This window comes from Mycobacterium dioxanotrophicus, from assembly GCF_002157835.1.
Taxonomy (GTDB): Bacteria; Actinomycetota; Actinomycetes; order Mycobacteriales; family Mycobacteriaceae; genus Mycobacterium; species Mycobacterium dioxanotrophicus.
The window spans coordinates 1081346-1135752 of record NZ_CP020809.1 but is presented as its reverse complement, the minus strand read 5'-3'; the positions used below and the strand labels follow the sequence as shown (position 1 = coordinate 1135752).

Annotated in this window: 64 protein-coding genes and 1 pseudogene (2 of these 65 running past the window's edge); 34 read left to right on the top strand and 31 right to left on the bottom strand. The window is 67.2% G+C overall.

What is annotated here, in order from left to right; all coding sequences use genetic code 11:
- Nucleotides 1–749, top strand: partial view of an RNA polymerase sigma factor gene (locus tag BTO20_RS05480; RefSeq protein WP_087074041.1) — the 3' portion only. Its footprint begins 487 nt before the window's first position; 749 of the gene's 1236 nt are visible here — the last part of the coding sequence; its start codon lies beyond the left edge, outside the window; its stop codon occupies nt 747–749.
- A 13-nt stretch (nt 750–762) separates the two neighbouring features.
- Here the strand turns inward: BTO20_RS05480 and BTO20_RS05475 are convergent, their stop codons facing one another.
- Nucleotides 763–1311 carry a MarR family winged helix-turn-helix transcriptional regulator gene (locus BTO20_RS05475; RefSeq protein ID WP_087074039.1) on the bottom strand — a complete coding sequence of 183 codons (549 nt, stop codon included), beginning with the start codon at nt 1309–1311 and terminating at the stop codon, nt 763–765.
- Nucleotides 1312–1361: 50 nt separating this feature from the next.
- Between BTO20_RS05475 and BTO20_RS05470 the strand changes: the two genes are divergently transcribed.
- The 5 genes from BTO20_RS05470 (at nt 1362) to BTO20_RS05450 (ending at nt 6287) form a co-directional block, all read left to right on the top strand.
- The gene (locus BTO20_RS05470; protein WP_087074037.1) at nt 1362–2081 is read left to right on the top strand and encodes an SDR family NAD(P)-dependent oxidoreductase; all 720 of its coding nucleotides are present in this window, start codon (nt 1362–1364) and stop codon (nt 2079–2081) included.
- Between the two features lie 63 nt (nt 2082–2144).
- Nucleotides 2145–3383, top strand: coding sequence for a GNAT family N-acetyltransferase (locus BTO20_RS05465; protein WP_087074035.1), 1239 nt, complete (start codon nt 2145–2147; stop codon nt 3381–3383).
- 15 nt (nt 3384–3398) lie between these two features.
- Nucleotides 3399–4088 (top strand): HAD family hydrolase, encoded by a 690-nt coding sequence (locus BTO20_RS05460; RefSeq protein WP_087074032.1) that lies wholly within the window; start codon nt 3399–3401, stop codon nt 4086–4088.
- 187 nt (nt 4089–4275) lie between these two features.
- Nucleotides 4276–5547: an HNH endonuclease signature motif containing protein gene (locus BTO20_RS05455; protein WP_087074030.1), complete on the top strand. Its 1272-nt coding sequence runs from the start codon at nt 4276–4278 to the stop codon at nt 5545–5547.
- A 290-nt stretch (nt 5548–5837) separates the two neighbouring features.
- Complete coding sequence (locus BTO20_RS05450) at nt 5838–6287, top strand: nitroreductase family deazaflavin-dependent oxidoreductase (RefSeq protein ID WP_087074028.1); 450 nt, start codon at nt 5838–5840, stop codon at nt 6285–6287.
- Nucleotides 6288–6296: 9 nt separating this feature from the next.
- Here BTO20_RS05450 and BTO20_RS05445 read toward each other — a convergent pair whose 3' ends face one another.
- Entirely contained in the window at nt 6297–6572 is a 276-nt protein-coding gene (locus BTO20_RS05445; protein WP_087074026.1) for a hypothetical protein, read from the bottom strand.
- Between the two features lie 90 nt (nt 6573–6662).
- On the opposite strand from BTO20_RS05445, the gene BTO20_RS05440 reads away from it, so the two are divergent.
- Entirely contained in the window at nt 6663–7592 is a 930-nt protein-coding gene (locus BTO20_RS05440) for a 1,4-dihydroxy-2-naphthoyl-CoA synthase (protein ID WP_087074024.1), read from the top strand.
- A gap of 10 nt (nt 7593–7602) precedes the next feature.
- Here the strand turns inward: BTO20_RS05440 and BTO20_RS05435 are convergent, their stop codons facing one another.
- A complete protein-coding gene (locus tag BTO20_RS05435) occupies nt 7603–8349 on the bottom strand; it encodes an SDR family oxidoreductase (RefSeq protein WP_087074022.1) in 747 nt (248 codons plus the stop codon).
- An 11-nt stretch (nt 8350–8360) separates the two neighbouring features.
- Entirely contained in the window at nt 8361–9410 is a 1050-nt protein-coding gene (locus BTO20_RS05430; protein WP_087074019.1) for an alpha/beta fold hydrolase, read from the bottom strand.
- A 176-nt stretch (nt 9411–9586) separates the two neighbouring features.
- Here BTO20_RS05430 and BTO20_RS05425 point away from each other — a divergent pair, with 176 nt between their 5' ends.
- Both BTO20_RS05425 and BTO20_RS05420 read left to right on the top strand, forming a co-directional pair.
- Nucleotides 9587–10456 carry an SDR family oxidoreductase gene (locus BTO20_RS05425; RefSeq protein ID WP_087074017.1) on the top strand — a complete coding sequence of 290 codons (870 nt, stop codon included), beginning with the start codon at nt 9587–9589 and terminating at the stop codon, nt 10454–10456.
- 45 nt (nt 10457–10501) lie between these two features.
- Nucleotides 10502–10885 carry a VOC family protein gene (locus BTO20_RS05420; protein ID WP_087074015.1) on the top strand — a complete coding sequence of 128 codons (384 nt, stop codon included), beginning with the start codon at nt 10502–10504 and terminating at the stop codon, nt 10883–10885.
- A gap of 52 nt (nt 10886–10937) precedes the next feature.
- Here the strand turns inward: BTO20_RS05420 and BTO20_RS05415 are convergent, their stop codons facing one another.
- The 3 genes from BTO20_RS05415 to BTO20_RS05405 are packed head-to-tail and all read right to left on the bottom strand — an operon-like array spanning nt 10938 to nt 12821.
- On the bottom strand, nt 10938–11246 hold the full coding sequence (locus tag BTO20_RS05415) for a DUF3349 domain-containing protein (RefSeq protein ID WP_087074013.1): 309 nt from the start codon (nt 11244–11246) through the stop codon (nt 10938–10940).
- Nucleotides 11247–11256: 10 nt separating this feature from the next.
- Complete coding sequence (locus BTO20_RS05410; protein WP_087074011.1) at nt 11257–11538, bottom strand: hypothetical protein; 282 nt, start codon at nt 11536–11538, stop codon at nt 11257–11259.
- 35 nt (nt 11539–11573) lie between these two features.
- Nucleotides 11574–12821, bottom strand: a complete 1248-nt coding sequence (locus BTO20_RS05405) for an inorganic phosphate transporter (protein WP_087074009.1) — start codon at nt 12819–12821, stop codon at nt 11574–11576.
- A 266-nt stretch (nt 12822–13087) separates the two neighbouring features.
- On the opposite strand from BTO20_RS05405, the gene BTO20_RS05400 reads away from it, so the two are divergent.
- Genes BTO20_RS05400 through BTO20_RS05390 form a run of 3 tightly spaced genes read left to right on the top strand, consistent with a single transcriptional unit; the run spans nt 13088 to nt 15213 of the window.
- Nucleotides 13088–13420 (top strand): DUF3349 domain-containing protein, encoded by a 333-nt coding sequence (locus BTO20_RS05400; RefSeq protein ID WP_087074007.1) that lies wholly within the window; start codon nt 13088–13090, stop codon nt 13418–13420.
- A 41-nt stretch (nt 13421–13461) separates the two neighbouring features.
- Entirely contained in the window at nt 13462–14547 is a 1086-nt protein-coding gene (menE, locus tag BTO20_RS05395) for an o-succinylbenzoate--CoA ligase (protein ID WP_408632181.1), read from the top strand.
- Nucleotides 14548–14598: 51 nt separating this feature from the next.
- Complete coding sequence (locus tag BTO20_RS05390; RefSeq protein WP_087074002.1) at nt 14599–15213, top strand: pyridoxamine 5'-phosphate oxidase family protein; 615 nt, start codon at nt 14599–14601, stop codon at nt 15211–15213.
- Here BTO20_RS05390 and BTO20_RS05385 read toward each other — a convergent pair.
- Nucleotides 15210–16037 (bottom strand): GNAT family N-acetyltransferase, encoded by an 828-nt coding sequence (locus BTO20_RS05385; protein WP_087081656.1) that lies wholly within the window; start codon nt 16035–16037, stop codon nt 15210–15212. The two genes, BTO20_RS05390 and BTO20_RS05385, sit on opposite strands and share 4 nt — an antisense overlap.
- An 11-nt stretch (nt 16038–16048) precedes the next feature.
- Nucleotides 16049–16522, bottom strand: a complete 474-nt coding sequence (locus tag BTO20_RS05380) for a DUF417 family protein (protein ID WP_198344465.1) — start codon at nt 16520–16522, stop codon at nt 16049–16051.
- A 109-nt stretch (nt 16523–16631) separates the two neighbouring features.
- On the opposite strand from BTO20_RS05380, the gene BTO20_RS05375 reads away from it, so the two are divergent.
- Nucleotides 16632–17981, top strand: a complete 1350-nt coding sequence (locus BTO20_RS05375; RefSeq protein WP_087074000.1) for a hypothetical protein — start codon at nt 16632–16634, stop codon at nt 17979–17981.
- On the opposite strand, the gene BTO20_RS05370 is transcribed toward BTO20_RS05375, so the two are convergent.
- From BTO20_RS05370 to BTO20_RS05350, 5 genes are read right to left on the bottom strand one after another with little or no spacing between them, the layout of a single operon-like run.
- Complete coding sequence (locus BTO20_RS05370) at nt 17907–18374, bottom strand: hypothetical protein (protein WP_087073997.1); 468 nt, start codon at nt 18372–18374, stop codon at nt 17907–17909. The two genes, BTO20_RS05375 and BTO20_RS05370, sit on opposite strands and share 75 nt — an antisense overlap.
- Entirely contained in the window at nt 18371–19477 is a 1107-nt protein-coding gene (locus BTO20_RS05365; RefSeq protein WP_198344265.1) for a molybdopterin-dependent oxidoreductase, read from the bottom strand. Before BTO20_RS05365 ends, BTO20_RS05370 begins: the two co-directional genes overlap by 4 nt.
- On the bottom strand, nt 19474–20112 hold the full coding sequence (locus tag BTO20_RS05360; RefSeq protein WP_087073995.1) for a methyltransferase domain-containing protein: 639 nt from the start codon (nt 20110–20112) through the stop codon (nt 19474–19476). Before BTO20_RS05360 ends, BTO20_RS05365 begins: the two co-directional genes overlap by 4 nt.
- A 1-nt stretch (nt 20113) precedes the next feature.
- Nucleotides 20114–20770 (bottom strand): TIGR04282 family arsenosugar biosynthesis glycosyltransferase, encoded by a 657-nt coding sequence (locus BTO20_RS05355; protein WP_087073993.1) that lies wholly within the window; start codon nt 20768–20770, stop codon nt 20114–20116.
- Nucleotides 20767–21429, bottom strand: a complete 663-nt coding sequence (locus tag BTO20_RS05350) for a glycosyltransferase family 2 protein (protein WP_087073991.1) — start codon at nt 21427–21429, stop codon at nt 20767–20769. The genes BTO20_RS05355 and BTO20_RS05350 overlap by 4 nt, the downstream gene beginning before the upstream one ends.
- 103 nt (nt 21430–21532) lie before the next feature.
- Between BTO20_RS05350 and BTO20_RS05345 the strand changes: the two genes are divergently transcribed.
- The 3 genes from BTO20_RS05345 to BTO20_RS05335 all read left to right on the top strand — a co-directional run bounded on the left by BTO20_RS05345 (nt 21533) and on the right by BTO20_RS05335 (nt 24005).
- Complete coding sequence (locus tag BTO20_RS05345) at nt 21533–22219, top strand: response regulator transcription factor (RefSeq protein ID WP_087073989.1); 687 nt, start codon at nt 21533–21535, stop codon at nt 22217–22219.
- Nucleotides 22203–23231 (top strand): sensor histidine kinase, encoded by a 1029-nt coding sequence (locus BTO20_RS05340; RefSeq protein ID WP_087073987.1) that lies wholly within the window; start codon nt 22203–22205, stop codon nt 23229–23231. The genes BTO20_RS05345 and BTO20_RS05340 overlap by 17 nt, the downstream gene beginning before the upstream one ends.
- A gap of 66 nt (nt 23232–23297) precedes the next feature.
- A complete protein-coding gene (locus BTO20_RS05335; RefSeq protein ID WP_087073985.1) occupies nt 23298–24005 on the top strand; it encodes a DUF5666 domain-containing protein in 708 nt (235 codons plus the stop codon).
- Here BTO20_RS05335 and BTO20_RS05330 read toward each other — a convergent pair.
- From BTO20_RS05330 to BTO20_RS05315, 4 genes are read right to left on the bottom strand one after another with little or no spacing between them, the layout of a single operon-like run.
- Entirely contained in the window at nt 24002–25129 is a 1128-nt protein-coding gene (locus tag BTO20_RS05330) for an NAD(P)H-dependent flavin oxidoreductase (RefSeq protein WP_087081650.1), read from the bottom strand. The two genes, BTO20_RS05335 and BTO20_RS05330, sit on opposite strands and share 4 nt — an antisense overlap.
- Nucleotides 25130–25162: 33 nt before the next feature.
- Nucleotides 25163–26206, bottom strand: a complete 1044-nt coding sequence (locus BTO20_RS05325) for an NAD-dependent epimerase/dehydratase family protein (RefSeq protein WP_087073983.1) — start codon at nt 26204–26206, stop codon at nt 25163–25165.
- Nucleotides 26203–26979 (bottom strand): S-methyl-5'-thioadenosine phosphorylase, encoded by a 777-nt coding sequence (locus BTO20_RS05320; protein WP_087073981.1) that lies wholly within the window; start codon nt 26977–26979, stop codon nt 26203–26205. Before BTO20_RS05320 ends, BTO20_RS05325 begins: the two co-directional genes overlap by 4 nt.
- Nucleotides 26979–27293 (bottom strand): hypothetical protein, encoded by a 315-nt coding sequence (locus BTO20_RS05315; RefSeq protein ID WP_232491044.1) that lies wholly within the window; start codon nt 27291–27293, stop codon nt 26979–26981. The genes BTO20_RS05320 and BTO20_RS05315 overlap by 1 nt, the downstream gene beginning before the upstream one ends.
- Before the next feature lie 47 nt (nt 27294–27340).
- Here BTO20_RS05315 and BTO20_RS05310 point away from each other — a divergent pair, with 47 nt between their 5' ends.
- The 4 genes from BTO20_RS05310 to BTO20_RS05295 all read left to right on the top strand — a co-directional run bounded on the left by BTO20_RS05310 (nt 27341) and on the right by BTO20_RS05295 (nt 31434).
- Nucleotides 27341–28207: a 1,4-dihydroxy-2-naphthoate polyprenyltransferase gene (locus tag BTO20_RS05310; protein ID WP_087081649.1), complete on the top strand. Its 867-nt coding sequence runs from the start codon at nt 27341–27343 to the stop codon at nt 28205–28207.
- 153 nt (nt 28208–28360) lie between these two features.
- Entirely contained in the window at nt 28361–29257 is an 897-nt protein-coding gene (locus BTO20_RS05305) for a type IV toxin-antitoxin system AbiEi family antitoxin domain-containing protein (RefSeq protein WP_087073979.1), read from the top strand.
- 168 nt (nt 29258–29425) lie between these two features.
- Nucleotides 29426–30784, top strand: coding sequence for an MFS transporter (locus BTO20_RS05300; RefSeq protein ID WP_087073977.1), 1359 nt, complete (start codon nt 29426–29428; stop codon nt 30782–30784).
- Nucleotides 30781–31434 (top strand): response regulator, encoded by a 654-nt coding sequence (locus BTO20_RS05295; RefSeq protein WP_087073975.1) that lies wholly within the window; start codon nt 30781–30783, stop codon nt 31432–31434. Before BTO20_RS05300 ends, BTO20_RS05295 begins: the two co-directional genes overlap by 4 nt.
- Here BTO20_RS05295 and BTO20_RS05290 read toward each other — a convergent pair.
- Nucleotides 31412–31783, bottom strand: a complete 372-nt coding sequence (locus tag BTO20_RS05290; protein WP_087073973.1) for a LytR/AlgR family response regulator transcription factor — start codon at nt 31781–31783, stop codon at nt 31412–31414. The genes BTO20_RS05295 and BTO20_RS05290 overlap by 23 nt on opposite strands.
- Before the next feature lie 183 nt (nt 31784–31966).
- Here BTO20_RS05290 and BTO20_RS05285 point away from each other — a divergent pair, with 183 nt between their 5' ends.
- A complete protein-coding gene (locus BTO20_RS05285) occupies nt 31967–33502 on the top strand; it encodes a GAF domain-containing protein (protein WP_087081647.1) in 1536 nt (511 codons plus the stop codon).
- 3 nt (nt 33503–33505) lie between these two features.
- Here BTO20_RS05285 and BTO20_RS05280 read toward each other — a convergent pair whose 3' ends face one another.
- Nucleotides 33506–34540: an aminotransferase class V-fold PLP-dependent enzyme gene (locus BTO20_RS05280; RefSeq protein WP_087073971.1), complete on the bottom strand. Its 1035-nt coding sequence runs from the start codon at nt 34538–34540 to the stop codon at nt 33506–33508.
- Nucleotides 34537–34842: a DUF4229 domain-containing protein gene (locus BTO20_RS05275; protein ID WP_087081645.1), complete on the bottom strand. Its 306-nt coding sequence runs from the start codon at nt 34840–34842 to the stop codon at nt 34537–34539. Before BTO20_RS05275 ends, BTO20_RS05280 begins: the two co-directional genes overlap by 4 nt.
- A gap of 48 nt (nt 34843–34890) precedes the next feature.
- Here BTO20_RS05275 and BTO20_RS05270 point away from each other — a divergent pair, with 48 nt between their 5' ends.
- Nucleotides 34891–35052, top strand: a complete 162-nt coding sequence (locus BTO20_RS05270) for a hypothetical protein (protein ID WP_087073968.1) — start codon at nt 34891–34893, stop codon at nt 35050–35052.
- Between the two features lie 24 nt (nt 35053–35076).
- On the opposite strand, the gene BTO20_RS05265 is transcribed toward BTO20_RS05270, so the two are convergent.
- The 8 genes from BTO20_RS05265 to BTO20_RS05230 form a co-directional block, all read right to left on the bottom strand.
- On the bottom strand, nt 35077–36321 hold the full coding sequence (locus tag BTO20_RS05265) for a MinD/ParA family ATP-binding protein (RefSeq protein WP_232491043.1): 1245 nt from the start codon (nt 36319–36321) through the stop codon (nt 35077–35079).
- Between the two features lie 50 nt (nt 36322–36371).
- Nucleotides 36372–37370, bottom strand: a complete 999-nt coding sequence (gene ccsB, locus BTO20_RS05260) for a c-type cytochrome biogenesis protein CcsB (RefSeq protein ID WP_087073966.1) — start codon at nt 37368–37370, stop codon at nt 36372–36374.
- Between the two features lie 7 nt (nt 37371–37377).
- A complete protein-coding gene (locus tag BTO20_RS05255; protein WP_198344463.1) occupies nt 37378–38865 on the bottom strand; it encodes a cytochrome c biogenesis protein ResB in 1488 nt (495 codons plus the stop codon).
- Between the two features lie 107 nt (nt 38866–38972).
- Nucleotides 38973–39752 (bottom strand): cytochrome c biogenesis CcdA family protein, encoded by a 780-nt coding sequence (locus BTO20_RS05250; protein ID WP_087073961.1) that lies wholly within the window; start codon nt 39750–39752, stop codon nt 38973–38975.
- Nucleotides 39749–40342, bottom strand: a complete 594-nt coding sequence (locus tag BTO20_RS05245) for a TlpA disulfide reductase family protein (protein WP_198344264.1) — start codon at nt 40340–40342, stop codon at nt 39749–39751. Before BTO20_RS05245 ends, BTO20_RS05250 begins: the two co-directional genes overlap by 4 nt.
- Nucleotides 40342–40929 (bottom strand): histidine phosphatase family protein, encoded by a 588-nt coding sequence (locus tag BTO20_RS05240; protein WP_087073959.1) that lies wholly within the window; start codon nt 40927–40929, stop codon nt 40342–40344. Before BTO20_RS05240 ends, BTO20_RS05245 begins: the two co-directional genes overlap by 1 nt.
- A gap of 23 nt (nt 40930–40952) precedes the next feature.
- Nucleotides 40953–42251, bottom strand: coding sequence for a glutamate-1-semialdehyde 2,1-aminomutase (hemL, locus tag BTO20_RS05235; protein ID WP_087081639.1), 1299 nt, complete (start codon nt 42249–42251; stop codon nt 40953–40955).
- A 58-nt stretch (nt 42252–42309) separates the two neighbouring features.
- Nucleotides 42310–43674 (bottom strand): cytochrome P450, encoded by a 1365-nt coding sequence (locus tag BTO20_RS05230; protein WP_198344263.1) that lies wholly within the window; start codon nt 43672–43674, stop codon nt 42310–42312.
- A 150-nt stretch (nt 43675–43824) separates the two neighbouring features.
- On the opposite strand from BTO20_RS05230, the gene BTO20_RS05225 reads away from it, so the two are divergent.
- Complete coding sequence (locus tag BTO20_RS05225; protein ID WP_087073954.1) at nt 43825–44205, top strand: nitroreductase family deazaflavin-dependent oxidoreductase; 381 nt, start codon at nt 43825–43827, stop codon at nt 44203–44205.
- A 23-nt stretch (nt 44206–44228) separates the two neighbouring features.
- On the opposite strand, the gene BTO20_RS05220 is transcribed toward BTO20_RS05225, so the two are convergent.
- Nucleotides 44229–44678 (bottom strand): DUF5994 family protein, encoded by a 450-nt coding sequence (locus BTO20_RS05220; RefSeq protein ID WP_332460278.1) that lies wholly within the window; start codon nt 44676–44678, stop codon nt 44229–44231.
- Nucleotides 44679–45156: 478 nt separating this feature from the next.
- Here BTO20_RS05220 and BTO20_RS40245 point away from each other — a divergent pair, with 478 nt between their 5' ends.
- The 11 genes and pseudogenes from BTO20_RS40245 (at nt 45157) to BTO20_RS41050 (ending at nt 53824) form a co-directional block, all read left to right on the top strand.
- Complete coding sequence (locus BTO20_RS40245) at nt 45157–45375, top strand: hypothetical protein (RefSeq protein ID WP_232491042.1); 219 nt, start codon at nt 45157–45159, stop codon at nt 45373–45375.
- Nucleotides 45348–45461: pseudogene (locus BTO20_RS40240) on the top strand (hypothetical protein); the annotation flags it as partial. The gene BTO20_RS40245 and the pseudogene BTO20_RS40240, both read left to right, overlap by 28 nt.
- Nucleotides 45462–45734: 273 nt before the next feature.
- Entirely contained in the window at nt 45735–46538 is an 804-nt protein-coding gene (locus BTO20_RS05210) for a transglutaminase-like domain-containing protein (protein WP_087081637.1), read from the top strand.
- A 430-nt stretch (nt 46539–46968) separates the two neighbouring features.
- The gene (locus tag BTO20_RS05205) at nt 46969–47172 is read left to right on the top strand and encodes a cold-shock protein (RefSeq protein WP_087073950.1); all 204 of its coding nucleotides are present in this window, start codon (nt 46969–46971) and stop codon (nt 47170–47172) included.
- Between the two features lie 357 nt (nt 47173–47529).
- Nucleotides 47530–48495 (top strand): acyl-ACP desaturase, encoded by a 966-nt coding sequence (locus BTO20_RS05200; protein WP_087073948.1) that lies wholly within the window; start codon nt 47530–47532, stop codon nt 48493–48495.
- Between the two features lie 112 nt (nt 48496–48607).
- The gene (locus BTO20_RS05195; protein ID WP_087081635.1) at nt 48608–49447 is read left to right on the top strand and encodes a TetR family transcriptional regulator; all 840 of its coding nucleotides are present in this window, start codon (nt 48608–48610) and stop codon (nt 49445–49447) included.
- Nucleotides 49448–49602: 155 nt separating this feature from the next.
- A complete protein-coding gene (locus tag BTO20_RS05190; RefSeq protein WP_087081633.1) occupies nt 49603–50634 on the top strand; it encodes a phosphotransferase family protein in 1032 nt (343 codons plus the stop codon).
- A complete protein-coding gene (locus BTO20_RS05185; RefSeq protein WP_087073945.1) occupies nt 50634–51395 on the top strand; it encodes an SDR family NAD(P)-dependent oxidoreductase in 762 nt (253 codons plus the stop codon). Before BTO20_RS05190 ends, BTO20_RS05185 begins: the two co-directional genes overlap by 1 nt.
- A gap of 23 nt (nt 51396–51418) precedes the next feature.
- Nucleotides 51419–52624: an acyl-CoA dehydrogenase family protein gene (locus BTO20_RS05180; RefSeq protein ID WP_087073943.1), complete on the top strand. Its 1206-nt coding sequence runs from the start codon at nt 51419–51421 to the stop codon at nt 52622–52624.
- A gap of 105 nt (nt 52625–52729) precedes the next feature.
- The gene (gene hchA / locus BTO20_RS05175) at nt 52730–53611 is read left to right on the top strand and encodes a glyoxalase III HchA (RefSeq protein ID WP_087081631.1); all 882 of its coding nucleotides are present in this window, start codon (nt 52730–52732) and stop codon (nt 53609–53611) included.
- A 78-nt stretch (nt 53612–53689) separates the two neighbouring features.
- On the top strand, nt 53690–53824 hold the full coding sequence (locus tag BTO20_RS41050; protein ID WP_087073941.1) for a hypothetical protein: 135 nt from the start codon (nt 53690–53692) through the stop codon (nt 53822–53824).
- Between the two features lie 221 nt (nt 53825–54045).
- Here BTO20_RS41050 and BTO20_RS05165 read toward each other — a convergent pair whose 3' ends face one another.
- Nucleotides 54046–54407, bottom strand: partial view of a pyridoxamine 5'-phosphate oxidase family protein gene (locus tag BTO20_RS05165; protein ID WP_087073939.1) — the 3' portion only. The gene runs 118 nt beyond the window's last position; 362 of the gene's 480 nt are visible here — the last part of the coding sequence; its start codon lies off the right edge, out of view; it ends in the stop codon at nt 54046–54048.

Genomic DNA, 54407 nt, shown 5'->3' with positions numbered 1-54407 from the left:
TTGCCGGCGTGCCCTTCGAGGTGCCCGACCGCACCGAGTTCGGGGCGCGACTGGCCGCCGTGCTGGGCGTGATCTACCTGGTGTTCAACGAGGGTTACGCAGCGTCGTCGGGTCAGCGCTGGATCCGCGACGAATTGTGCAGTGAGGCACTACGACTGGGCCGGGTGCTGGCGGCCCTGACCCCCGACGAACCCGAAGTACACGGGCTGGTGGCGCTGATGGAATTCCAGTCGTCGCGATTCGCGGCCCGCACCGACGCCGACGGTAACCCGGTGCTGCTGGAGGATCAGGACCGCACCCGCTGGGACCGCGCCCAGATCCACCGCGGCGTCGCTCGCCTGGATCGCGTCAAAGAACTTGTCCAGCAACGTGGTTGGGGATCGTACGCGCTGCAGGCCGCACTGGCCGAATGTCACGCTGTCGCTCCCACCGCCGCCGACACCGACTGGGCCCGCATCGTGTCGATCTACGATGCGCTGCTGCAGATCACCCCCTCGCCGGTGGTGGAACTGAACCGGGCGGTGGCCCTGGCGATGCGCGACGGACCCGCCGACGCACTGCCCGTCGTGGACGGTATCACCGGACTGGACGACTCGTACCTGTTGCCGAGCGTGCGCGGAGAATTGCTGTCGCGGCTGGGCCGGAACGACGAGGCGGCAACCGAATTCGAGCGGGCAGCAGCCATGACGGCCAACGAACGCGAACGGACGGTGCTGCTGGAGAAGGTCAAGTCTGAGCGCGGCGCCTAGCCTCTGTCAGACTTCAGATGTCGTGGTGCCCGACATGACCCGGCCGCTCCCGCACTCCGAGTTCGTCCGAAAGATGCCCGAGCAGAGCCTTGAGCGTGTTCGCGAGTTGCTCCCGTTGAACCCGGGAAAGCCCTTGGAGCAGCTCACATTCGCGAGCCAGCACGGCCGCCACGAGCTCGTCGGCGGTCTCGTGGCCCCGCTCGGTCAGTTCGACGTCGACGGCTCGGGAGTCGTGTCGGCCCGCGCGTCTGACGAGTCCCTGTTTTTCGGCCCGGTCCACGCGTTGTGTGATCGCGCCGGCGGTGATGAGTGAGGCGGCGGCCAGCTCCCGCGTCGTCATGCGGTAGGGCCTGCCGTGGCGTCGCAGGGTCGAGAGGAGGTCGAGGGTGGCCATATCGGCATCACGGGCGCGCAGCAGCCGGGCCCGATCATCGCCGAGCAGCTTTGCGATCTGCCAGACCCGCGTGACGATGCCGATGGATTCCACCGAGACATGGGGTAATTCGCGCCGCCATGCCGCCGCGATGGCATCGACCGGGTCGTCCGATGTTGACTCGTCCACGTGCACTCCTGCTACCTTTGTTTAGATCTAAACATACAGGAGGTCCAGACATGCGGACAGTAGTTGTCACTGGCGGGGGTACCGGGATCGGCCGAGCGGTCGCCGCTCGATTCGCCGCAGACGGCGCGGACGTGGTCATCACGGGCCGGCGGATCGACGTTCTCCACAAGGCCGCGGAAGACATCGATGGCTCGGTACGCGCCATCGTGCTCGACGGCACCGACCCGCTGCGCACCGCGACAGTTGCCGAAGAGATCGGCGCGGTGGATGTGCTGGTGAACAACGCCGGAGGCAACACGGATTTCGACCGGGACGCGCCGATCGATCTAACCGACGTAGCCGAGGCGTGGCGGCAGAACCTGGACAACAACCTCATCAGCGCGGTGCTCATGACGACGGCGCTGCTCCCCAGAATGCCGGCCGGCTCCACCATCATCACCATCGGCTCGATCGCTGCCGACAAGGGCGCCGGTTCCTACGGAGCTGCCAAAGCTGCTGTCGCATCATGGAATATCGACTTGGCACGACAGATCGGCGATCGCGGTATCACTGCGAACGTCGTGTCACCCGGTTACATCGCGGATACCGAGTTCTTCCGGGACAAGCTCACCGACGATCGTCGGACCTCACTCCTGGACGCCGCGATGACCAAGCGCGCCGGCTCACCGTCCGACATCGCCGCCACCGTCGCATTTCTCGCCTCGTCTGGTGCGCGCCAGATCACCGGCCAGACCGTGGCAGTGAACGGAGGCGAATGGCCGAGCCGCTGACCGACGTGCGACGCCAGAATATTCAGGTGCCTCGGACACTCCCGGTGCGGTACACAGAAGCATGTGACTGAACTGACCCTGCGCGCAACCACCGACGATGACGACTTCCGAGAATTCATGTCAGCGTCGTATGGGGTGTTCCTGCAAGACCCTCGGATGGACGAGATCGACCTGATCCGCAAGTTCACCGACCTCGACCGGATGTTCGGGTTTCACGACGGGAAGCGGTGGGCGTCGACGGCCGGGGCGTTTGCGCGGGAGGTGATCCTTCCCGGAGGCCTGACCGCGCCGGTGGCCGCTGTCACGGTGGTCACCGTGTCGCCCAGCCACCGCCGCCGCGGTCTACTGACCGCGATGATGCGTCATCAGCTCGACGACATCCGATCCCGCGGCGAGGCGCTGGCGATCTTGTTCGCGTCAGAAGCGTTGATCTACGGGCGTTTTGGCTACGGCATGGCATGCTCCAGCGCCACGTTGAAGGGGCAGGTGCGCGAGCTCGCGTTCCGCCCGGACGTCGACCTCGGCGACGGCTTGGTGACAGCAGTCGATGCCGAGACACTGCTGAGCTGCGCTCCGGCGATTTACGACCAGGCGACCGCGCAGAAGCCCGGTCAGATGGCCCGAACCGGTCCGTGGTGGGAGTCCTGGATCCACGACAACGAGGAGCGTCAAAAGGACTCCGGCAAGATCCGCTTCGCGGTGCACCACGACGCTGACGGAACCGTCAGCGGATTCGCCATCTACCGCCCCAAGTCGCATTGGGCGGATACCGGACAGCCCGCTGCCGAATTGCACGTCCAGGAGGTGCGGGCCACTCATTCCCGCGCGTACGCGCGGCTCTGGCGGTACCTGTTGGACATGGATCTGGTGCGCAGCGTCACCTGCTACGGGGCCGCCGTCGACGAACCGCTGCGCTACCTGGTGGCCGACCAGCGCGCCTTGCAATGCGATGTGAGCGACGGTGTCTACGTGCGGTTGGTGGACGTCGCCCGCGCGTTGACGCTGCGCCGTTACGCCGCCCCGATCGACGTCGTCTTGGAGGTGAGCGACGAGTTCTGCCCGTGGAACTCCGGGCGCTACCGGCTGCGCGGCGGCCCCGACCACGCCGATTGCGAAAACACCACGGAGCCACCCGATATCGCCATCACCGCGCGTGATCTCGGGGCCATCTACCTGGGTGGGGTGAGCCTGCAGTCCTTGACCGCGGCCGGATTGGCAGTCGAACTCACCGCGGGCTCGGTGCAGCGGTCCGCGGTGGGCTTCGGCTGGCCGACGGCTCCGAGCGTTCCCGACGACTTCTAGCCGCCGGCTGGCACGATGGTTCCCATGGTGCATGCGGTGATGTTCGACTTTTCGGGGACCCTGTTCCGCCTCGAGGAGGACGAGAGCTGGTTCGAGGGGATGGCCGTCGACGAACAGGAGGTCGACGGGCATGTGCAGGCCGAGTTGATGCGTCGGCTCACCGCCCCCACGGGCCGTTCGGTGGAGATGTCCGACGAGCAGTACCACGCGTGGGTGAACCGCGACCTGGCCCCGCACTTGCACCGCGAGGCCTACCTGCACGTGCTGCGCGAGTCGGGGCTGGCCGATCACCACGCCGAGTCGCTGTATGACCGGGTGATCGACCCGGCCAGCTGGACGGCCTACCCCGATACCGCCGATGTGCTGAAAAGCCTTAAATCGCAAGGCATCCGAACGGCGGTGGTATCCAACATCGCATTCGACGTGCGGCCGGCGTTCGCGGCCGCCGGCGCCGACGCCTACGTCGACGAATTCGTGCTGTCCTTCGAGGTGGGCGCGGTCAAGCCCGACGCGGCGATCTTCGCCGCCGCCCTGGACAAGCTCGGGGTGGACGCCACCGACGCACTTATGGTCGGTGACAGCGAAGAAGCCGACGGCGGCGCGCGGGCGCTGGGATGCGAGTTCGCGCTGGTCGACCCCTTGCCGACCGCCGAGCGGCCCGCCGGGCTGCGTCGCGCCCTGACCCGCTACGGGATCCACACCTAGCCGGCACCGCCACCGTGTTCGTGGCGTTTTGAGATCGCGACCAGGAATGCGACGGACCGCTGCCATGAGCGGCACGACAATGCAGTACGCGGCACTATTCGGGGCAGTGTAGCCGCGGGTTTTCTGACCGAGATTGCTCTCGGCACAGGGTCCGGTTTTTGTCGGTGGTCTCCGCCATAATGGTGGCATGTCCTCGCAGCCAACATCTTTCGCTGATGATGGGGTGACGCCTGCGCAGCGGCTGGAGGTGTTGCTCGAGGAGTTGTCGGAGTTGGCCGGGCAACGCAACGCGATCGACGGACGCATCGTCGACATCGTCGCCGAACTGGAGCGTGACGAGTTGTGTGGTGCCACGGGTGCTCGCTCGATCGCGGCGTTGGTGGCCTGGAAAACCGGTGTCACCCCCAACAACGCCGACACCATGGTGGCGGTGGCGCGACGGGCTGAGGACTTCCCGCTCTGCGTCGAGGGCCTGCGGGAGGGCCGGTTGTCGCTGGATCAGGTCGGGGTGATCGCCGAGCGCGCCGCCGATGGTTCCGATGCGCATTACGCCGAGCTGGCCGCGGTCGCCACAGTGACCCAGTTGCGTACCGCCGTGAAACTAGAACCCCGCCCCGAACCCGAACCCACCCCGGACGCCGAGCCGGAGCCCAAACGGTCGTTCCGCAAAGAGGTCCACGCCGATTACACGACCTACCGGGTCACCCTGCCGCGCGAGGAGGCAGCGACCGTCGATGCGGCGATGCAGTCGCATCACGACGCCCTGATCGCACAGTGGAAACGTGACCACGAGGATGCCGAGAGCGAGCAGACGCCGCCGTTCCCGAACACCGTGGATGCCTTCATGGGCCTGGTCGAGTCGGGCTGGGACGCCGATGTGGCGGCCCGCCCGCACGGGCAGCACACCACCGTCGTCGTGCATGTTGATCTCGACCGCGACGGTGAGAAGCCGGTCGCGGCCTTGCATCTCGGGCCGGTGCTCACCGAGGAGGAGCGACGCTACCTGACCTGCGACGCGACGTGCGAGGTGTGGTTCGAACGCCACGGCCAACCGATCGGGGCAGGACGCACCGCCCGCACCGTCAACCGCCGCCTGCGCCGCGCCCTGGAGCACCGCGACCGCTGCTGCGCAGTGCCCGGCTGCGGGGCCACCCGCGGACTACACGCTCACCATCTAAAGCACTGGGAGGACGGCGGCGCCACAGAGCTGGACAACATGGTGTTGCTCTGCCCTTACCACCATCGGCTGCATCACAAGGGTGGCATCACCATCACCGGCCCCGCCCACCAACTCACGGTCACCGACGCCACCGGGCGAGAACTCCACCCCGGATCGCTCGCGCGGCCACCGACCACACCGCCACCCGATGTCCCACCCTATCGCGGGCCGACCGGCGAACGCGCCGACTGGTGGTGGTACACACCCTTCCAACCCGAGCCACCACCATCGCCCAACTAGGCACAGCCCTCGCGGCAACGCGGGGCGAATGACGCTGCTCGCCAATCGAATTCGCGCTATGCCCAGGCGGGTCGATGCGGTAGGACCAGATCCTACCTACCCAACGCATGGACCCCGTGGTAGCCGCGCAAGGGCGACCACTGACGACCACGATGCCACAGGGCCGGCCCGTGGCAGGATTTGCCGGCCGGGCGGGTTCAGCCAACGGGATCCGATGGCGGAATCCGTTCGTCGCGTGCGGGATTCACACCCGCAAGCGAAAATCAGCCGCGTGACATTAGTCTGGGTTCATGGCTGACGAACGCATCCGGCCACCGTGGTGGCTCAAGTACGTCAACAAGGTGATGATCGGGCTCAACAAGCTCGGCGTCGGTGGCGACAAAGGCCCGGTGGTGCTGACGGTGACCGGGCGTAAGACGGGTAAGCCACGGACGACACCGGTCACCCCGATGACTGTGGACGGTCGGCGCTACATCGTCGCAGGCCTACCCCGAGGTGACTGGGCCGCCAACGCGCGCGCCGCCGGTGAGGCCACCATCAATCAGGGCCGCCGCGCGCAGCGGGTGCGCATGGTGGAGATCCCGGCCGACGAGGCCCGTCCGCTGCTGCGGCAATTTCCCATCCTGGTACCGACCGGCGTCGGGTTCATGAAGAACGCCGGGCTGGTCACCGGGCCGAACCCCGACGAGTTCGAAGCCCTCGCCGGCCGCTGCGCGGTATTTCGGCTCGACCCGGTGTAAGCCCGTGCGTCAGAGGTGCGGCGCCTCCTTGATCTTGCTGTCCTGTTTGCCGGCCGTCTGACAGAACGTCTGCACCGACACCTTGGTGCCGGTGATCTCCAGCTGGGCCGCGTCGGTGCCCTTCTCGTCCTTGAGCATCTTCGCCACGGCGTCGTTCTGGGTCTTCTCGTCCGCACCCAGGTAGTCCTTGCAGCTGGTGTCGCCCCCGGTGGCAGCCGGCGAGCAGCCGACCAACATCACACCGGCGATCAGACCAGAGAACAACATGCCTGCCGAACGTTTCATCGCAGCCCTTTCTGTCCGCGCACAAGACACGCGCAACGGGCTTCATACCCGTGGGCCGCGCCGGTCAAACACCGCTCTACAGTCGAGCAGGTGAGCTCTGATTCCAGCGCAGCCAGTCCGTTCGACCCCGCGGCGTGGGAGTCGGTCGCCGGTTTCGGTGACCTGACCGACATCACCTACCACCGGCATGTCGTCGACGGCGCCAAGCAGCCGACGGTCCGCATCGCATTCGACCGGCCCGAGGTCCGCAACGCATTCCGCCCGCACACCGTCGACGAGCTGTACCGGGTGCTCGACCACGCCCGCATGTCGTCGGACGTCGGCGTGATCCTGCTGACCGGAAACGGCCCGTCGCCCAAAGACGGCGGCTGGGCGTTCTGCTCCGGCGGCGATCAGCGCATCCGGGGGCGCACCGGCTACCAGTACGCATCGGGGGAAACGGCTGAGACCGTGGATCCGGCCCGCGCCGGACGACTGCACATCCTGGAGGTGCAGCGGCTGATCAGGTTCATGCCGAAGGTAGTGATCTGTCTGGTCAACGGCTGGGCCGCCGGCGGCGGGCACAGCCTGCACGTCACCTGCGATCTGACGCTGGCCAGCCGCGAGCATGCCCGGTTCAAGCAGACCGACGCCGATGTCGGCAGTTTCGACGGCGGGTTCGGCAGTGCGTACCTGGCCCGGCAGACCGGGCAGAAGTTCGCCCGTGAGATCTTCTTCCTGGGCCGCAGCTATGACGCCGAGACCATGCACCAGATGGGTGCGGTGAACGAGGTCGTCGACCATGCCGAGCTGGAGACCGTCGGCCTGCAGTGGGCGGCCGAGATCAACGGCAAGTCGCCGCAGGCCATCCGGATGCTCAAGTTCGGCTTCAACCTGATCGACGATGGACTCGTCGGGCAACAGGTATTCGCCGGGGAGGCAACGCGTTTGGCCTACATGACTGACGAGGCCGTGGAGGGTCGTGACGCCTTCCTGGAGAAGCGCGATCCGGATTGGAGCGGTTTCCCCCGATACTTCTGATGTCGCCGGGTCACCCGCGGCCCGCGTACGGCATGGCCCGCGCCATCACCGTAATGGTCGGAACGGACACTTCCAGCGGCAGCTCGACGATGTGGCCGATGGCGCGCGCCACGTGGTCGACGTCGAAAGTCGGCTCGGCTGCGAGGCTTCCGTCGGCCTGCAAGGTCTGATTGCTGAACCCGGCCGTCATGCTGGTGGCTGCGTTGCCGATGTCGATCTGCGTCACGCAGATGTCGATATCGCGCAGATCCAACAACATCGACGCGGTCAGCCCGCTGATCGCGTGCTTGGTGACGGTGTAGGCGAGGCTTTCGGGGCGCGGGCGATGCGCGGATATCGAACCGTTGTTGATGATGCGTCCGCCCCGCGGCTGCTGTGCGGCCATGACGCGGGCGGCCTCGCGCGCACAGAACACTGCGCCGTCGACATTGGTGCGCCACACGGTGTGCCACTGCTCGTCCTCGATGTCGGCGATCGACGCCGACGGCCCGAACACTCCCGCGTTGTTGAACAGCACGTCGACGCGCCCGAAGGCCGACACCACGCCATCGAACAACGCCCGCACGGAGGCCGAGTCGGTCACGTCAGTCGTCACCGCCCGCGCATTCGGTCTGTCGTCGGCGGTTTCGCTCAGCGACTCGGGCGTGCGCCCGGCCAGCACCACCCGATGACCGGCATCCAGCAGCACCCGCGCCGTCGCCCTGCCGATACCGCTGCCTGCGCCCGTGATGACCACAACTTTGTCCACGGGATCGATTGTTGCTCAGGTCAAGCTGGAGGCGTGTACCCCGGCTTCCCGAGCAGGTCACGAATACCCGCATCGATGAAGTCGGTGTCCGCGGGATTTACTCCGCCCCCGGCGAAGTGCCCCCAGATGCCGGGGATGACCCGCACTTCGCCCTGTGGGATGAACTGACTCGCCCACTGCTCGTCTTCGGGCGGGAAGTACAGATCCTTTTCGGCAGGCATCGCCAGCAGCGGACATTTGATGGACGCCAGCGCCTTTTCCACGTCACCGCCGAACCCTGGTGTGTTACCGACGTTTCCGCTGTGCCAAGTCCGCAGCATCGCGATGAGATTGTTGGGATCGCGCCCGTCGCGGAAGAAGTTCTCCCAGAAGCCGTACAGAAAATCGTCGAACGACGTGAAGCCCAGCTCACGCCACGCTTCCTGCCAGTAGAACGCCTGCGAGTAGCCCCAGCCCGAGTAGACCCTGGCGAATGCACGTAATCCCTTGACCGGCAGCCTGTCCGGGGAGTAATCCCCATCGGCCCACACCGCGTCCGCCGTCAGAGCGAAGATCAACGACTCGAGGAAGACCTTGTTGTGTGGCGCAGTGATGCTCGACCCGCAGAACGGCGCCGCGCGCTGCACCAGTTCGGGATGGCTCACCGCCCACTGGTAAGTCTGCCCGGCACCCATCGACCAGCCGGTGACGAGTGCGATGGTCGATATGCCGAACTTCTCCGTGACGAGTTTGTGTTGCGCCTCGACCTGGTCGTAGAACGTCACATCGGGAAAGCGGGCGCGGTCATACGGAGCCGGTGTGTTGGACGGCGAGGACGACAGCCCGTTCCCGAGCATGTTGGGCACGATGATGAACCACTCGTCGGGGTTGAGCGTCTTGTCGGTACCGATGAGCCATTCGTTGTCCGTGTGCCACCCCGAATACCAAGTGGGGTAGACGATCACGTTGGACTTGTCCGCGTTCAGCGTGCCGTAGGTCTGGTACGCGAGGGTTGCGTTGCGCAGCGTGAGACCGCTCTGCAAGGTGAAGTCGCCGAGGTCGAAATATTCGGCATCAGTGGGTGCTGGCACGATGGGTTCCTTCCGAGGGGGCTAAGCACCTTTCCGGGCATCACCGGACAGTTATTTCCAAATGGTAATAACCGGTTTGAACCTACACGCTCGTCGAGGCCGGTCAAGCACAACGGCCAAATCTCTTGGAGCACCTCCGGCGCCTGGCGGTACGGGCCCGTTCCTAGACTCATCGCATGAGCAAGAGCCCGCTGCGCCGGCTGTCCGAACAGCTGCTGCTGACCAGCATGCGTCCGCCGCTGACCGACCGGTTGCACACCCGCGATGACATCGACATCGCAGGCAAGCGCATCCTGCTGACGGGCGCATCGTCGGGCATCGGTGCGGCCGCCGCCGAGAAGCTGGCTGCCCGCGGTGCCACCGTGGTGGCCGTGGCCCGTCGTCAGGACCTCCTCGACGATCTCGTCGGACGGATCACCGCCAACGGTGGTGAGGCCGTGGCGCACGCCGTCGACCTCTCCGACATGGACGCGATCGACGAGCTGGTCGCGACGGTGCAGCGCGACCTGGGCGGCGTGGACATCCTGATCAACAACGCCGGACGGTCGATCCGACGCCCGCTGGCCGAATCGCTGGACCGCTGGCACGACGTCGAACGGACCATGACGCTCAACTACTATTCGCCGTTGCGGCTCATCCGCGGGCTGGCGCCGGGCATGCGGGAGCGCCGCGACGGCCACATCATCAATGTGTCGACGTGGGGCGTGATGAACGAATCCTCACCGCTGTTCGCGGTGTACAACGCCTCGAAGGCGGCGCTCAGCGCGGTCAGCAGAGTCATCGAGACCGAATGGTCGGCAGTCGGCGTGCATTCCACGACGCTGTACTACCCGTTGGTGAAAACCCCGATGATCGCCCCGACCCGCGCCTACGACAACCTGCCCGGGCTGTCGGCGAGCGAGGCCGCCGACTGGATGGTGACCGCGACCCGGACCCGCCCCGTGCAGATCGCGCCGCGCATGGCCGTGACGGCCAAAGCGCTGAACACCGTGGCCCCCGGACTGGTCGACGCCATGATGAAAAGGCAGCGGGTCCAGCCAGTCTGACGTGTCGGGGCGCGCGGACCGCGGCCCGATGGTAAACAGTCAGCTATGGAGATCCTGGCCACCCGGATGCTGATTCGGCCGGTCGACTACGCGAAAGCACTGGAGTTCTACCGCGACGGCATCGGTCTGGCGATCGCCCGGGACTATCCGGGCGGCACGGTGTTCTACGCCGGGCAGTCGCTGATCGAATTGGCCGGCCATCACTCCCCCACCGAATCCGGAGTCTTCCCCGGCGCCCTGTGGTTGCAGGTGCGCGACCTCTACGCCGCCCAGGCCGAACTGCAGAGCCGCGGGGTGCCGATCACGCGGGCCGCCCAAGAGGAACCGTGGGGTCTGCACGAGATGCACGTGACCGACCCCGACGGCGTCACGCTGATCTTCGTCGAAGTACCCGACAACCACCCGCTGCGCCACGACACCAGGGATTGAGCCGTCAAATAACGAAAACCCCTGCCGCGGCAGGGGTTTTCGTGTTATGAGCTCAGCGAGTCGGCGTCGCCAACGGCCAGCCGACCGAGGCCAGCCGGGACGCCACCTGATGAATCTCCTCGGGATTCGGTGCCTTCTCGGTGATCTGGTGGATCGCGCGGTGAATCTCGTCGTCGGTCACCGGCGCATCGCCGTTGCTGGACCGCAGGATCGTCTGCGCGGCCTTGATGATCTCGTCCTCGGTGAGCGAGCGCTTCAGCAGCGCCAGCAGCGGAAAGTAGTCCTTGGGCGGAACACCCTCCGGGTAACCCTGGTGCAGCCAACCCAGAACGTTGTCGATGACACTCGTGCCTTCTGTCATGGTGGTCAGCTCACTTAGGGAGGAAGGGGACGGGGTTGAAACCGAAGTGGTGGATGATCGTGGTCCTGGTGATGTAGAGGATCGCGATCACGATCACCGCGGCCACCACCGCGAACAGCAGCAGTCCGAGGGCCTTGAGCGCCTGATTGGGCGCCGAGACCGTGCCGTCCTCGTGCGTGCCCCCGGCACCGCTGGAGTACGCCACCAGGCCGCTCGCGAACAGTGCGGGCAGTCCGGCGCCGAGAATCAGTCCGACCACCAGCACCTTGAAAATGGCTTCTACATAAGTCATCTGTCAGTCCCTATTCGTTGCGTCTCGGAGTCCGGTCAGACCGCTGCGGCTTTGTCGCCGCTTTTGGTGGCCTCGCGGACCTCGGCGGGCACGACGGAGTTGGTCGAATCGTCCCAGTCGGCGTTGACGTTCTTGGAGTCGACCTTCTGCTGCTGGGCACGCCACCACATGTAGCCGGACAGCGCCACCAGGATGAGGAAGATCAGGCCGTCGCCGGCCAGAGCCGAACCGGTGAGCGACTCGACACCCTCGGAGAGCCAGAAGGACAGCGCACCGACGATGCCCGCGGCGGGCAGCGTGACCAGCCACGCCAGCGCCATGCGGCCGGCGACCGCCCAACGCACCTCGGCGCCGGGCTTGCCCACACCGCTACCGAGGATCGAACCGGTCGCCACGTGGGTGGTCGACAGCGCCATGCCGGCGGCCGAAGAGCTCAGGATGACCACTGCCGAGGAGGCCTCGGCGGCGAAGCCCTGCGGGGACTCGATCTCGACGAGACCCTTGCCCAGCGTGCGGATGACGCGCCAGCCGCCGATGTATGTACCCAGGCCGATGGCCAGTGCGCAGGACAGGATGATCCAGAACGGCAGGCCGTCCTTCTTGACGTCACCGGTCAGGTGGCCGGTGGTGATGAGCGCGAGCGCGATGACACCCATGGTCTTCTGCGCGTCATTGGTGCCGTGAGCCAGAGCGACCAGCGAGGCGGTGGCGATCTGGCCCCAGCGGAAGCCCTCCTCGCGCCGCTTCTTGATGACGTTGCGGGTGATGCGGTACACCAGCCAGGTGCCAACCGCGGCAACGATTCCCGCGATCAGAGGCGACGCGACGGCCGGGATGAGCACCTTGGAGATGACGCCGCTCCAGTTGACACCACTGCTGCCCAGCGCGGCGAGGCCGGCACCGATCAGACCGCCGAAGAGCGCATGCGACGAGCTGGACGGGATACCGAAGAGCCAGGTGAGCAAATTCCAGAGGATGCCGCCGATGAGGCCCGCGAAGATGATGGTGAGGCCGGTCGACGAGGAGATCGACGGGAGCAGGTGGCCCGTTTTGCTGTCCTGGACCTTGATCACCGATGTGGTGACGGTGACAGCCACTTCGACGGAGAGGAACGCGCCGACCAGGTTGAGGATGCCGGCAAGAAGAACAGCCGTCTTGGGCTTGAGGGCGCCCGTCGCGATCGAGGTCGCCATGGCATTGCCGGTATCGTGAAAGCCGTTTGTGAAGTCAAAAGCCAGTGCTGTTGCTATCAACAACACCAGGATGATCAGCTCTGCGCTCATGGCGCTAATTCTGAGGGACTACTGGCAATTTTGACCAGCTGAAGCATCACCCGGTTTAGCCCTCCCAACAGGCAATTCAACTTGTTCGGCGATGAGTTCACCGATTGTTCATCTTAGGGCTTCAAGGCGTTTGCCCGTGGCAACAATCAGCCGGACTCCTGCGATATGTTCACTGTGATCCACAGCCCCCGACGGCACTACCATCGATGCAGTCTCCGTCGCATGTCCCGGGATCCCCGCCCGGTCCCCCATCAGGAGTTGCCGCAGTGAACACGTTCCTCGCCAAGATCGCGGCTTGGCTGAAGTCCGGCTACCCGGAAGGAGTGCCCGACGCCGACCGGGTACCCCTCCTGGCGCTGCTGGCCCGCCGTCTCACCAACGACGAAGTCAAGGCCGTCGCCCGCGACCTCATCAACCGAGGAGAGTTCGACCAGTTCGACATCGGGGTGCTGATCACCCAGATCACCGATGAACTGCCCCGTGCCGAAGACGTCGAACGGGTACGCGAGCGCCTGGCCGCGAAGGGCTGGCCGCTGGACGATCCACGCGACAGCGAAACCGGCGAAGAGCGCCCCGACGGCAACGAGGGGCCGGCATAGCCACCCTGCGTCCGGTCAGCGTCGGCGAAGCGGCGCCACTTCTGCCGGTGCTGGAGAACCTGCTGGCCGGCCGGGACGCGGCGATCCTCCCGGTGCCTGCAGCCGACGAGCGCCAGGCGGCGCTGCTCACCACAGCGCTACGCGCCGGCTCACCGATCGATGACGACGTCGCAGTGGTGGTCTCGACATCGGGCACCACCGGTACTCCCAAGGGCGCATTGCTGACCGCGGCGGCATTGCGGGCCAGCGCCGACGCCACCCACGACCGGCTCGGTGGTCCCGGCCGGTGGCTGTTGGCCCTGCCGGGCTATCACATCGCCGGGCTGCAGGTCCTGGTCCGCAGCGTCGTCGCCGGCACCACACCGGTGTCGATCGCGCCCTCCTTCGACGTCGACGATCTGCCCGGCGCGATTGCGGCGATGGGCTCAGGGCGGCGATACGCATCGCTGGTCGCAGTGCAGCTCGACAAGGCGCTTCGCGACGCCGGCGCGGCGGCCGCGCTCGCCGAGCTCGACGCGGTGCTCATCGGCGGAGGCCCGATGCCCGCAGGCGTTGCCGAACGAGCCGAGGCAGCCGGCGTCACGGTGGTGCGGACGTACGGGATGAGCGAAACCGCGGGCGGCTGCGTGTACAACGGGGTGGCGCTCGACGGGGTGACGGTGCGCATCGTCGACGGCCGCATCGTCCTGGGCGGCGCCACCGTGGCGAAGGGCTACCGCAACCCGATCAGCCCGGACCCGTTCACCGAACCAGGATGGTTCCGCACCGATGACATTGGCATGCTGGATGATTCGGGTGTCCTGCGGGTGCTGGGCCGGGTCGACGACGCGATCAGCACGGGCGGGCTGACCGTGCTGCCGCAGCTGGTCGAGTCGGCTCTCGCGACGCACCCGGCGATCGCCGACTGTGCGGTGTTCGGGGTCGCCGACGAACGACTCGGCCAGCGCGTGGTGGCCGCGGTGGTACTGTCCTCGGCCGCCACACCCGAGGTCGCCGAGCTGCGCGCCCACGTCGCCCAGACGCTCGACGCGACCGCCGCGCCCCGGGAGGTCCACATCGTCGACGAACTACCGCGGCGCGGCATCGGCAAGCTCGACCGGCGAGCCCTGGCAACCCGATTCGGCTGAGCCTCGGCACGGACCGGACAAATCGGTTGCAGGCTTGGGCATCATGGACTCATGCCCCAGCAAGTGACATCCGTGGACCAGCTGCGTGCCATAGTCGGGTTCCCCAACACGTACGTGGCCAACAAGGTGTCGCCGCGGCTCTCGGAGGTACAGCAGGACTGGCTGACGCACTCCCCGCTGGGCTTCGTGGCGACCACCGACGCCGAAGGCCGCGTCGACGTCTCCCCCAAGGGCGACCCACCCGGCTTCGTGCACATCATCGACGACACCACCATCGCCATTCCCGAGCGGCCGGGCAACAAGCGGGTCGACGGGTATCTCAACGTGCTGCAGAACCCGCATGTCGGCACGGTGTTCCTGATTCCCGGCCGCGGCGACACCCTGCGGATCAACGGCACCGCCAAGATCCTTTCCGACGCAGACTATTTCGACGCGCTGGTGGTCGACGGCAAGCGACCCATCCTGGCACTGGAGATCGCTGTCGAAGAGGTGTTCTTCCACTGCGCCAAGGCATTCCTGCGTTCTGACGCGTGGAAGCCCGAATCGTGGAACCCGACGGCGGTGCCGAGCGTGGCGCAGCTGGCCAAGGCGTTCAAGCCCGACCTGAGCCAGCGCGAACTCGACGACTACTACAGCGAAGACAACCTGCGCAAAATCCTCTACTAGGCAGGGGCTTTCACCAGAACCGCGCGGGTGTAGAGCAGCTGGAAGCCGCGCCGCTGCACGTTCTGCTGAGATTGCGAACCGGGCGCGGTGGTGACGACGGCGATGTCACAGCCGGCGGCCGCGGCGTCGGCCAGCCGGGTGGCGAGCAGCGCCGTCTGCACACCTCGCCTGCGGTAGGCCGGAGCGGTCGCCGCGCCGGTGAGCTGGGCGATACCGTCGGCGAAGCGGGCGCTGCCACCGCCGGCCACCACGCCGTCGCACAACGCGACATATGCTGTGGCGCCGGCTTTTTCCATGTCCCGTTCGACCCGTTCGATGACGTCGCGGGGAAACTCCTCATGGCTGGGCACGCCGACACCGTCCGGGTGGGCGAACCCGTCCACCACCACGTCCACCCACGCGGCCAGGTCGTCGGCGCGCCGAACCTCGATGCCGGGCACCACCTGCTCGTCGCCGGTCGGAACCCGGCCGAGAATGTCCTCGAACCCGGCCACGTGGTAGCCACGAGCGGTCAGCATCGCCGCGATCGCCGGATCCGCCAGAGTGGACAACTCCACCTGAGTGGCCGCACCGCGGCCCGCCATCATGTGTTCGACCTCGCCGAGCAGCGCGGTATCCGGCACCCCGTCGAAGCCGAGCCCCACCACCTTGTTCAGCGGCGAGTGCGGTTCGGCGAAGCAGGCGTATCCACCGGCCACCGGAACTGCGAGCACATCGGCGCCGCGGCCGGCCGCCGCGTGTGTCGCGGCGACGATGAGCTGCGTCTCGGCCCGCTCGATACGGGCCGCCAGGTCAGTGCCACAGAAGAGTACGTCGGTGTCCACGTTGGCTACCTTCACATCGTCGAGCACATTTCTCCAGAGGTTTTACGCTGCGCGTCCCACGCCTCGCCGAGCGTCCACAGCGCCACCCCGATGAGCACCAGATCCTTGAGCAGGAATTGCCCCGGCTGCGCCCCGAGCACCGGGATGGGTCCCGCATGGTTGACCACCACTCCGGGTGTGGTGAACAGAAAGCTCAGAGTGCCGAGGAACAACACGACGGCCATGGCGCTGCCGATGGCCGAAAGCCGGGGCCACCACGGCCGCAGCGCGATCAGGACGGCCGCGGCGATCTCGGCGGAACCCAGCGTCGCCGCGACCGCTCCTGCGCTGAGAAAGTGATAGATCCACGACATCAACGGGCTGTGCTCGATGAGCACGCGGGCCTCCATCTTCACGTATTTGCCCACACCGATCCACGCGAGCACGATCACGAGCCCGTAGCGACTCACAATTTGGCCGGCGGCAGTGAGACGTTCTGGTAGCACTGTCATGAGTTCCACGATGCGTGCAATGTCGACCGAATCCCATGGCTCGCCCGCCGACGTCACCGAATGGTCAGACGCGGCCGCGGGAGGCCCGTTTAGGCTTGAGCGCATGCAGATCGGACGCCGGGAGGCTGCCGCGGTGATCATCGGTCTGGTCCTGGTGGTTGCGGCGTTCGTGGTGCCGCACCTGCACCTGGGCATCGTCACGCCGCTGATCAAAAGCACGGCCGCGCAGATTCACAGTTTCGCCGACACCGCACCGATTTTCGGCTGGTGGAACGCGCACGTCGGGTGGGGCACCGTCCCGGCGGTCGTCATCGCGGCGGCCGCTGTGTGGTGGGGTCCGACACTCGCGCAGCGGGTTCCGTGGCGGGCTCTGCCCGTCACGGCCTGGGCCGTATCAGGCGCGTGGGCATTTTCGCTCGCCATGATCGACGGCTGGCAGCGCGGTTTCGCGGGCCGGCTCACCGCGGCGCACGAGTACCTGAACCAGGTGCCGACGATCACCGACATTCCCGAGGCGCTGCGCACCTTCTCATCGAGAATCCCTGGCCATCAGCCCGATTCGTGGATCACCCACGTCTCCGGGCATCCGCCCGGTGCGCTGCTGACGTTCGTGTGGCTGGATCGCCTGGGGCTGAGCGGTGGCGCGTGGGCCGGATTGCTGTGCCTGCTGGTCGGTTCCAGTGCCGCCGCGGCGATCGTCGTCGCGGCCCGTGTCCTCACCGACGAAGCCACCGCACGCCGGGTCGCGCCGTTCGTGGCGGTGGCGCCGACGGCCATCTGGATCGCGGTCTCGGCCGACGGGTATTACGCGGGTGTCGCCGCATGGGGAATCACCCTGCTGGCCTTGGCAGTACACGGCAGGCACCGAATCCTGTGCTCCGGTGCGGCCGGCCTGCTGCTGGGCTGGGGCATCTTCCTCAACTACGGGCTGGTTCTCATGGCGCTGCCCGCGCTGGCGGTGCTGGTGACCGCGCCCGATTGGCGGGCCGCGCTGCGCGTACTGGTACCTGCCGCGGTGACGGCGCTGGCGGTGGTGGCCGTGTTCCTCGCCGCAGGCTTCTGGTGGTTCGACGGTTACACGCTCGTCCAGCAACGCTATTGGGGCGGTATCGCCGCCAACCGGCCGTTCCAGTACTGGTCGTGGGCCAACCTTGCCTCGGTCGTGTGTGCCATCGGTCTGGGCAGCGTGGCGGGGATCGGCCGGATTTTCGACGCGGCCGCGATCCGTCGGCAACCAGGACTGCGGCTGGTACTGATCGCCGCGCTGGTTTCGATCCTCTTCGCCGATCTGAGCATGTTGAGCAAGGCCGAGACCGAACGCATCTGGCTGCCGTTCACGGTGTGGCTCACAGCCGCGGGCGCGTTCCTGCCGCCGCGCTCAGCGCGGCTCTGGTTGGCGGTCAACGTGATCGGCGCGCTCGTGCTCAACCATGTCATCCTGACCAACTGGTGAGAGCCGCTTGCACAACCCGTACACCAGCACACTCAGCCATACCACGCCCAGTGAAACCGCCAGCCCCAGTGGATAATCGCGGTCCAACACCGTCATGTTGTCGGGCCGCATGCCGGGCCTGCCGTACACCGGCACCGCGAGCAGCACCAGCATCACGCTGCACAACACCGCCACGGCGATGGGTGATCGGGAACCGGCCGGGATCAGCCGGTGACCCACCCACCCCGCCGCCGCGCACAGCGGGGCGAAGACAAAATCATGTACCACCACCGCGACGAGCGCCCACACCACGATCCGGACGATGATCACCGGCGGGTTCTGCCACACCAGCAGCGCACCGTAGCCGCCCAGTGCGATCCCGGCCACCGCCAACAGCACCCGCGTCGCCGTCATCCCACCACCTCGATCCGTGACAACCATTTCGTCTGCAGCACACCCGGTCTGCTCGGGGCGATCAGCCGGCACGGATAGCCGTGGTCGAGGTCAAGGGGTTCGCCGTTCAGCCGCAACGCGATCAGGGTCGCGCTGTCGCGGGCATGCCGAGCCGGCAACACCGTGCGGGAGTACGGACCCGGTGGTTCCAGCGAGATCATCCGCACATCGGAATCCGGGACGCCGCCGACCGTGGCGATCAGATCGGCCAGAACCACCCCGGTCCAGACCGCGTCGACACTCCATCCCTCGACACACGCGATCGGCAGCGTCCGGGTGGCCTGCGGCAGCGCCGCGAGTTCGGCACGGGTGAAGGTACGAACCACGGCGCCCTTCGTCACCGTCAGCCGGTAGTCGGATGAGGTCGCACGCTGTAACACGCCGGCCGCAACCGCCGAGCGGTTCACCGGAACCGCTTGCGGCCCTTGCCCGGAGCGCGGCGCGAGAACCGACACGCGGCGCAGCAACGGCACTGTCTGTCCCGCTGTGGCGAGTGTCGCCAGCGCCACCGCCAGCCAGGTACCGCGCAGGACGGTGCGCCGGGTGGGCCCTTCCGGTGCCTGACCGAATGGCTCGAGCGGCTCGTCCAGTGCCTTGCGGATCACCGGCAGTTTGACCGCCAGATGGACGAGCACGGCACCGGCAGCAACATAAGCCATGGCGTAGTGGGCCGTGGTGAAGAAGAACTTGAAGGCGTACCACTGCGCGATGTTCATCAGGCCGGTGGACAGCTGAAACAGCATGGCGCCGACCAGGACCAGGATCGAGAACCGCTCCAGCTGGCGGGCCACTCCGCCGATCAGGGGGCGCTCGAACAGCTTCGGCCACACCGACCACAGTTTGACCACCAGCAGCGGGATGGCGGCGATGCCCGAGATCACATGCAGCCCCTGGGTCAGCCGGTACAGCCACACCGGCCGGGTGGGCCAGAAGAACCAGGGTTGCGGATGCTGGATGAAGTGGCTGATCAGTCCCGTCACGAAGCAGACCGCCACCGCGACACCGAGCGCCGCCCCGACGCGGACGGTCACGGCGGTTCCCCGCAGCGTCACGACGCCTCTCATGCCGCTTCCAAGGCTGCGATCACCCGGGTGCCGACCGGATGGGTGGCGGTCACCGTCAGGCCGACATCACCGGCGAGCCGCGCCGCACAGTCCAACCCGACTGTCGCCCAACGGAACCAGGGGCCAATGCTGCGCACCGACTCCAACCGGACCCACGCCGCGTCGACTCCCTCTGCCGCCGTATCGAATTCGACCAGACACCGGCCACCCCGGCCGAGCAGCTCACCGGCCCGCTGCAGCACCCGCCAGGGGTCACCACCGAGCCCGACGTTACCGTCGGCCAGCAGCACCGTATGCCAGCGGCCGGTACCGGGCAGCGGCGCGAACAGATCCCGGCACAGCACCGGCGCGCCACTGCTGCGGGCCAATTCGACGGCGGTGCGGGACAGGTCCACGCCGAGGGCGGGCAGCCCCCGCCGCACCACGCCCGCGACCAACCGCCCCGGTCCGCAGCCGAGATCGAGCGTCGGTCCGGAACACAGGTTCACGATGGTTTCGTCAAACCTGCTGTCACACCTGCTTGCTCTGGCCCCGCCCAGCCAGCTGTACACCGGCAGATGCCGCATGCTGCCGTCGCCGCGCCGGATCCAACACTGCTCCCCGTCAAGTGCCTGGTCGTAGAGCTGTCCGTGCACGTCATAACCCCCGGGTCGCCCGGACGAAACGACTGCCGGCAGGACAGACCCGTCGCACGTCGTCGACGTCGTCGACCGTGTCGAAGTCGGCCAGTTCGGTGGCCAGCGCTACCGTCGCACCGGTACTACGAAGGGCAGCAAGGGTTTCCACGCCAGTTCGCGATGTCGACATCTCGACGTCGGCCAGGCACGCCGCCGTCCGGCAGTGCCGCACCCCGAGAATCCACCAACCGCCGTCGCGCGCCATTCCCAGCACCGCGTCGGCGCCGGACAGCGCATTCGCACACTCGTCGAGCAGGGCGCCACTCACCTGTGGCGTGTCCATCCCGATCTGCAGGACCGGCAGCCCCGTCGCCGCGGCGGCGTCGGCGTGCGCGTTGGCGAGCCGTTCGGCGAAATTCTCTCCGCGCTGGGGTACGACGATGAAATCCGCCAGCCGGTCGCATATCTCGTGGCCGCGGCGGGCCTGCTGGAGGTCGCCGGTCAGCGCCACCACGCGGGCCTCGACTGCGGCAGCGACCGCCGCGTCCAGGGTGTCCAGCAGCGCCGCGGCAGCGATGTCAGCGGCCGCCTCGGCACCGATACTCGCGGCCAGCCGGGTCTTGGCCAGCCCGGGAACCGGTGCCTTGGCAACCACCAGCACTGCAACGGGTTTCATCTGATCACCCGCCAGAAGTCCAGTGCGGCAACGGCACTGCCCCGCACCGAGCCACTCACCTTGGACTGGCCTCCGGTACGCGGCCCGTAGGTCACGTCGCGTTCGACCACGCGCCAACCGGCCTGCGCCGCGCGGACCAACAACTCCAGCGGATAACCCGACCGGCGGTCCGTCACCCCGAGCCCGATCAGGGCGTCCCGGCGCGCCACCCGCATCGGCGCGATGTCGTGTACCGGCAGCTGGTACCGCCGCCGCAACCGCCAGCACACCGCCGCCGTGCCGAGCCGGGCATGCCAAGGCCAGCGCAACCCGGCGACCGGCCTGCGCCGGCCGATCACCAGATCGGCACCGCGATCCAGTTCTGCGATCAGCTCGGGTAGCTGCTGCGGGTCGAGCGAGCCGTCGGCGTCGAGGACAGCCACGATCGGTGTTACGGCGGCGACCACCCCGGCGTGCACCGCCGAGCCGTACCCGGGTCGCGGCTCGGCCACCACCGTCGCGCCCAGCTCCCGGGCCACCTCGGCCGTCCGGTCGGTGCTGTTGTTGTCGACGACCAACGGGCGGTACCCGTCCGGCAGCGCGGCCAGGACACCGGGCAGCGACTGCTCCTCGTCCAGACACGGCAGCACCACGGTGACCAGCGCCGGTTCAGGGGCCATGTTCTCCGACGGTAGGCCGCCCCGGTCCCCGTGGCCAGCGGCCAACCATGACGAAATCGTGACATAGCCGCAGGTCGCGGCCCTGCAGCAGTAACCTCGAACGATGACCCGGGTACTCATCGCCGACGATGACACCGTGGTGCGCGACGTGGTGCGGCGCTATCTGGAACGCGACGGACTCGACGTCTCGGTGGCGCACGACGGCACCGAAGCCCTGCGGCTGCTGGACACCATGCAGATCGACGTCGCCGTACTCGACGTGATGATGCCCGGTTCCGACGGCCTGTCGCTGTGCCGAGATCTGCGCCGCGACGGCGACTACAGCATGCCGGTGATCCTGCTGACCGCGCTCGGCGAGGAGGACGATCGCATCGCCGGGCTGGAGGCCGGCGCCGACGACTATCTGACCAAGCCGTTCAGTCCCCGCGAGCTGGCTTTGCGGGTGCGCTCGCTGCTGCGGCGCAGCTCCGGGCCAGTCGGGTCGGTGCCCGCGGAAATCGCCGTCGACGATCTGCACGTATCGACCGCGGCGCGCTCGGTCACGCTGGCGGGGCGGCCGGTCAGCCTGACCAACCGCGAGTTCGATCTGCTGGTGTTCCTGTTGACCAACAGCGACACCGTGTTCTCTCGCGAGGATCTGCTCAAACGGGTGTGGCGGTGGGACTTCGGCGACCTGTCCACCGTGACAGTGCACATCAAGCGGTTACGGTCCAAGCTCGGCGATCAACACCGGATCCAGACGGTGTGGGGACGCGGCTACCTGTGGAGTACCGGTGCAGAACCTCGCTGAGATCATCGGATGGGCGCTGGCCTGCTCACTGCCGGTGGTGCTGGCCGGGGCGATCATCATCCGGTTCGCACGGTCGTGGTCACTGGCGGTGAGCATGGTGGTGCTGGTGCTGATCCCGACGCTGGCCACGTTCACCGGGGTGCTGGGCGCCAGCGGATTCATGATCACCGCGACCTTCGAGCAGACCGCGGTCGTGCTGGTGATCGTGTCGGTGGTGACCATCCCCGCGGCCGTCATGCTGGCCCGCTACCAGGCCCGGCGCACGGTGTGGGAACAGGAGATCCGCGATTCCGAACGAGCGGCCGAACATTCGCGCCGCCAGTTGGTGGCGTTCGTCAGCCACGACCTACGTACCCCGCTGGCCGGTATCCGCGCGGTATCCGAGGCCATCGCCGACGGTGTGGTCACCGACGACGAGGTCAGAACCCAGGCCAAACACATTGAGCAGGAATCGATCCGGCTCTCCGAGATGGTCGACGACCTGTTCGAGATGTCGAAGATCAACGCGGGTTCGGTGCAACCGGTACGCGAGCAGGTGGCGCTCGACGAGGTGGTGGCCGACGTGATCTCGACCCACCGGATAGCAGCTCGCAACGCGGGCGTGCGGTTGACGGCCGAACTGCCGCCGCAGCCCGTGCGGGTATTGGGCAGCGACCGTGCCCTGGTGCGGGTGCTGTCGAATCTGGTGGCCAACGCCATCGCGCACACACCCGACGGCGGGGCCGTGACGCTGACCCTCGGCGCGGACGCCGACGGCGCATGGGCGCACGTCGACGACACCGGCGTGGGCATCGACGAGGCCGACCTGCCCCGGGTCTTCGATGTCGCGTACCGAGGTTCCAACGGCCGTGTGCCACGCACGGATTCGTCGCTTCCCAGCGGATCGGGGCTGGGGCTGACCATCGCGGCGGGCCTGGTACAGGCGCATGGCGGCACGCTGTCGGCCCGCAATCTGGACACCGGGGCGCGCTTCGAGGTGCGCTTGCCGTTGGCGCTCGACACCGTCGACTAGCGCACACTCATCGGATTCATATCCACGGCTGAGCTCATCGACAGCTGCGACGCGGACCGTGGCCACATGGTCATCACATCTCGCCCTTCGCGCTACGCCGTCGTCGCCCTCGCCGGATTCGCCGCGCTCTCGCTGGCCGCATGCGGCTCGTCGACTACGTCGTCGGCTCCCAGCTCCACGACCAGCGGCTCGACGGCACCGTCGGCCGCCGCCGGCCCGACCCCCGGACCCGGCGGCCACAACGGCAAGGACCGGGTGGACGGGCTGGTCAGTGCGGTATCCGGTGGCACGGTGAACGTGACGGGACGGCAGGGCCCGGCCACCGTGAACATCACCGGATCGACGCACATCGCCCAACTCAGTTCCGCACAGCTCACCGACATCACTCCGGGCGAGTGCATCCAGGTCCATCCCACGAAGGACAGCGGCGGCGCTCCCGCCGTCACGGCCGCCGCAGTCCTCGTCGGTCAACGAGCCGGGAACCAGTGCGGACCCAAGGGCGGCAATCAGCAACACGGCGTCGCCGGAACCGTCACATCGGTGAACGGCAACTCGATCGTGGTGACTGCGGCGGACAACAGCACGGCCACGGTGACCGTGACCGCCAACACCCGGTACGAAAAGCGTTCCGACGCCAACGCTTCAGCGATCACCACCGGCGTATGCCTGGCGGCCCACGGCACCAAGGACAGCAGTGGCGTCCTGCAAGCCACAGGTGCGACGGTGCGGCCGGCCACTAACGGCAACTGTGGCGGCGGGCGCCCGCAACACTAGTCAGGCAGGCTGTTGCTCAGCCGCTCTGTCGCCGCCACATAGTCCTCGATGAACTCGCGGACGACCTCGCGGGCCGGCTTCACCTTGTTCATCAGCCCGACGCCCTGCCCGACGAAGTAGGTCGCCAGTGCTTGCGCGCCCGGATGTCCTTGGGCGGCAAGCACATCGATGCGCCGGATGACGGGTTCGGCCAGCATGTTCTGCAGCGGCAACGGAAGTGTCTGGTGCCCAGCGGGATTCGGCTGCCATGCATCGGTCCATTCGGAGACCAGCTGACGCGCAGGCTTACCGGTGCGGCCCGTCGACCGCACCGTGTCGCGAGAGGTGGCGGCGAGCATCTTCTGCACGGTGTGCGGCGCCGTCTCGGCCTCCTCGGTGGTCAGCCACACCGATCCGGTCCAGGCACCGTCGGCACCCATCGCCACGGCGGCGGCCATCTGCCTGCCGGTCACGATGCCGCCTGCGGCCAACACGGGAATCTTGCTGCCGGTTTCGGCCAGCGCTGCCAGGACTTCGGGCACCAGCACCAGTGTCGACACCTCACCGCAGTGGCCGCCGGCCTCGGTGCCCTGCGCGATGATCATGTCCACGCCGGCGTGCACCTGTTTGACGGCGTGCTCACGCGCCCCCACCAGGGCCGCGACCGGAACGCCGCGCTCGCGGCCCGCGTCGATCATGTAATCGGGCGGAACGCCGAGCGCGTTGGCGATGAGCTTGATCGGATAGCTCAGCGCGACCTCGAGCAGTTCCTGTCCGGTGTCCCCCGACAACGACGAACCGCCCAGCCGCGGGTTGGGGTCAGGCTCGATGCCGTGCTCGGCGAGCGGTTGGGTTACGAAATCCCGGTATTCACCGGGGATCCGGTCCGCCAGCTGGCTGCGGGACAGGTGTTCACCCTTGCCCTCGAATTTCGCCGGGACTATGATGTCGGCGCCATACGGTTTTCCGCCGACCTGCTGGTCGATCCAGGTGAGCTCGCGGTCCAGTTGCTCGGGCGTGTAGGCGGTGGCGCCGAGGACGCCGAAGCCGCCGGCATTGGTCACCGCGGCCACCACGTCGCGGCAGTGGCTGAAGGCGAAGAGCGGGAAGTCGATCCCGAACTGCTCACAGATGGCAGGTTTCACCACGTCAGTATTGCCACGTGGAGTTGACGGGTGTCAAGTGTGGGATGGTTGCCGCAACGGCGCGAACGCGAACTCGGCCAAACCGTCGCGCGGATCGATGGCCGCCCTAAAACCCAATGCCTGCGCCGCATGCTCCGGCGAGGCCACGATGTGCCGAACGTCGCCACTGCGGTACTGGCCGGTGACGACCGGCTCTCCCGCCCCGCGGGCCTCGCACAGCCGGGTCGCCACCTCCATGATCGAGACGGGTCGCCCCGAGCAGACGTTGAACGCGTTGAAACCGTCCAGACCGGCGCCCACCGCGGCCAGGTTGGCGGCCGCGACGTCGTCCACGTGGACGAAATCGCGCATCTGCCCGCCATCCTCGAAAACCCTTGGCCGTTGCCCGGATTCGAGCTGCGAGCGGAAGATGGCCGCGACGCCCGAGTACGGGGTGTCGCGCGGCATGTTGGGGCCGTAGACGTTGTGATAGCGCAGCGCGACCACCGACCCGGCGCCGGACTCCACCCACGCCAGGGCGAAATGCTCCTGCGCGGCCTTGCTGGCGGCATACAGACTGCGGGGGCGTAACGGCGCATCCTCGACGACGAGGTGCCACCGCAACCGTTCTCCGCCGATCGGGCAGCGGTGCTCGAACACTCCCGCGTCCAGATCCGCGCGGGTGCGCGCCGCCGGGTCAACCGGGCCGTGCTCCGGGCAGTCGTAGCCGCCCTGCCCGTACACCACCATCGACGACGCGAGCACCAACCGCGTGCAGCGTGCGGCATACATCTCGGCGAGCAGCACCGCCGTGCCGAAGTCGTTGTGTCCGGCGTATGACGGCGCGTCGGCCGCATCGACCCCGGCTCCCACCACGGCAGCCTGGTGGCACACCACGTCGACGCCCTCGAGCAGGGGTTTCAGCGCATCGCGGTCGCGGATGTCCACAAGGTGGCACTGCGGCGGCGGTTCGGCGGCGGGGCCGTGCGCGGCGGGCAGCATGGTGTCGACGGCGACGACCTCGTGGCCCGCCGACCGCAGCGCGACCGCGATCCGAGACCCGATGAAACCTGCAGCGCCGGTGAGCAGGACCCTCACGGCAACTCGAAAGGCAGTTTCACCCCGTCATGAGCCAGGCAGTGCGTGCAGGTGCGCTCGACGTCGACAGCCTCCAGCGCCTCGTGCGCCAACTTCTTGAACGGCACGATGTTCCGCTCGAACTCGGCGAACACGTCGACCGTGCGCACTCCCGCGCCGGCTTCGATACCCGCGTCCAGATCGGTCACCAAAGCGATTGCGGCATAACATATTTCGAGTTCACGAGCCAGCACCGCCTCCGGGTAGCCGGTCATGTTGACCAGCCGGAAGCCCTGGTCCGCGAACCAGCGACTCTCCGCACGCGTGGAGAAGCGCGGCCCCTGGATCACCACCATGGTGCCGCCGTCGACCACACCGGGCAGCCCGGCCGCTGCAGCGCGCAGCGTCGGACAGTAGGGGTCGGCGAAACTCACATGGATGCCGCCGGAATCGAAATAGGTGTCGGGGCGTGCGCTGGTGCGGTCGACCAGTTGATCGGGCACCACCATCGACCCCGGACCGAGGTCGGGGGTCAAGCTGCCGACCGCGCACGGCCCGAAGACGCGTCGCACCCCCAGCGCGCGCAGTGCCCACATGTTCGCCCGGTACGGCACGGTATGCGGCGAGTACTCATGATTCACGCCGTGTCTGGGGAGGAACGCCACCTCATGCTGGCCGACGGTGCCGACCGTGATGGGAGCGCTGGGGGCGCCGTACGGCGTGTCCACGCTGACGCTGCGCGCGTCCGGCCCGAAAAATGTGTAAAAGCCGCTACCGCCGACGACTCCGAGCACTAGTCGGTCTTGTCGCCGAGGTCCTGGGATCCGGGAACGTCGGTGGGCTTGACCTCGTCGACGGCTTCTTCGACGTCCGCGGGGGCGTCGACGTCGGCGTCCACATCGAGGTCGTCGTCGAGCTGGGCCCGGGCCTTGCGCGCACTGTCGCGGATCTCGAACGCATCGGTGGCCAGGCCGCCGATCGCCGCCGCCACGTCCTTGACCGCAGTCGTGATGATGTGGGTCACCTCGCCCACGGTCGACGCCACGGCCTCGACGGATTCCTGCAGCACATCCTTGCTGATCTCAGTCTTGCTGAGCCGGTCATTCATGCCGCCAGTGTAGGTCCGGTTTCTGGAGTACTCATACGATGGCGGCCGTGGCCAGTTTCGCTCAATGGATCGAGGGCGCCCGGCCCCGCACCTTGCCCAACGCCGTCTCCCCCGTGATCGCCGGGACCGGCGCGGCGGCGTGGCTCGGCGCGGCGGTGTGGTGGAAGGCGCTGCTGGCCCTGGCCGTCGCGGTGGCCCTGATCATCGGCGTCAACTACGCCAACGACTACTCCGACGGCATCCGCGGCACCGACGACGTGCGATCGGGCCCGCTGCGACTGGTCGGCTCCCGGTTGGCATCGCCCCGCGCAGTGCTGACCGCCGCGCTGTCGAGTTTGGCGGTGGGTGCCGTCGCGGGCCTGGCGCTTGCCGCGGTGAGCGCGCCGTGGCTGATCGCCGTGGGCGCGGTGTGTATCGCCGGAGCGTGGCTCTACACCGGCGGCAAGAAGCCCTACGGCTACCTCGGGCTGGGTGAGATCGCGGTCTTCATCTTCTTCGGTCTGGTGGCCGTGCTGGGCACGCAGTACACGCAGGCCCTGCGGATCGATTGGGTCGGCGTGGTGATGGCCGTGGTGATGGGCTCGTTGTCGTCGGCCGTGCTGGTCGCCAACAACCTGCGCGACATCCCGACCGACGCGGAGTCCGGCAAGATCACGCTGGCCGTGCGGCTGGGTGATGCCCGCACACGGGTGCTCTACCAGGTGTTGCTGGGCGTGGCGCTGGTCGGGACGCTGGCGCTGACCGCCGCCACCCCGTGGTGTCTGGTGGGTCTGCTGGCCGCGCCGCTCGCGGTGCGCGCGGCCCGGCCCGTGCGCGGAGGCAGCGGGGGCGCCGGGCTGATTCCCGTGCTGCGCGACACCGGGCTCACCATGCTGGTGTGGGCCGTCGCCGTTTCGCTGGCCTTGGTTTTCTAGCGCGAACTTCTTTGCGCGAACAGACGCTGCGGTCCGCGACACGCCGCGTTTCCGGTACCTCAGTGTCTGCTCGGCAGGAAAAGGCGACGGGGTTATCCACAGATTGGTGATGGCCTCTTCAATCGCAGCCGGCAAAACGGCCAGCATCGAGGGGTGCCCAGAGCTGCATTCGATCTCGAGAACTTCTTTGCCACCAACGGCGGTGTGGCCAGCACGGCGCAATTGAGATCGATCATGTCGCGCAAGACGCTTGCCGCGATGGTCCGCTCAGGCCAGATCCTGCGGGTCTGTCGCGGCGTGTACTCCGACCATGTCCCCGGCGTGATCGATCGACTTGCGGCCTTGGACATTCTGACCTCGATGCCGATCGTGGCGTGCATGAACACCGCTGCCGCACTCTATGGATTCGACACCGAGCACGACGACCGCATTCACATCCTCGACCCCGGCCTGCGGATTCGCCCCACCGACGGGCTGATGGTCCATCAGCGGGTCGGCGCACCGTTGAAAAGAGTCTCCGGCCGGCTGGCGACGGGCCCGGCGTGGACGGCCGTCGAACTCGCTCGCGTCCTGCGCCGACCGCGGGCGCTAGCCGTCCTTGATGCCGCGCTGCACGTCGGAGCTTGCAGCACCGAGGAATTGGAGTCCGCGGTGCGAGAACAAAAGGGCCGTCGGGGCATCGTTGCGGTGCGGGATCTGTTGATTCACGCCGACGCTCGCGCCGAGTCGCCGATGGAGAGTGAGATGCGGCTGGTGTTCATCGACTGGTGCGTGCCGACGCCGGAGTTGCAATACGAGATCATCGACCGCCACGGCGAGCGCTGGCGCGTGGACTTTGCCTGGCCCGACGCGAAACTGGCCGCCGAATACGACAGCGTGGCATGGCACGCCACACCCGAAGGCTTCAAACATGACCGACTGAAGGCCGCCCGGCTGCAGGAGTGCGGCTGGCGCACTGTCTCCGCGACGGCCGATGACATCCGCAGGCGTCCCGAGGAATTGGTGCGCCGGGTTATGTCGCACCTCGACGGCGCGGCACTTGCGGGCTGAGTTCCCGCTGAGTTTCCCCGCTGAGTTTCTCCGCGAGCAGTCACTGCGGTACCGGAACTGCGGCGTGTTGCGGACCGCAGCGTCTGCTCGCCGGGAGAAGTGGGCCCACGGCGACACCGCATTCCACTAACGTTGCTCCCCAGACCGGCCGACCGTCTGGAGACGCGCATGACCGTTTCGACCGCACACCCGCCGCCATCGGGCTCGGCGGCGACTCGCAGGGCCATCTGGAACACGATCCGCGGCTCGTCGGGCAATCTCGTCGAGTGGTACGACGTCTACGTCTACACGGTGTTCGCGACGTACTTCGAGAAGCAGTTCTTCGACCCCGCCGACCAGAACTCGACGGTCTACATCTACGCGATCTTCGCCGTCACCTTCGTCACCCGGCCCATCGGCTCGTGGTTCTTCGGCCGGTTCGCCGACCGCCGCGGCCGGCGCGCGGCACTGACCTTCAGCGTGTCGCTGATGGCGTTGTGTTCGCTCGTCATCGCGCTGGTGCCGGCCCGCGACAGCATCGGCGTGGCAGCCCCGATCGTCCTGGTGCTGTGCCGGCTGGTGCAGGGCTTCGCCACCGGCGGTGAATACGGCACATCGGCCACCTACATGTCCGAGGCCGCCACCCGGGAACGCCGCGGCTTCTTCTCGTCGTTCCAGTACGTCACGCTGGTCGGCGGACACGTGCTGGCCCAGTTCACGCTGCTGATCATCCTGACCGCGCTCAGCCCGACGCAGGTCGGCGAATTCGGTTGGCGCATCGCATTTGCCGTCGGTGGCGTGGCCGCCGTCGTGGTGTTCTGGCTGCGCCGGACGATGGACGAATCGCTGTCGGAGGAACAGCTCGCGGCGGTCAAGGCGGGGCAGGACAGCAGCTCCGGGTCGATGAGAGAACTGCTCACCAGCTACTGGAAGCCGCTGCTGCTGTGCTTCCTGATCACCATGGGCGGCACGCTGGCGTTCTACGCCTACAGCGTCAACGCGCCCGCGATCGTCAAGGCCACCTACAAAGACCAGGCGATGACGGCCACCTGGATCAACCTCATCGGGCTGATCTTCCTGATGGCGCTGCAACCGGTCGGCGGGCTCATCAGTGACAAGGTGGGGCGCAAACCGCTGTTGCTGTTCTTCGGGTTCGGCGGCGTGGTCTACACCTACGTGCTCTTCACCTACCTGCCTCAAACCCGTTCGCCCATCATGTCGTTCCTGCTCGTCGCGGTCAGCTATGTGTTGCTGACCGGCTATACCTCGATCAACGCGCTGGTGAAATCCGAACTGTTCCCGGCGCATGTGCGCGCGCTGGGCGTGGGAGTTGGCTACGCACTGGCCAATTCGATATTCGGCGGCACCGCGCCGGTGATCTACCAGGCGCTCAAGGAACAGCATCAGGTTCCGCTGTTCATCGCCTACGTGACGTTGTGCATCGCGATCTCACTGGTGGTGTACCTGTTCTTCCTGAAGAACAAGGCGGACACCTATCTGGACCGCGAGAAGGGCTCGGCGTTCGGCACGGCAGAATCAATGAGATGAGTGCGCTGCGGGTCGTCGTTGCCGACGACGATGTGTTGCTCCGGGAAGGCCTCGCGAGCCTGCTCGACCGGTCCGGATTCGACGTGGTGGGCCAAGCCGGCGATGCGACGGAACTGCTTGCCCTGGTTCGGGATCAGAAACCACAGCTGGCCGTGGTGGACATCAGGATGCCCCCGACGCACACCACCGAAGGGCTCGACGCCGCGAAAGTCATCCGCGACGAATGCCCCGACACCGGCATTCTCGTGCTCTCGGCGCACGTCGACGTCGAACACGCCACCGAGCTGCTGGCCAGCGGCCACGGTATCGGGTACCTGCTCAAATCCAGGGTCACCGACGTCACCGATTTCGTGGAGACCCTGGAACGCATCGCCAAGGGCGCATCCGTGGTGGACCCGGCACTGGTGTCCGAACTGGTGTCCGCGCGGCGGCGCAACGATCCGCTCGCGGCGCTCAGCGCCCGCGAACAGGAGGTGCTCATGCTGATGGCCGAGGGCCGCTCCAACGCGGGCATCGCGCGCCGGCTGTGGGTCACCGAGGGCACCGTGGAAAAGCACGTCCGCAGCATCCTGACCAAACTGAACCTGGCCGAGACTGCCGACGATCACCGTCGGGTCCGCGCCGTGATCACCTACCTGGAAGCGCGCTAGCCACCAGATTCTCGATCGCCGCGACCGACAGCGCGAACTTCGGCAGGAAGCCGACCGCCGGGCTGGTCTCGATCATCTCAGTCAGGTCCTGCTCGGCGTAAGTGGAGACCAGCACCACCGCGGGCCGGCGCGGCAAGTCGCTGCTCTGCAACTGTTCTGCCAGGTCGAACCCGCTTTCCGCGCCGAGCATGACGTCGACGACGGCGACGTCGGGCTGCAATTCGCGGCACAGCCTCACCGCGTCGCGGCTGTTGGTCGCGGACGCGACGACCTCGACGCCGCCGCGGGCCAGCATGCGGCACGCGGCGTCGCGGAAACCGGCGCTGTCATCGACGATGAGGCAGCGCATGGTGTCTCCGGGGGCCAATCATGCTTCCAGCCTCGCATCGGTGGACCTCGACGTCATTACCGCTAGCGGGAATTCCCGTCGACACTGAACCATCGGCGGTGGCCGCACGTCATTACGTAGGTGAGTGTGGCCACCGCATTACCCGTGCTGTCCCCTGCGCACTCCCGTGCCGTGGGTGCACGGATGCTCGGGCTGCTGCTGCGGCCCAGCGCCCCACCGATGATGGTGGGTGTCGCGGTGGCGGCGGCGTTCATCACCGCCGAGACGCTGCTGTCCTTCGTGGTGCGGCAACTGGCCCCGGGCAGCGCATGCGGGGCGCTGTTCCTGTTCGGGGTGCTGGTCATCTCGGCAGGCTGGGGTATCCGGTTGGCGGCGGCGACATCGCTGGCGAGCGCCGCGACCTACGTGCACTTCCACATGCAGACCACCGGCGGGATGCTGCCTGCCCACGCCGAGGACGTGGTGGCGCTGACGATCTTCCTGCCGCTGGCGTTCTTGATCAATGTGCTGGTGGGGCAGGCGCGGCTGCGCACCATCGAGGCCAGAGCGGGCAGACGCGCGGCCGATCTGGTCGCCGGCCAGCAGGCCGCGCTACGCCGGGTCGCCACCTTGGTGGCCCGCGGATCCGGTCCGGAGGAGGTGTACCCGGCGGCGGTGACGGAACTGGCCGGTGGGTTGGGCATGGATCACGTGGCGCTGTTGCAGTTCGGCGACGACGCCGCAGCGCCGGTGGTGCTGGCCTCGCGCGACCCGATCGGGGCACCGAAACTGGCTGTGGGCGAACGTTTCTGGCTCTACGGCTGCAGCGTGGCCGGTGAAGTCGCGGCAACCGGGGCCGCGGCGCGCATCGACGACTACGACGAGGTCGACGGTGCCACGGCAGCCCGCATCCGCGCCATCGGGATCCGCTCGGCGGTGGGCGCGCCGATCATCGTCGGCGGACAACTGCGCGGCGTGCTGGTGGCCGGTTCGACGCAACGGCACGCGTTCGGGGCCGAGACCGAGGCCCACGTCGGGGATTTCGCCGACCTGGTCGCCACCGCGATCAGCAACGCCGAGACCCGGGCCGCGCTCACCGCGTCGCGGGCCAGAATCGTGACCGCGGCCGATCAGGCGCGGCGCGGGTTCGAACGCGATCTGCACGACGGCGCCCAGCAGCGGGTCGTGTCGCTGGGCCTGGCCGTGCGGGCCGTCGAGGCGTCGGTGCCGGCCGATCAGCCCACGCTGCGCCGCGACATCGCCCGGCTTGCCTCTGGTTTGTCCGCGTTGTCCACTGAGTTGCAGGATGTTTCGCGAGGTATCCACCCGGCGATCCTGTCCAAGGGCGGGCTGGGCCCGGCGCTGCGTTCACTGGCCCGGCGCTCTCCCATCCCGGTGGACCTCGACCTCGACATCACCCGACCCGTGCCTGAATCCGTCGGCGTGGCAGCCTATTACGTCGTCGCCGAGGCGTTGACCAACGCCGCCAAACATGCCGAAGCCTCCGGTGTCGACGTGCGGGCGGTCACTGAGGGAGCCGAACTGGCGCTCTCGATCAGCGACGACGGGATCGGCGGCGCCACAACCGGTGCCGGGTCCGGGTTGACCGGGCTCACCGACCGTGTCGAGGCATTGAGCGGGCAGCTGACCGTGATCAGCCCACGCGACATCGGTACCACGCTGACGGCACGGATTCCGCTGAGCTGCATCGAGCCTCGCAGTCCACAGCTGGCGGGATAGCGGCTACCGGCTGATCCCCAGTGCGGCGAGCAACCGGTCGAGATCGTCCTCGGTGTTGTACAGATGAAAACCCACGCGGACGGCCCCCGCCCGCATCGACGCGCGAATCCCAGCCCGCTGCAACCGCTCTGCCGCATCGGCGATCGGAATCGACACGATCGCCGAATCCTGTTGGGGCAGCTCGATCTCGGCTCTCAGCCGATTGGCCAGCCCGACGGCGTGCTGCTTGACCGCCACCTGATCCAGCGACGCGAGCCACGGCAGCGTCAGCCCCGCACCCAGCACGCTGAACCAGGCCGGCGAGGTGTCGAACCGGCGGGCGTCGGCCGCCAACCGCAGCGGCAGCCCGTAGATCGACTGCCAGGGCTGCTCACCGGCATACCAGTTGGCCGCGTGCGGCGTCATGGTCGCAGCCACCCGCTCGCTCAACGACATCCACGCGGTGCCGCGCGGCGACAGCAGCCATTTGTACACCGCGGCCACCGTGACGTCCACCCAGCTCACATCGGGGCACGCCCAGCCGAGGGCCTGCGTCAGGTCGACGATCGTGAGCGTGTCGGCGCCCTGCACGGCCGCACGCAATGCCGCGAGATCAAGCGCGGCACCGTTGGCCGACTGTACGAGACTGACCGACACCACATCGAAGTCCGCGGCACGATCGATCAGCTCGGTGGGCGTCAGCTCGGTGACGGTGATGCCGCGGCCCTGCGCGGCGAACGGGAAGGTGGTGCTGGTGAATTCGCCCGCGAGCACCGCGACGCGGCTACCGTCGGGAATGGCGGCGGCCACCAGACCCAGTGCCGCCGACACGTTCCCGGCCATCGCCACCGACTCGACAGGAACCCCGGCCAGCCGCGCATACCCGGCCCGTCCCGCGCCCACGGGTTCGTCGAACGATGCGGCTTGCATGGTCCCGGCCTGCCAGTCGGCGAGACAGCCCTGCAGGGCGTCGAGCAGGAACTGTGGCGGCAGCCCGTACGTGGGCGTGTTGAGAAACCCTTCGGCACCGGCGAATTCGGCACCGAAGGCAGTTCTCACGACTTCGGGTCCTCACCGCGCAGCCGCGCCTGAAGTTGTTCTCGGTCCTCGCGCCGACGCTCATCGAGCGCCGCGACGGACGCCGTGGCGCGCTCCCGCAACGGGCGGAACAACCAAATCCCCAGCGGCAGCGCGATCACCAACGCGAACAACAACGCCACCACGATCGGGAACTCACGCACACCGAGCAGGTGGCCGCCGGCGAAGATCACTCCCGCCAGCACCGCGACGAGGACCAATCGGGCCGCGACGTAAACCAACACATCGGCGACCAACCGGGCCACCGGACGACTTCCTGACACCACCTGAGCCTACCGACGACGCGTATATTCAGGTAAAGGAGGTTTCGAGTGGCTTACCTACTCCTGTTGCTCGTCTTGGGCTGCCTGGTTTATGTCGGATGGCGGCTGGCGCGGGCGACGGCGACCAAACCCAAGACTCGCGTGATCGGCCCCGACGACGATCCCGAATTCTTGCGTCGGCTCGGACACGGCGACAACCCGCGACCCTGACCGGCCGCGGGTTCGTGCAGCACGTCAGCCGCGCAGCTCACTGCGGCGCTGCCGCGGCTTGGCAAAGTCACTGGCGACCACCGCAGCCAACTCGATCAACGCTTCCCGCGTCTTCGGCTTGAGCCGCTCCAAGCTGATCTCGGCGCCTTCTTCCAGATGCGGATCGAACGGCACCAACCGCACCGCGCGGCACCGCCGCGAGAAGTGATCCACCACCTTCGACAGATCCACCTTCCCCGACCGCGGCCGCACCGCGTTGACCACCGCGATCGAATTGCGCACCAGATCCTGATGCCCGTGCGCGTCGAGCCAGTCCAGCGTGGCCGAGGCACTGCGCGCCCCATCGACCGAGCCGGAGCTGATCACGACCAGCACGTCGGCCTTGGACAACACCGCGGACATCGCCGAATGCATCAGGCCGGTGCCGCAGTCGGTCAGCACCAGGCTGTAGAACCGCTCCAGCACCTCCAGGGTGCGCACATAGTCGTCGGAGCTGAACGCCTCCGACACCGCGGGATCGCTTTCCGAGGCCAGCACCTCGAGCCGGCTGGGCCCCTGCGAGGTGTAGGCCCGCACATCGCTGTACCGCTCGATGCCCTCGGCGTCGCGCAGCAGGTGGCGCACCGTCGCGGCGGTCTCCAGCGGAACCTTCTGGCTGAGCGTGCCCCGATCCGGGTTGGCGTCCACGGCCACGACCCGGTCACCGCGGATGGACGCGAACGTGGCGCCCAGCGTCGCGGTGATGGTGGTCTTGCCGACACCGCCCTTGAGCGACAGCAGCGCGATGCGGTAGCAGCCCTGCAGCGGTTGACGCACCTGCGCCAGCAGGTCGTTGTGGTGATTGACCTTGGGGCTCTCCCCCACGTTGACCAGCTTGAACGTCGACAGGTACAGCAGCTTGCGCCAGCCGGACGACGGCGGGTTCTTGCGCTGCCCGAGCAGCGCCGTGGTCGACAGGTCGCGGTACGGGGACGAGAAATCGGGCTGGGCAGCCTGGGCAGCCTGTGCGGGCTGGGCAGGCGCCACGGGCACCGCGTGCGGGGACTCGACCACGGGAACTCCGTGCGGCGGGGTCGGGGCCGTCCACTCCGGTGGCGGTGCCGCACTGGTGGCCGGATCGCTGAACCGCTGCTGCCCGCGGAAACCGGACACGGACGACGCCGGTTGCTCGACTACCTGTGCCGGAGGGGCCCCGGCGTGACTGACCGTCGGCTCGTCGGGTGCGGTCGTGGACACATCCACCGTGCCGTGCTCAGTTGACTCGGACATGGAATCTCCCCTCCATACGGGCGCGATGCGCTACCAGCGCACCACATCACCTAACCAACGCCGGCGTACGAGTGCAGCCCGACGGTAACCAGATTGATGAAAAACAGGTTGAACACCATCGCAACGAAGCCCACCACATTGATCCACGCGGCCTTGCGGTCGCGCCAACCGGCGGTCGAACGGGCGTGCAGGTACGCGGCGTACACCACCCACGCGATGAACGACACCGTCTCCTTGGGGTCCCAGCCCCAGTAGCGGCCCCACGCCTCCTCGGCCCAGATGGCGCCGAAGATCACCCCGAAGCCGAAGATGGGGAACGCGAAGATGGTCGTCCGGTAGGCGATGCGGTCGAGGGTCTGTGCGTCGGGCAGACGCTGGATGATCCGCCCGAACGCATTCTCGCGTTCGGCCAGGGGCGACATCTTGACCAGGAACAGGATGCTCGCGACACCGGCCACCAGGAACACCCCGGAGCCCAGGCTGACCACAGACACGTGGATCGGCAGCCAGTACGACTGCAGCGCGGGCATCACCGGTGCGGCGTTGGTGTAGAGCCAGTGACCCGACACCGCCAGCAGGATCAGCACCGGCACCAGCACGAACACCCACAACGCGCGGTACTGCGGCCGGCGCAGCACGATCGCCGACGCGATCAGCCCCGCGAAGCAGGTCAGGTTGATGAACTCGTACATGTTGCCCCACGGCACCCGCGAGGTGGCCAGACCACGCAGCACGATGCAGCCGAACAACAGCGCGATGCCGACGTAGACCAGGGCCAGGCCGGCGCGGCCGATCCGCTCGTCGGTGGATCGGGCGGGGACGTCGGCGATGACGCCGGGGGTGGTGCTGTCGGCTCCGACCGTGGCGCCGATGCGGACGACCGCCCCAACCATTTGCTCTTCGCGCGAGCGCTCATCGACCTTGCGGCCGCGGCTGTAGGCGAGCTCGACCGCCAGCAACAGCAGGGCACCAACCAGAACCACCACCGACGAGGTGAAAGCCCAGTCCGAGTACCGGGCCAACCCGATATCGATGTGCTCTGTATTCATACGCGCGTCACTCTCCCAGCAGCCGTTGCGTCAATCGCTCGAACTCGTCGCCCCACCCGGAGTTGTCGGTGCGCGCCAGTCCGCCCAGCTCGACGCTCACGGTACCCGCCTGAGCGGGTTGGATCCGAACCCAGACCCGGCGCCTGCGCACCACCAACGACACCAGCAACCCGGCCATCATCGACATGGCGAACACCAGCACCCACACCTGCGCGGGATCGTGCGACACCTGCAGGTTGATGAACGGCACCGCCCCGTCGAACCGAACCGTGGTGCCGTCGTCGAGGCGGGTGACCTGCCCCTTGACCAGGTTGACCCGCGCCACCTTCGTGAGCCGCTTCTGGTCGATGAGACGCGGATCCAGGGAGAACAGCGACTGTGGCCTGCCGGTGTCCAAGCCCGTGTCGCCGCGGTAGATGTCGACGGCGACCGCAGGATCGTTGAGCGCCGGGAAGCTGGACGACAGCAGCGTGCCCTCGAGCTGTTTGGTCGGGGCGAACAAGCCCTGGATGGCGATCTGATGTTTGCGGCGCTCGTCGGCGTCGGGGTAGCTGCCGCCCGGCGGATCGATCCGGACGACGCCGGAGGACAGCAGGGTCAGCGGCTCCTCAGGCTTCCACTGCACGGTCTGGCTGCGGGTCTTCCCGTCCGGGAAGGTGACGGTGAACGACGGCGCGTACCCGTGTCCCTGCAGGTAGATGCGGTTGCCGCCGATGCGCAGCGGGTGGTTGACCTCGAGCCGGTAGGGCCGCCAGGTGTTGGCAGCAAGATCGTGGCCGGCCTGATAGTCGATGTTGGCGGCGAACGACAAAGCCTGGCCCGACGGCAGATAGTGCGCGTCGAAATCGTTGACTCGCAGGCAGATGGGGTCCAACGAGGTGCCGTCGACGGTGTTGCCTGCGCGGAACGAATCGAACGCCGCCGGGGACGCCGAGCAGAAGCCCGGGCCACCGTCGGCGATGACGATGACGTTGCCTTCGTAGCCGAACAGCTTTCCCGCGGCGACCGCGACCAGCAGCCCGAGCAGCGAGAAGTGGAAGACGATGTTGCCGAACTCGCGCAGATAGCCTTTTTCGGCCGAGACCTCGGTGACGCCGTCTTCGGTGCGGGTGACCGTGCGCCAGCCCTTGAGCCGCTGCGTCACCCGCTCGGCCAGCTTCTCCGGATCGCCGCTGACCTGCTCGGCGTGATACTTCGGCAGCCGGGCCAGGTTGCGCGGCGCGGCCACCGGAACGGCCCGCAAGGTGCGGACATGCTCGAGCATCCGCGGGGTCAGGCACCCGACCAGCGAGATGAACAGCAGCACATAGATAGCGGTGAACCAGAAGCTGGAAAAGACGTCGAAGGCCTGCACCCGGTCCAGCCACGGGCCGATGGTCGAGTGCTTGGTGAGGTATTCGTCGACCTTCGACGAGTTGAGGCTGCGCTGCGGCAACAGAGCACCCGGGATGGCGCCGAGCGCCAGCAGGAACAGCAGCACCAGCGCCGTGCCCATCGACGTCAGCGTCCGCCAGGTGTTCCGAACCAGCGCGAACAGACGCTGCGGTACCCCGACACGCCGCGTTTCGGGGACGTTCATGTCTGCTCGCGATTCGGTGTCGGTCATATCGGCAACCTCACGTCACTGACGAAGGCGTCGCGCACCCAAGACACGAAGTCGTTCCACAGGCCCGTGACGAGGGCGGTACCGACCAGGATCAGCAGGATCCCGCCGAAGATCTGGATGGCGCGGGTGTGGCGCCGCAACCAGCCCAGCCCCTGTACGGCGCGCGCCGAGCCGAGGGCCAGCAACACGAACGGGATGCCCAATCCCAGGCAGTACGCCAGCACCAGGGTCACGCCGCGCGCGACGCTGGCGCCGTCGGTCGCCGACGCGACCGCGATCACGCCGGTCAGAGTCGGCCCCAGGCACGGGGTCCAGCCCAGCGCGAACACCGCGCCCAGCAGCGGAGCACCCGCCAGCGTCGACCATTGCCGCGGCGTGAACCGCGCTTGCCGCTGAAGCATCGGCACGAACCCGACGAACACCAGACCCATCACGATGGTGACGACGCCACCGATGCGTTGCAGCAGCAGCTGGTTGGCGATCAGCGTGGTGGTCATGCCGAGGACCGCGACGGCGCCCAGCAGGAACACCACGGTGAACCCGGCGACAAACAATGCCGCCGCCCCGGCCACCCGCAGGCGCGCGGTCTTCACGCCGACCGTGCCTGCCGCGGCATCGGCCTCGTCGACCCCGACGACCGCGGCCAGGTACGAGAGATAGCCCGGAACCAGCGGCACGACGCACGGCGACGCGAACGACACGACGCCGGCCAGCACGCTGACCCCCAGGGCCAGCAGCACGGGGCCTGCGGCCGCGATCTCGGCGAATCCGGTCATGCCTTGGGCTCCGGCTCGGCTGCCAGCTTCTCCACGACCGGCTGCAGATCCTCGGCCAGCAACTCCCGCAGGAACACCGCCGCGACGCGGTGCTGACGGTCGAGCACCACCGTCGAGGGGATCACCGTCGTCGGGTACTTGCCGCCGAAGGCGATCATGGTGCGCATCGCCGGGTCATAGATCGACGGGAACGTGACCTTGCGGTCGGTGACGAAATCGACTGCGGCATCACGGTTGTTGTCCCGCACGTCGATGCCGAGGAATGCCACGCCCTTGTCGCGGGTGGCCTCGTAGACCTTCTGCAACTGGCTGATCTCGGCACGGCACGGGCCACACCACTGACCCCACACGTTGATCACCACGACCTTGCCCGCAAAATCGTCGAGCGCCAGCGTCTTGTTCGGATCGGTGAGCTCCGGCCCGCTCAGTTTGCCTGGGGTGCCGCGCTTTTCGGGTGGATCGTAGAAGATGTCGGTCTTGCCGCCCGGGGCGACGAACTCGAACGTGCCGCCCTGCGCGACGGCGTCGTCACCGGTCGAACAACCGGAGACCAACAGCACCGCCGCAAGCAGCGCGACCAACCACTTCACTAGATTCCCCAGGGCTCCGAATATCCCCAGCGGACCAGACGGTCGTCGTCGAACGTGAACGACGTGAGGGAGGACAGGTTGCACAACCGGCTGTGCGGCAGCGGCAGATGCGCGAGTTTGCGGCCCGTCATCGCGCGGCGCAGCGTCTCGACCGGGAGTTGGTGGCTCACACACACCGCCTCGTGACCGGCAGCCTTCTCGCGAGCCCGATTGAGCGCAGCCATCATTCGTGGGGCGATCTGGTCGTAGGGCTCGCCCCATGACGGCTTCATCGGGTTGCGCAGCCGAGGCCAGTTCCGCGGATCGCGCAGCGCACCGTCACCGGGCGACACCCGCTGCCCCTCGAACTGATTCCACGATTCGATGAGATCGTCGTCGACGTTGATGGGCAGGCCGTGACGTTCGGCGATGGGTGTCGCGGTCTCCTGGGCCCGCTCCAACGGCGAGGCCACCACGTACACGATGTCGTTGTGCGCCAACCAATCCGCCGCGGCCTGAGCCTGCGCCCGGCCCCGGTCGGACAGGTGATAGCCCGGCAGGCGCCCGTAGAGCACCTTCTCCGGGTTGAACACCTCACCGTGACGCATGACGTGCACGGTCGTCCGAACTGTCACGGCGTGGCCTCCGCGGCGGCACGTGCCGCACCGGGCAGGGCGTCGGCGATGCGCTCGAACGCCGCATCATCCAAAATGCTTGAGACAAACCAGGTTTCGAACGCGCTACACGGCGGGTAGACGCCGGCCTCCAGCAGCGCATGGAAGAACGGCGGGAAGCGCCAGGTCTGCGTGGCCTTCGCGGCGGCGAAATCGTGCACCGGCTCGTCGGAGAAGAACACGCTGAGCATGTTCCCCGCCCGCTGCACCTGGTGCGCGACGCCGGCGTCGGTCAGCGCGGAGGTCAGCAGGCCCGCCAACGTGTCGGCGTTGGCGTCGAGCCGGGCGTAGGCCGCGTCGTCGGCGTTGCGCAGCGTCGCCAGCCCGGCAGCCATCGCCACCGGATTTCCCGACAGCGTGCCCGCTTGATAGACGGGGCCCAGCGGCGCCAGCCGCCCCATCACCTCGGCGCTGCCGCCGAACGCCGCGGCGGGCAGCCCGCCGCTCATGACCTTGCCGAACGTGAAGAGATCCGCGTCCACGGGATCGAGCCCGTACCAGCCGGCCTTGCTGACGCGGAAGCCCGTCATCACCTCGTCGAGGATCAGGACCGCACCGTGGGCGGCGGTGATGCGGCGCAGCGCGGCGTTGAAGCCCGGCAGCGGCGGCACCGTGCCCATGTTCCCGGGGCTGGCCTCGCTGATGACGCACGCGATCTCGTCACCGAAGCGCTTGAACACGTCCTCGACGGCTTCGACGTTGTTGTACGGCAGCACGATGGTGTCGGCCGCCGCGGCACCGGTGACGCCGGGCGAGGACGGCAGGCCCAGGGTCGCGACGCCGGAACCGGCATCGGCCAGCAGTGCGTCGCTGTGGCCGTGGTAGCAACCCGAGAACTTGATGATCTTGGCGCGCCCGGTGTAGCCACGCGCCAGCCGGATGGCGCTCATGGTGGCCTCGGTCCCGGAGTTCACCAACCGCAGCTTCTCGACCGGCGCGACCCGGCCGATGATCTCGGCGGCCAGCTCGGTCTCCGACGGCGTCGGGGCGCCGAAGCTGAGCCCGTGCGTCGCGGTCTTCTGAACCGCCTCGACGACGGCCGGGTGGGCATGGCCGAGCAGCGCCGGGCCCCACGAGCAGACGAGGTCGACGTAGCGGTTGTCGTCGGCGTCGGTCAGCCAGTAGCCCTGCGCCGAGGTGATGAACCTCGGCGTACCGCCCACAGAGTTGAAGGCCCGGACCGGGGAATTCACTCCCCCGGGGATGACGGCGCAGGCATCGGCGAACAGTTCGGCCGAGCGCTGGGTGACAGGCATGGCCACCAGTGTCCCAGCCGGTGCAAACCCGTCAACTACAGGGTGTAATAGTGGCCCGTCATCGCGGGCGAACCGCGGCCGGGATCGGACCCTTGGCCACCGTGGTGAACGGCACTTCGACCGGGAACCGGGCGCAGGTCGCGACGACCTCGACCGCTCGCACGATGGTGGCCAGCGCCAGCGTCGTCTCGAGCCGCGCGAAATGCTCGCCGATGCACGAGCGCGCACCACCGGCGAACGGGATGAAACACCAGCGGTCCCGCTCCCGGGTGTTCTGCGGGCTGAACCGGTCGGGGTCGAACACCTGCGGATCCGGCCACAGTTGCGGGTCGTGGTGTACGGCGTAGATACCCAACGCCACCAGGCTGCCCGCCTGGACCCGGTATCCGTCCACGGCAATGTCGCGCAGCGCCAGGCGGCCCACCCCTGCGGCCGGCGGGCACAGTCGCAGCGCCTCGTTGAGCACCTGCACGGTGTAGCCGAGGCTCGGCACGTCGGCCGGGGTCAATTCACGGTCTCCGAGCGCGGCGGCCTCGGCGGCCACCCGCTCCTGAATCTCGGGATGGCGGCCCAATTGCCACAGGGCGTAGGTCAGAGCGGTCGCGGTCGTGTCGTGCCCGGCCAGCATGAAGATCAGCAGGTCGTTGCTGATGTCCTCATCGGACAGCGGCCGGCCGGTCTCCGGGTCGGTGGCCGCGATCAACGCCTGCACCAGCGGGGCGTCCCGCTCCGGATCGGAGCGACACGCCCGCAGGATCTCATTGGTCACCGCACGCATCGCCGCGACCGCGGCCCACGCGCGGGCGCGCGCCGGGGTGGGGAGCCACCTGGGCGCGCGAACCGGCCGCAGTGCCCGGTCGGTGGTGTACGACGACGCGACATGCATGTGCTCGACGATGACGCCGGCGCGCTCGTTGAGGTCGACACCCAACACCGAACGGCCCAGCGACTGCATGGTGACCCGGCGGCATTCGGCATCGAGGTCGATCTCGCCGCCGTCGCCCCAGCTGTCGACCGCGGTCTGTGCAGCCCGCGACATGTGACCGCCGAAGGCCTGCACGTTCTGCCTGGTGAACACCGGCTGCAGGGCGCGTTTACGGGGCCGCCACTGCTCGTTCGGCAGCACGAACAGGCTGTCACCGGCGGCGTGCCGCACCTCGTCGTGCACGATGCACCGCTCGGCGAACGCGTCGTTGCGCCTAAGCACGTCGCGGATCCCGTCCGGGGAGAACACCGCGACGAGCGGGGGCATGAGCCACGCCGGCCCGAACTGCACTCGGGTGACGGGCCCGCCCGCGGCACGCAGGAGCAACTGCCCGGTGTCGAGTTCCCGCACGGCGTTTGCCAGTTGCCGGATGGACAGCGGATTGCGAGGTGCAAGGGGCAAGGCGCTGACGTCATCGGCCTTCGCTGCGGCGTTCATCACCATCAGTTGTAGCCGAACGTGTCACCCAGTCGGGGTCAGCGCGAACACCGCGCGGTGACAGTGAGGTTGAACGCGATCTGATTGAACACTGTGCGAACAATCCGTCCAGGCTTGAGGTGGGCCATGACGCACGAGTTTGATGGGAGCATGCAGTTACCGCAATCGTTGGCTCGCTTCAATCGCCACGTGACCAATCCCATCCAGCGCCTGTGGGCCGGCTGGGCCCCGACCTTCGGAATCCTTGAGCACGTCGGCCGCAAATCGGGCAAGACCTACCGCACCCCGCTGAGCGTGTTCAGCACTGACGAGGGCGTGGCGATCATGCTGACCTACGGCCCGGATCGGGACTGGCTCAAGAACCTCACCGCCGCCGGTCACGCTCGGATCCGCCGCCACGGCAAGACCATCGAGGTTCAGGACCCGCGGGTGGTGACCAAGGAAGAGGCCGCCGAGCATGTGACCGGGGTGATGCATCGCCCGTTCGCGCGGCTGCCGTTCGAGCAGGCCGTCCTGCTGACCAAGGTGTAGCCGCAGGCTCTCCCCCGCTCGCGTCAGCCCTCGGCCACCTCGTTGTGCACCCGGCGGGCCCACCTGGCGGATTCGGCCAGTGCCGCGTCCACCACAGAGTCGGCGGTCGCGAACAGCGGTGTGTTGCGATCGGCATCGGCGATCGGTAGCACCGCCGCACAACGCATCACCAGGGCTCCCAGCGCCAGCGATGTTCTAGGGGGCACCACCAGCAACGTGATGTCCGCATTGCGTCCGGTCACCCTGATCAGGCGGAGACGCTTGGGACGCATCACGGTTGCCCACCGGTTGCCGACGACCATTGCGTCCAGGTCGACCTGCCCGTCGGTCTCCGACCAATTCAGACAGATCTCGACGATCTCGCCCAGCTGCTGCTGCAGAGCGGCAACCAGGTTGGGCAGTTCGGTGGCCAGCGACCCGGAATAGGGCCACCACGCCCCGTCGATGTCGGCTCCCAATTGCTTCGCCAACACGACCCGTACCGGTCGCGCTGAGCGTCGGGGGCCTTCCAAGCCGTTCATGACGTCGTAGGACCGGCCAGCGACTGACTGTCGGGGACATCTGAAAACAGCGGTGCCTGAACGGGTATGGCGGCGCTGGCATCGTCGCGGGGATCGACGGGCGGACGAGAATGGGAAAAGACGACGGAAGACTCCATAAGCCCGCTCCTAGGTCGGTGTGGGTCCGGCCGCTTACGCCAATGATGAGGCGGTGGGAACCACCAATCGATGCGTGATTGCAGGCTGATCGCGTCGACAATGGAAGGATCCGAACGGCTGACGCCGTCGGTTACCCCGCTGAGAGATGTGACGCCTACCTGCACCAACCTACACCCACTCCCATCATCGCTCGCGCTCGCCAACGTCCCATACCGGCTACCGAGCCGGACCACATCGGGCATACCGCGCACGCGGGAGGGCCGTCGCCCGTACGTCGTCACGTGACCGGCCGATGTCGCGTCGTCGCCGGTTCGAAGAATGCGACCGGTTCACGGCCAAGCCCGCCAAACTCGCCACCGGCGGACGGCGAGTGCGCGTCGACGGTAGAACCAGCATGGGCGAAGGCACCGTGAAGCGGCACGACGACAACAAGGGTTCGGCTTCAGCACTCAAGATGACGGCGCGCCAGACGTATTCGGTCACCACACCGATCTTCAGAGCGGCGTGCTGAGCACATTGAAAGTTCACCAGCGGGTGACGTTCGATGTTCCTCGAAGCGCCAAAGAACCTCGGGCCGTGTGTTTTACGATCCGTTGACGCTCCACAGAACAGTTCGGTGCGCGCGAAGTGGGCGCTTCCTGGGAGGCAGAACTCTTTCAGTAGACCCCCATTCAGGCGATAGTGTTGTAGGCCAACCGTGTTGACAAGGTCTGTAGCGTCGCGTTGACTGGAGCCTCCGTGGCTGCGCTGCGGTATTTCGGAATCCGATCGACGGGTATCGTCGCCGCCGCCCCAGGCCCCTGCGGCGGACGACAGAAGGACAGCCATGACGCACGCCACGCGGACTGTGGCCGACAGCGCCACGGCATCATGAAACGCGACGTGGGCGTCCACCTCGGCGTCGACATCATCGAACCGACATCGCTGGAGTTTCAGATCGCTGTTGCCCGGCAGGCCAATACCGAAGTGTTCGAATCACTTTCCTTCGATATGAACGGTGAGCAACTACAGCCGACCGAGGTTATCGGCGCGCACGGCAGCCGGATCCACAAACTAGATGCCCGGCAAGGGCGGCTCACGGTCGACTACACAGCCACGGTTGTCGGCCGTGCCGACCCCGCCCCCGTGACGGACTACGACCTCTCGGTGTATCTCCGCCCCAGTCGCTACGCCGAGTCGGACAAGTTCTTCGGCTTCGCCGCAACGGAATTCGGCGGCTACCGGGACTCGGCGACGCTACTGGAGAAAGTCTCGTCGTGGGTGGGCAGCAGGCTGAGCTATGTGCCAGGTTCGAGCGATCCGATCGACGGAGCCGTCGACACCCTGCTGGCGGGCGCCGGGGTATGCCGCGACTTCGCCCACCTGGCGGTGGCGCTGCTGCGGGCAGTCAACGTACCCGCGCGGATGGTGTCGGTGTACGCACCGGGATTGCAGCCCATGGATTTTCATGCGGTCGCCGAGGCGCACGTCGACGGCTCATGGCGCGTGGTCGACGGTACTCGGCTGGCTCCGAGGCAGAGCCTGGTGCGGATTGCCACCGGCCGCGACTCCGCAGACACCGCATTTCTCGATAACCACGGGGGTTCGGTCACACTGTGCGACATGAGGGTGTTCGCCGTCGTCGACGGGGAACTCCCCAGGGATTCGCTCGAACAGCTGGTCTCGATCGGCTGACGCATGTGCTGGCGGCGACCGGCTCGGCAGACGCCACCGCACCCGGTGATCCCGACGCAGGCGGCGTCGGCGGGCTCCGGCCGAGGGCCGCCTTCGGCCGATTTGCCTGCACCACGTACACTACAAGCAACTCGGCGGTACTTCGTCGCCTGACTGGTCAAAGTCACGCCGTCGCCGATTCGAAGAATGTGGCCGGTCGCGGTCAAGGCGGGAGCGTCGCGCTGACGCCGCAACATGACAGCAGCACGGTCCGGAAGCAACGTACGACACCCGCGCGGTTGGCCATTCCGCGCTCATGAGCGCTGCCCGGCCCGGGAAGTGCTCGACAGCCTTCCTGGTCTGCGCGCAGCCCACCGACGAGTTATCCGTTGGGCACCAGATTTGGACGCATCGACATGCGTTCATGGAAAAAAGAGAAAGTAGTAACAGCATGACCGAAGGAACCGTGAAGTGGTTTAACAACGACAAGGGCTTTGGCTTCATCGCCCCGGATGGCGGTGCGCCAGACGTGTTCGTTCACCACTCCGAGATCCAGGGCAGCGGCTTCCGCTCGCTCGAAGAGAACCAGCGGGTGAAGTTCGACATCACTCAGGGCAACAAAGGCCCACAAGCCGTGGCCGTGACCGCCCTCTGATCACCTCCGGAACCCCGGGACTGCAGCCGCGGCAAAGCGCGCCGTCCCGGGGTTTCGCGCGTCGAGACCGCCGTGGCACAGGCGCTCACCGTGCGCTGAACAGCCGGCCGCAGCCCTCCACAGTGACGATGTGCCCATGGGATCTAGTTCATAGTTCAAAAAAATGCGTCCAACTGCGAAAACGCTGATCTTGTTGACGTAGGCAGGAACGCACTTGCCAGATCGGGCAGGCGCCGGCATGTCCCATGAGTGGGACGGCAAATCGGTTTTGGCTGCAATACCGGGTACGTTGCATGGGGCTATCTAGGCAGACATCGCGGACACGCGCCGGTCGGGCTAACACAGAAGGGGACCCTGTTGCAGAGACATTTGACCGACGTCGAGATTCTCAAGGAGCTCGAGCCGGTTGCTGAGGCAGGTCTCAATCACCACCTCAAAGTCGCCAAGGAGTGGCACCCGCACGACTACGTGCCGTGGGACCTCGGCCGTAACTTCGCAGCCCTTGGCGGCGAGGATTGGGACCCTGAGCAATCTCGGCTTTCCGAAGTCGCCAAGGTCGCGATGGTCACCAATCTGCTCACCGAGGACAACCTGCCGTCCTATCACCGGGGCGCGGCCAATCACTTCTCCCTCGACGGCGCCTGGGGACACTGGGTCAACCAGTGGACCGCCGAGGAAAACCGGCACGGCATCGTCATCCGCGACTACCTCGTCGTCACCCGCGGAGTGGACCCCGTGGCGCTGGAGCGCATGCGCATGGAGCACATGCGCAACGGCTATGACCCCGACGAAGAAGAACGCGACATCCATGAGCCCGGCCCGCTGATGATTTCGGCGTACGCCACGCTGCAGGAGCTCGCCACCCGCGTCAGCCACCGCAACACCGGCAAGATCTGCGACGACCCGATCGCCGAGTCGATGCTGCAGCGCGTCGCGACCGACGAGAACCTGCACATGGTCTTCTACCGCAACATGTTCTCGGCCGGTTTCGACCTCGCCCCCGACCAGGCGATGGAGGCGGTGTGCGCGATCATCGAAGGGTTCCGGATGCCCGGACGCGGCATGCCGAACTGGCGCCGCAACAGCGTGATCATGGCCAAGCACGGCATCTACGATCTGCGCCAGCACCTCGAAGAGGTCGTCATGCCCAACGTCAAGAAGTGGCGGATCTTCGAACGCACCGACGTGACCGCGATCGGCGAGAAGCGCCGCGAGCAGCTCGCCGACTACCTGGAGGACCTGCAGAAGCAGGTCGTCAGGTTCGAGGAGCAGCGCGACCGGATGCTCGCACGCGAGGCCGCCAAGGCCGAGCGCTCGGCGTAACCGCGCGCCCAGTGGCCAGTTGATGCACGCCTTGAGCGAAAAAGCGTGCGATAACTGGCCATTCGGCAGCTGGGCCGGGACAACCAGCTAGACGGCTCCTATCATGTTCAGCATGGCTGAACATACCGGCGCGCTCGTGCGGTCTGCCCGCGTGCGTACCGGGGTCTCGTTACGCCAACTGGCCACCCGCATCGGCGTGAGCCCCGCGACGATGAGCGCGATCGAGAACGACAAGGCCGGCCTCAGCGTGGACCGGCTCTACGCGATCGCCGAGGCGCTGGGCACGTCGGCCACCGAGATGTTGCGGACGCCCGAGCCGCACCATGCCCCCCGGGCCGGGGCCCACGACGACAACGCCCCCGGCGCAGACTGGCGCGCGTTCCCCGCCCTGAACCTGGACCCGGTGCTGATGGCTGCGATCTCGGTGTTCGTCCGCACCGGCTACCACGGGGCCACCATGCGGACCATCGCCACCGCCGCACACATGAGTGTCCCCGGCGTCTACCACCACTACCCGAGCAAGCAGCGCCTGCTGGTGGCCATTCTCGACGTCGCGATGAGCGAGTTGCACTGGCTCATCCCGGCAGCCAGATCCGAAGGATCCACGCCCACCGAGCGATTCAGCAACATGGTCGAGGCGCTCGCGTTGTTTCATACCCACCGCAGGGACCTGGCCTTCATCGGCGCGAGCGAGATGCGCAGCATCCTGCCACCCGATCACGAGCGGATCTCCGCGCTGCGCAACGACATTCAGTACATGCTCGACGACGAGGCCGAAGCCGCGATCGCGACAGGCGAGTTCCGCACGCCACACGCCCACGACGCCACCCGGGCGATATCCACCATGTGCACGTCGCTGCCGTCGTGGTTCCAGCCGTCCGGGCCGACGTCGGCGTCCGAGATCGCGGGGGAGTACGCCCGGTTCGCCGTCGACATCATGCGTGCCGGCTAACGTTCAGCGTTCAGCTTTACTGAACATTTTCCCCTGCGGCTCCCAGCAGTGTTGACAAACAAGCTGCACTGACCCCACCATGGGGATACCGGACGTTATCGAACGTTCGGTCGGGGATCGTGAACGCGTCCCACCGCCTCAGAACGGAACACCTCATGACCGACGTCGAATCACTGCTGCACCCGGCCCGACTGGGCCCCGCCTTGGCCACGGCCACCGCCGACCATCGCTGGGCCACGTTCGACGCCCGGCTCATCGCCGGCGGCAAGTCGAACCTGACCTTCGAACTAACCTCTGCCGCAGGCGAATTGATTCTCCGTCGACCACCGCAGGGGCCTCTGCTACCGAGTGCGCACGACATGGCCCGCGAGGCGCGCGTGCAGCGAGCACTGGCACAGACATCCGTGCCGGTCGCATCGGTGGTCTACGCCGAGACCGCCGCGCAGACCCTCGACACCCCGTTCTATGCGATGGAGAAGGTAGCCGGCCACGCCATCCGCGACACCATGCCGACGGGTTACGCGACGGCACCGGCGGATCGGCACAAGATCGCCGACGCCCTCATCGACACACTGGCCGATCTACACAGCATCCAGCCCGCAGCCATCGGCCTCGACGACTACGGCAGGCCGGAGGGTTTCCTGGCCCGGCAGGTCGCCCGCTGGCGAAAGCAGTCGCTGGCCAGCCGTTCTCGCGATGTGCCTGCCCTTGATGCCCTGGCGACCGCCTTGGCGGCCGACCTGCCGGCCAGCCCGCCACCGGGCATCGTGCACGGCGACTTCCGGCTGGACAACTGCCTGATGGATCCGGCGCACCCGGGCCGCGTCGCCGCGGTCCTGGACTGGGAGCTGTCGACGGTCGGCGATCCTCTCACCGACCTCGGGCTCTTGCTGTTCTACTGGCCGCAGCACGGTGAACCCAACATTCCGCTGGTGCCGACGGTCACCACACAGGAGGGATTCCCGCCGCGGTCACATCTGTTGTCCCGCTACGCCGAACGCACCGGGCGCGACGTCTCGGCGGTGCCGTTCTACGAAGCGTTCGCACGGTTCAAGTTCGCCGTCATCATCCAAGGCGTCGCGGCTCGCTCGGCTGCGGGAATGATGGCCGGCCAGGATTTCGGCGAGGTGGAGAGCGACGTGATAATGCTCGCCGAGGCCGGTCTGGACGCGTTGGGGGCGGCGTGATGAGCGGCATCATCGACCGGTTCCGGTTGAACGGGCGGGTTGCGGTGGTAACCGGGGCGAGCTCAGGACTGGGAGTCGGATTCGCTCGCGCACTGGTCGACGCCGGCGCGCGAGTTGTCCTGGGAGCCCGACGCGAGGAGCAACTGCACGCTCTGGCAAGCGAATTCGCTACCGATTTGGTCCGCACCCGTCGCACCGACGTCACCGATCCACAGGACTGCGCGGCGCTGGCCGAACTGGCGATCACCGAGTTCGGCCGCCTCGACATCCTGGTCAACAACGCCGGGGTCGGCACCGCGGTACCCGCCCTGCGGGAAACCCCCGACGAATTCCGCGGCGTCATCGACGTCAACCTCATGGGGACGTACTGGATGGCCCAGGCCGCGGCCCGGGTGATGCAACCGGGGTCGAGCATCGTCAACATCGCCAGCGTGCTCGGGCTGATCAAATCCTATGCGCCGCAAGCGGCGTACGCGTCCAGCAAAGCCGCCGTCGTCGGCCTCACGCGGGATCTGTCCCAGCAGTGGTCGGGGCGTAAAGGCATCAGGGTCAACGCCATCGCGCCCGGGTACTTCGAGAGCGAGATGACCGCGACGATCCCCGGTGACCAACTCGCCGCATTCGTCGAGCAGACCGCGACACTCAAACGCCTCGGCTGCCAACACGAACTCGACACCGCCCTGATCTTTCTGGCCAGCGACGCCTCGACCTACATCACCGGAGTCACGCTGCCCGTCGACGGCGGCATGTCCGGCCACTGATCCCCCAGGCACAGGAGCACATCATGGACTTCAGCGCGTCACCACGTACCGCCGAGCTCACCGACAAAGTGTGGAACTTCATGCGCGAGAAGGTGTTTCCCGCCGAATCGGTGTACCGGGACTGGCGTGCGGCGAACTCCGCGCACGCCCGGCCGCCCATCCTCGAAGAACTCAAGGAAGAAGCCAAGCGACGGGGACTGTGGAACCTGTTCCTGCCTCAGGAATCCGGGCTGACCAACACCGAATACGCCGCGATCGCCGAGATCACCGGATGGTCGCCCGTCATCGCCCCCGAGGTGATGAACTGCAACGCCCCCGACACCGGCAACATGGAAACGCTGTTGATGTTCGGCACCGACGAGCAGAAGACGCAGTGGCTCGAACCCCTGCTGGCAGGCGAGATCCGGTCCGCGTTCGCGATGACCGAGCCGGCGGTGGCCAGCTCCGACGCCCGCAACATCACCACCTCGATCACCCGTGACGGCGACGAGTACGTCATCAACGGCCGCAAGTGGTGGATCACCGGCGTCGCCGACGAGGCGTGCCAGATCTTCATCGTGATGGGCAAGACCGATCCCGACGCGGCGCCGCACCGGCAACAGTCCATGGTGCTGGTCCCCCGCGACACCCCGGGACTCGAGATCGTCCGCCACCTACCGATTTTCGGATATCAGGATCAGCACGGGCATTCCGAGATCGTGTTCGAGAACGTCCGCGTCCCGGTGACCAACGTGCTCTCGGCCGAGGGCGACGGGTTCATGATCGCGCAGGCGCGCCTGGGCCCCGGTCGCATCCACCACGCCATGCGGGCCGTCGGAATGGCCGAACGTGCATTGGCGCTCATGGTCGATCGGGCCCAGAACCGCGAGGCCTTCGGCGGGCCGCTCGCCGAACAGGGTGTGGTGCGTGACCTCATCGCCCAGTCCCGGATCGAGATCGACCAAGCACGCCTGTTGGTGCTGCACACGGCATGGCTGATCGATCAGCACGGCGCACGAGGGGCTGCGACCGAGATCGCCGCCATCAAGGTGGCGGCGCCGAACATGGCCACCCGCGTGATCGACCGCGCCATCGAGGTGTTCGGCGGCGGCGGTGTCAGTGACGATTACCCGCTCGCGTACTTCTACAGCTGGGCGCGGGTGCTGCGGATCGTCGACGGTCCCGACGCCGTTCACCGGCGCACGGTGGCCCGCAACGAGTTGCGCCGTGAACGCCCGTACGTCGGATAGCTCACGGCATCAGGCCGGCGTTGTTCCGCCACACCATCGACGGGGAAGCCCGCGACAACCACGATAGAGACAGACCGACAACCGAGACGAAAGCAGGTGGACGCCGTGGCAGCCAATGCAGACGATCTGAGCAGGGAACCGACGCCGGACCCGGCCGAAGACAACGCCTACTTCCCGTCGCCGTACTCGCTGAGCCAGTACACCACCGCCAAGACCGACTTCGCCGGCGTCAAGTACAAGGACGCCTACACCGGCGGCAGGTGGAAGGTGCTCATGATCGCCGCCGAAGAACGCTACGTCCTGCTGGAGAACGGCAAGATGTTCTCGACCGGCAACCATCCGATCGAGATGCTGCTCCCGCTGCACCACCTCATGGAGGCCGGCTTCGAGATCGACATCGCCACGCTGTCGGGCTACCCGGCCAAACTGGAACTGTGGGCGATGCCGCGCGAGGACGAGGCGGTCCTGTCGACCTACCAGGCGCTCAAGCCAAAGCTCAAGCAGCCCAAGAAACTTGCCGATGTGATCGCCGATGATCTCGGCCCGGACTCCGACTACATCGCGGTGTTCATCCCGGGTGGCCATGGCGCCGTGGTCGGGCTGCCGGCGAGCACGGACGTGGAGCAGACGCTCGATTGGGCACTGGCCAACGACAAGTTCATCATCACGCTGTGCCACGGCCCGGCCGCGTTGCTGGCCGGTGCGCTCGGTAAGCAGGAATCGCCGTTCAAGGGTTACTCGGTGTGCGTCTTCCCGGACGCCCTCGACCAGGGCCCGAACATCGAGATCGGTTACCTGCCAGGGCATTTGCAGTGGCTGGTGGCCGACCTGCTCGGCAAGCAGGGGCTCACGGTCGTCAACGATCAGATGACCGGCCAGGTGCACCGGGACCGCAAACTGCTCACGGGTGACAGCCCACTCGCCTCGAACAGTCTCGGCCTTCTCGCCGCCGACGCTCTGGTCGACGCCATACGCGCCGACGGCTAGCCATAAACGCGACTGGCTTTTAATTTTTTCTCGGGTATGGTCGGGCTCAGTGATTGTTTGCGAATAAAAGGAGCAACGATGGCTGACAAATCCCAGGGTCGCACGCCGAAGAAACCGGCGATGACCATCAAAGAGCGGCGGGCCGCAAAACGCAGCAAGGCCGCAGCATCCGAGGAACTAATTCCCAAGAGGAAGCGCCCTGACCGCTCGTAAGCTCCTGCCGCACAACGTTTTACCTGCGTCGGGTGTCGAATTCCGTCCCGCTGCGAAGTTCGACAACGATTTGCGGATTTCGTAGAGGTAATTTCACGGCCAAAACACAATCAAATCGTCTGGTACATCCAACATCGAGATTCACACCAGGGACAAATTCCGCGTGGCTTTTGTCCCTGGTGTGAATCTCGATGTCGAACTCTGCCGAAGATAAGCGGCGTTCAGGCCCGCCAATTCAGCGCTTCCCCGGCACCGGCGGTCAACACCGTCCCGGGCATGACGCGCAGCCGGTACGGGCTCAGCCGCAGCGCCGCAAACCCGGGCGAGGTCGGCCCGTCCCACCCCGGAATGATCGACGGGTCGTAACCGACCGGCGCGGGTGCGGTGGCGAAGCGGTCCCACACCTGGCGGCGGGTGTCGTCGTCGAGGTACCACTCGACCAGGCAGTCCGCCGAGCAGGTGTCATGGCTGGCGGTCCAGTAGCTCACCGAGAGATACGGATGCGCGGCGAGATCGGCCTTCTTGACCGGTGTCGGCCCGGTGGCGATCCAGCCGAACAGGTCGGTGCCGTCCCATTCCCAGA

Excerpts from the sequence above, each read along its gene's own strand:
- BTO20_RS05470 (WP_087074037.1), top strand. The coding sequence starts at position 1,362 with ATGCGGACAGTAGTTGTCACTGGCGGGGGTACCGGGATCGGCCGAGCG.
- BTO20_RS05460 (WP_087074032.1), top strand. The coding sequence starts at position 3,399 with ATGGTTCCCATGGTGCATGCGGTGATGTTCGACTTTTCGGGGACCCTG.
- BTO20_RS05455 (WP_087074030.1), top strand. The coding sequence starts at position 4,276 with ATGTCCTCGCAGCCAACATCTTTCGCTGATGATGGGGTGACGCCTGCG.
- BTO20_RS05450 (WP_087074028.1), top strand. The coding sequence starts at position 5,838 with ATGGCTGACGAACGCATCCGGCCACCGTGGTGGCTCAAGTACGTCAAC.
- BTO20_RS05445 (WP_087074026.1), bottom strand. The coding sequence starts at position 6,572 with ATGAAACGTTCGGCAGGCATGTTGTTCTCTGGTCTGATCGCCGGTGTG.
- BTO20_RS05425 (WP_087074017.1), top strand. The coding sequence starts at position 9,587 with ATGAGCAAGAGCCCGCTGCGCCGGCTGTCCGAACAGCTGCTGCTGACC.
- BTO20_RS05420 (WP_087074015.1), top strand. The coding sequence starts at position 10,502 with ATGGAGATCCTGGCCACCCGGATGCTGATTCGGCCGGTCGACTACGCG.
- BTO20_RS05415 (WP_087074013.1), bottom strand. The coding sequence starts at position 11,246 with ATGACAGAAGGCACGAGTGTCATCGACAACGTTCTGGGTTGGCTGCAC.
- BTO20_RS05410 (WP_087074011.1), bottom strand. The coding sequence starts at position 11,538 with ATGACTTATGTAGAAGCCATTTTCAAGGTGCTGGTGGTCGGACTGATT.
- BTO20_RS05405 (WP_087074009.1), bottom strand. The coding sequence starts at position 12,821 with ATGAGCGCAGAGCTGATCATCCTGGTGTTGTTGATAGCAACAGCACTG.
- BTO20_RS05390 (WP_087074002.1), top strand. The coding sequence starts at position 14,599 with ATGCCCCAGCAAGTGACATCCGTGGACCAGCTGCGTGCCATAGTCGGG.
- BTO20_RS05375 (WP_087074000.1), top strand. The coding sequence starts at position 16,632 with ATGCAGATCGGACGCCGGGAGGCTGCCGCGGTGATCATCGGTCTGGTC.
- BTO20_RS05370 (WP_087073997.1), bottom strand. The coding sequence starts at position 18,374 with ATGACGGCGACGCGGGTGCTGTTGGCGGTGGCCGGGATCGCACTGGGC.
- BTO20_RS05365 (WP_198344265.1), bottom strand. The coding sequence starts at position 19,477 with ATGAGAGGCGTCGTGACGCTGCGGGGAACCGCCGTGACCGTCCGCGTC.
- BTO20_RS05355 (WP_087073993.1), bottom strand. The coding sequence starts at position 20,770 with ATGAAACCCGTTGCAGTGCTGGTGGTTGCCAAGGCACCGGTTCCCGGG.
- BTO20_RS05350 (WP_087073991.1), bottom strand. The coding sequence starts at position 21,429 with ATGGCCCCTGAACCGGCGCTGGTCACCGTGGTGCTGCCGTGTCTGGAC.
- BTO20_RS05345 (WP_087073989.1), top strand. The coding sequence starts at position 21,533 with ATGACCCGGGTACTCATCGCCGACGATGACACCGTGGTGCGCGACGTG.
- BTO20_RS05335 (WP_087073985.1), top strand. The coding sequence starts at position 23,298 with ATGGTCATCACATCTCGCCCTTCGCGCTACGCCGTCGTCGCCCTCGCC.
- BTO20_RS05315 (WP_232491044.1), bottom strand. The coding sequence starts at position 27,293 with ATGAATGACCGGCTCAGCAAGACTGAGATCAGCAAGGATGTGCTGCAG.
- BTO20_RS05300 (WP_087073977.1), top strand. The coding sequence starts at position 29,426 with ATGACCGTTTCGACCGCACACCCGCCGCCATCGGGCTCGGCGGCGACT.
- BTO20_RS05295 (WP_087073975.1), top strand. The coding sequence starts at position 30,781 with ATGAGTGCGCTGCGGGTCGTCGTTGCCGACGACGATGTGTTGCTCCGG.
- BTO20_RS05290 (WP_087073973.1), bottom strand. The coding sequence starts at position 31,783 with ATGCGCTGCCTCATCGTCGATGACAGCGCCGGTTTCCGCGACGCCGCG.
- BTO20_RS05285 (WP_087081647.1), top strand. The coding sequence starts at position 31,967 with ATGCTCGGGCTGCTGCTGCGGCCCAGCGCCCCACCGATGATGGTGGGT.
- BTO20_RS05265 (WP_232491043.1), bottom strand. The coding sequence starts at position 36,321 with ATGTCCGAGTCAACTGAGCACGGCACGGTGGATGTGTCCACGACCGCA.
- ccsB (WP_087073966.1), bottom strand. The coding sequence starts at position 37,370 with ATGAATACAGAGCACATCGATATCGGGTTGGCCCGGTACTCGGACTGG.
- BTO20_RS05255 (WP_198344463.1), bottom strand. The coding sequence starts at position 38,865 with ATGGGCACGGCGCTGGTGCTGCTGTTCCTGCTGGCGCTCGGCGCCATC.
- BTO20_RS05250 (WP_087073961.1), bottom strand. The coding sequence starts at position 39,752 with ATGACCGGATTCGCCGAGATCGCGGCCGCAGGCCCCGTGCTGCTGGCC.
- BTO20_RS05240 (WP_087073959.1), bottom strand. The coding sequence starts at position 40,929 with ATGCGTCACGGTGAGGTGTTCAACCCGGAGAAGGTGCTCTACGGGCGC.
- hemL (WP_087081639.1), bottom strand. The coding sequence starts at position 42,251 with ATGCCTGTCACCCAGCGCTCGGCCGAACTGTTCGCCGATGCCTGCGCC.
- BTO20_RS05230 (WP_198344263.1), bottom strand. The coding sequence starts at position 43,674 with ATGAACGCCGCAGCGAAGGCCGATGACGTCAGCGCCTTGCCCCTTGCA.
- BTO20_RS05225 (WP_087073954.1), top strand. The coding sequence starts at position 43,825 with ATGCAGTTACCGCAATCGTTGGCTCGCTTCAATCGCCACGTGACCAAT.
- BTO20_RS40245 (WP_232491042.1), top strand. The coding sequence starts at position 45,157 with ATGTCGCGTCGTCGCCGGTTCGAAGAATGCGACCGGTTCACGGCCAAG.
- BTO20_RS05210 (WP_087081637.1), top strand. The coding sequence starts at position 45,735 with ATGAAACGCGACGTGGGCGTCCACCTCGGCGTCGACATCATCGAACCG.
- BTO20_RS05205 (WP_087073950.1), top strand. The coding sequence starts at position 46,969 with ATGACCGAAGGAACCGTGAAGTGGTTTAACAACGACAAGGGCTTTGGC.
- BTO20_RS05195 (WP_087081635.1), top strand. The coding sequence starts at position 48,608 with ATGGCTGAACATACCGGCGCGCTCGTGCGGTCTGCCCGCGTGCGTACC.
- BTO20_RS05190 (WP_087081633.1), top strand. The coding sequence starts at position 49,603 with ATGACCGACGTCGAATCACTGCTGCACCCGGCCCGACTGGGCCCCGCC.
- BTO20_RS05185 (WP_087073945.1), top strand. The coding sequence starts at position 50,634 with ATGAGCGGCATCATCGACCGGTTCCGGTTGAACGGGCGGGTTGCGGTG.
- BTO20_RS05180 (WP_087073943.1), top strand. The coding sequence starts at position 51,419 with ATGGACTTCAGCGCGTCACCACGTACCGCCGAGCTCACCGACAAAGTG.
- BTO20_RS41050 (WP_087073941.1), top strand. The coding sequence starts at position 53,690 with ATGGCTGACAAATCCCAGGGTCGCACGCCGAAGAAACCGGCGATGACC.